The organism is Frigoribacterium sp. PvP054 (genome assembly GCF_040547465.1).
Taxonomy (GTDB): Bacteria; Actinomycetota; Actinomycetes; order Actinomycetales; family Microbacteriaceae; genus Frigoribacterium.
This window is the reverse complement of record NZ_JBEPPU010000004.1, coordinates 172056-229726: the sequence shown is the minus strand read 5'-3', so window position 1 is coordinate 229726 and position 57671 is coordinate 172056. Positions and strand designations below refer to the sequence as shown.

Sequence of the window (57671 nt, the reverse complement as noted above, 5' to 3'; positions counted from 1 at the left end):
TTGTACCGGGCGTCGGCGAGGGGGTTCTTGTCGGCCCACGAGCGGGGAGGCGGCAGCGTGTCGCTGGCCGGGCCGCGGTGCGACGGCAGGTCGGTGGTGGCGCGACCGCGTTCGATGGCCGCGAACCACCGGTCGAGTTCGCTGCGGCTCGCGCGGCCGACGAACTCCTTCAGGCCGGCCAGGGCGCGCTTGTCGGTGGGCATGGCCCGGGTGGCCGCGACGAGCGACGAGTCGGGCACGAGTCGCCCGGGGGCCGTGTCGATCTCGCGGGCGTAGTCGTCGCGGGCCTGCCAGAGCTCGCGGGCGACGGCCAGCGACCGCGATCCGCGCAGGCTGTGCAGCCCCGTCAGGCGACGCCACGGGTCGACGCGGGCGGGCTTGGCCTCGCGGCGCAACGTCGCCTCGAACTCCTGGCGGGCGATCTCGAGCTTGCCCGCGTCCGCGAGCACCGCCTCCATGGCGTCACGCAGGTCGACGAGCAACTCGACGTCGAGCGCGGCGTAGACCAGCCAGCTCTGCGGCAGGGGCCGCGTCGACCAGTCCGCCGCGCTGTGCTCCTTCGCCAGGTGGACGCCGAGCAGCTGCTCGACGACGGCTCCGAGGCCGACCTTCGGCAGGCCGGCGATGCGGGCACCGAGCTCGGTGTCGAAGATGCGGCTGGGGTCGAGGCCCACCTCGCGCAGGCACGCGAGGTCCTGGCTGGCGGCGTGCAGCACCCACTCCTCGTCGCCGATGACGTCCTGCAGCTCGTCGAACGAGCCGATGGCCGGCGGGTCGAGCAGGAACACCCCGGACCCCCGTCGGAACACCTGGATCAGGTACGCCCGTTGCGAGTAGCGGTATCCGGAGGCGCGCTCGGCGTCGATCGAGACGGGCCCGGTGCCGGCCCGGATCGCCTCGACGGCGGCGAGGTAGCCCTCGCGGTCGTCGATGACGACCACCTCGCCGTGGACCGAGTCCGCGGTCTCGACCTGGGGTCGGACGGTCACCCTCGGCCCGACGCCGCCGGGGCCGTCGCCGACGGGTGTTGCCTCGTCTGGTGTCGCTGTGGTCATGTCTCCGCTGTTCCTGTCCGGGGGCGCCGTCGTGGTCCGGTCGCGCCGTTCGGTCCGATGGGTCAGTCCCGCCCGACCCGCCGCGAGGCGAGGAGCGTGACGCCCTCCACCGTCGGGGGCAACCCGGCGAGCGTGCAGATCAGCTCGCTCCAGGCCTCGATGTGCGGGGCCAGGTCGGTGGTGGTGGGACTCCACGAGGCCCTGAGCTCGAGCTGGGCCCCGTCGCCGTGGCTGGCCAACTCACCGTATCCGGTCGAGAGGATCTTCGTGGCGGTCCCCGAGGCCTGGCCGTACGAGGCGCCGCGGGCGTCGAGGCTGTCGACCAACCACGACCAGGCGACGTCCGCCACGAACGGGTCGAGGGCGATCTCGGTCTCGAGGGGGGCCTGCGCGAAGGCGACGACCCGGAACGGCCCGCCCCAGGCCTCGGGCTCGTCCTCGTCGTAGAGGAGCACGAAGCGCCCCGTGCCGAGGTCGGGATCGGGGCGGCCCGCGGCGCCGACCACGTCGCCGGCGAGGGCCAGCGCGTGCGGCGCGAGGCCGCTCGGCGCCGGGATCTCGATCATGGCGAGGGCGTCCCGGGCGGAGGCGCGGTGGACGGACTCGACGGCCGCGGCGAATGCGGGCGGCCGGGTCAACGTCGGGGGGATCTCGGACACCCTCGAAGACTAGGGTCGAACCCGAGGGCGACCCCCGCGGCACGCCGCGCCCGGCTCAGCAGATCCACAGGTCGCCCCGCAGCCACCTGCCGCCGCCCGAGGAGCCGCCCGTGACCCGCCCTGCATCCACCGGTCGAGGGGGCGTCGGCCCGCTCGCGATCGTCTCGATCGCCGTCGGTGGCACCGTCCTCGTGTCGGCGGTGGCCCTCGCGTCGGGTGTCGTGGCCATCGCGCGGAAGATCGTGACGCCCGCGCGTCGGCGACGCGACGACGTCCGGGTCGAGGCACACGACGCCGCGAGCGGGACGGTGACCCTGACCTCGACGCCCGACACGCGCCTCCCCGGCCGGTACAGCTTCTGGTTCGACCGCGGGCGGGGGCACGCCCGCCTCGGCGAGGTCGTCCGGGACGACGGACGACACGTGGTCCGCCGGGTCGAAGGCGTCGAGGGCGGCGACCTCGACCGCGCCCGCCACGGTCGCATCGGCGGGTGGCTGTTCCCGACGCCGCACGACGCGGGCCTGGTCGCCCACGAGGTGTCGGTGCCCACCGAGGTGGGAGCGGCGCCGGCGTGGCTCGTCCCCGCAGCGCACGGCACCCACGGCCCGTGGACGATCGCCGTGCACGGCCGGGGCGTGACCCGCGCCGAGACCATCCGCGGCGTTCCGGTCTTCCACCGGCACGGCGTCACCTCGCTGCTCGTGTCGTACCGCAACGACGGCGAGGCGCCCCGGTCGTCGGACGGCCGGTACGCCCTGGGCGACACCGAGTGGCGCGACGTCGAGTCGGCCCTCCGGTACGCCCTCGACCACGGTGCGACGTCGGTCGTCCTGACGGGCTGGTCGATGGGCGGCGCCCTCGTGCTGCAGGCGGCGACGCGCTCGGCGCTCCGCGGGGCCGTCAGGGGGCTCGTGCTCGAGTCGCCCGTGGTGGACTGGCGGACGACCCTCGCGTACCAGGGAGCGGCCATGCGCGTGCCCCCGGTCGTCCAGGGCCTCGTCCTGCGCCTCCTCGGATCGCCCCTGCTCTGCCGACTGGCCGGCAGCGCCGAGCCGATCGACTTCGACCGGCTCGACCTCGTGGCGCGGTCGGGTGAGCTCGAGGTCCCGGTGCTCGTGCTGCACAGCGACGACGACGGTTTCGTGCCGTCCACGGCGTCGCACGCCCTGGCCGAGGCACGCCCCGACCTCGTGACCCTCGAGGCGTTCGACGTCGCCCGGCACACGAAGCTCTGGAACCTCGACCCCGAGCGGTTCGAGGCGGCGATCTCGGGGTGGCTCGAACGTCAGCGGCTCGCGGGCCCGCCCTCGACCGACCACCGGGCGTAGAGGGTGCTCTGCTCGTCGACGAGCAGCTGACCCAGCACGAGCGACGCCGGGTCGAACCGTTCGCGGCCGAACACCGGCAGGCCGCTGCCGATCACGACCGGTGACGTCGACAGGCACAGCTCGTCGACGAGCCCGTCGCGCAAGAACTGCCCGGCGAGCGACGGCCCGCCCTCGCAGACGAGCGAACGGAGGCGCTGGTCTCGCAGGCACCGCAGGATCGCCGCGGGCTCCAGCCGACCACCGTCGTCAGGCGCGGTCAGCACGGCCGCGGCCGCCCAGATCGCCTCGCCGAGGGTCTCGCGGACCCGGGCCCGGGCGGACGACGGGCAGACGACGACGACGCGCTCGGCCTCGGTCGGATCCATCCGGTGCCCGGACAGGTCGCCGGACGACGTGACGACGACCAGCCGGGACGACTTCGGCACCCGGTAGCCCTCGGCTCGCACGCTGGCCGCGCCGACGAGCACCCCGTCGGCGAGCGCGCGGATCGCCGCCAGGATCGTCCGGTCGGTGGCGTTGCTCAGGGTCTCGGAGGTGCCGTCCGAACCCGCGGCGTCCCCGCTGACCGCGGCGATGAGGTTCAGCCGGAGCCAGGTCTCGCGGGGCGGGTCGTACAGCTCGCGGATCCGCGCGGGCGCCCCCGCGTCGTCGATGTCGAGCTCGAGCCCGACGTCGGTCGGCCGCTCGAGCGCGTGCAGGACGCGCAGCGTCACGCGGCGGCGGTCCGCTCGCGGATCTGACGCTTGGCCCGACCCAGGAGGGCGGTCATGCCCCGGATGCGCAGCGGGCTGACCGCCTCGGTCAGTCCGATGGTCTGCGGGTAGTCGTCGGGGACGTCGTCGAGCACCTGCTCGACCGTGAGCCCGTCGAGCCCCTGGGCGAGGATGGACGCGAACCCCCGCGTCGTCGGCGCCTCGCGGGGAGCCGTGGCGTGCAGGTGGACGCGGCCCTCGGCGACCTCGACGAAGAGGAACACGGGGGACTGGCACTCGACCACCCGCTCGAGCAGGTCGGGGTGGTCGGCGTAGCGCTCGGGCAACTCGGGCAGCTCGTTCGAGAACTCGAGCAGCAGCTGCAGGCGGTTGCGGACGTCGAGGGCGAGGAACTCCTCGCGGATCTCGACGAGTGCCTCGGGCAGTGCGCCGGGGGAGGCGGCCACGTCGGTCACCGGGCCGGCACCTCGCCCGGCTCGGTGCCCTGGACGATCGGGACGCGCACGGCGCTGCCCCACTCGGTCCACGAGCCGTCGTAGTTGCGGACGTCCTCGAAGCCCATGAGGTGCGTCAGGACGAACCAGGTGTGGCTCGACCGCTCACCGATGCGGCAGTAGGCGACGACCTGGTCGCCGTCCGCCAGGCCCGCGCCCTCGCGGTAGATCGCGTCGAGCTCGGCGATCGGACGGAAGGTGCCGTCGTCAGCGGCGGCCTTGCCCCACGGCACGTTCTGCGCGCTCGGGATGTGGCCGGCGCGGAGGGCTCCCTCGTCGGGGTAGGCCGGAGCCGTCGTGCGCTGACCCGAGAACTCCTCGGGCGACCGCACGTCGATCAGGGGCTTGCCGAGGTGGGCCAGCACGTCGTCCTTGTAGGCCCGGATGACGCTGTCGTCGCGCTCGACGACGGGGTAGTCCGTCGGCTCGACCGCCGGGGCGTCGGTCGTGTAGTCGCGCCCCTCGGCCTCCCATTTGGCGCGGCCGCCGTCGAGCAGGCGGACGTCCTCGTGACCGAACAGCGAGAACACCCAAAGGGCGTAGGCGGCCCACCAGTTGTTCTTGTCGCCGTAGATCACGACGGTGCTGTCGCGCGAGATGCCGCTGCGGGCCATGAGGGCGGCGAAGCCCTCGCCGTCGACGTAGTCGCGCTGGACGGGGTCGTTCAGGTCGAGGTGCCAGTCGATCTTGACGGCGCCGGCGATGTGGCCGGTCTCGTAGAGCAGGACGTCCTCGTCGGACTCGACGACGACGAGCCCGGGGGTGCCGAGGTGCTGGTGCAGCCACTCGGTGCTCACGAGTCGCTCGGGGTGGGCGTACTCGCCGAAGCGGGCGGACGTGTCGTGCTCGACGGCCATGGTGTCTCCTCGTTCAGGTGTCGGGATGGGGCCGGCGGCGGGCGACGGGTCGTGCCCGGCGGCGTAGGATCGCCTCTGCTCGGCCCCGTCGAGGTTACGCATGCCGCGTGACCGTCGCCCGGGAACCGTACGACTCTGACACATCCCCGCCCCCACCACCGCGAGGCCGCCGCCATGCCCCCCGAATCCGTCAGCACGCTCGTGTCGTTGACCGACCGCACCCCGACGATCACCGGGGCCGAGATCGTGACGCAGCTCGTGCCTCCTCGTCAGTTCGACGAGGCCTCGCTCGAGAACTACCGGCCCGACCCCGACTTCGCGTCGCAGGCCGAGGCCGTCGCCGCCGTGACGGCGTTCGGCGGCGCGGGTGCCGAGGCACCGAAGAGGGGCCTGTTCCGCAAGAAGCCGGTCGTCCCGGCCGTCCGCCCGGGGCTCTACCTCGACGGCGGCTTCGGCGTGGGCAAGACCCACCTGCTGGCCGCCCTCTGGAACCGCACGACGGGGCGGCGGTACTTCGGCACGTTCATCGAGTACACGGCGCTCGTCGGTGCCGTCGGCTACGCCGGTGCGGCCTCGCAGCTGAAGGGCGCGTCCCTGGTATGCATCGACGAGTTCGAGCTCGACGACCCGGGCGACACGATGATGATGACCCGGTTGCTCGGCGACCTGGCCGACGACGGCACGCGCATCGCGGCCACCTCGAACACCCCGCCCAACGCACTCGGCGAGGGCCGATTCGCCGCGGCGGACTTCCTCCGCGAGATCCAGGGGTTGAGCGACAAGTTCCTCACGCTGCGCATCGACGGCGACGACTACCGACGCCGTGAGGTCGAGGCCAGGGCCCACGTGGTCGACGACGTCGACCACGCCGCGGCCGCCGTCGGGGGCACCGTCTCGCTCGACGACTTCGACGGCGTCGTCCGACACCTCGCGACCGTCCACCCCAGCAAGTACGTCAAGCTCGTCGACGACCTCGACGCGGTCGGCCTGCGTGACGTGCACGTGCTCACCAGCCAGGTCGACGCCCTGCGCCTCGTGGCGTTCGTGGACCGCCTCTACGACGCCCAGATCCGGGTCGTCGCCTCGGGCACACCCCTCGACCAGGTCTTCTCGGACGAGATGCTCGCCGGCGGTTACCGCAAGAAGTACCTTCGTGCCGTGTCGCGCCTGGTGGCTCTCACCTCGCTCTGACGACGTCCCCACCCGGTGCCGGGCGATCGGAAACACGTTGTTTACCTGAGCCCGGATCGTGTTACATCGGGGAAACAATCCCGCACACGGACCGAAACCTCACCCCGAGACACTGGGGGCCGCACCGGACGAGAGCGTTCGTCACCACAGCCCGCCACCTGGCGCGTTCGACCTCGACGTCGGTGCCTCCCCGACTCAGCAACTCGAGAGGTGACCCGTACATGGAACTCGACCAAGGCAACACCGCCTTCCTGCTCATCTGTGCGGCGCTCGTGCTGCTCATGACCCCCGGCCTGGCCTTCTTCTACGGCGGACTCGTCAAGGCCAAGAGCGTGATCAGCATGATGATGCTGAGCTTTGGGGCCATGGGCCTGATCGGCGTGCTGTGGGTGCTCTTCGGGTACTCGATCGCGTTCTCGAACGGGCCTGAGGGCCCCGCGGGCACGGACAGCTTCATCGGCATCGACGGCGTCCTCGGCTTCGACTGGAAGACCCTAGGCCTCCAGCAGCTGTACACGGACGCCGTCGCCGGCGGCAGCGGGGCCTACCCGACGATCGCGTTCGCGGCGTTCCAGGCCACCTTCGCCATCATCACGGTGGCTCTCGTCTCGGGCGCCATCGCCGACCGTGCCAAGTTCGGGGCCTGGATGGTCTTCGCCGGGGTCTGGGCCACCGTGGTCTACTTCCCCGTCGCCAGCTGGGTCTTCAACTTCACGCTCGGAGACGACGGATCCGTCGTCGACGGCGGCTGGATCGCCAGCATGGGCGTCATCGACTTCGCCGGCGGCACCGCGGTGCACATCAACGCCGGTGCGGCCGGTCTCGCCCTCGCCCTCGTCCTGGGCAAGCGCGTCGGGTTCGCCAAGGGCGCCGACAAGCCGCACAACCCTCCCTTCGTGCTGTTGGGTGCGGGCCTGCTCTGGTTCGGGTGGTTCGGGTTCAACGCGGGGTCCGAGCTCGCGGCCGACGGGATCGCCGCCGTCGCCTTCATGAACACCATCGCCGCTCCCGCCGCCGCCATCATCGGCTGGCTGGTCGTCGAGAAGGTCAAGGACGGCAAGGCCACGTCCGTCGGGGCCGCGTCGGGCGCCGTCGCCGGCCTGGTCGCCATCACGCCGGCCTGCGCCACCCTCAGCCCCCTCTGGGCGATGGTCCTGGGCCTGCTGACCGGTGCCGTCTGCGCGATCGCCATCGACCTCAAGTTCAAGCTCGGCTTCGACGACTCGCTCGACGTGGTCGGCATCCACCTCATCGGTGGTCTCATCGGCACGCTCTACATCGGCTTCTTCTCGACCGACTACGGCCTGTTCTTCGGCCACGGACCCGCGCAGCTCGGCATCCAGGCCCTGGCCGCCGTCGTCGTGCTCATCTACTCGTTCGTCCTGGCCTACGTCATCGGCTTCGCGATCGAGAAGACCATCGGCTTCCGGGTCAAGAACGAGGACGAGGTCGCCGGCATCGACCTCGCCATCCACGGCGAAGAGGGCTACGTGCTCGAGAACTCGCGCGCCTGACCCTTCCTGCACGACGAACGGCCCCGGTCCTCGGACCGGGGCCGTTCCGCGTCCGCCGGACGCGTCCCGCGACAGAGCGCAGGAGGCGCGGTGCGGGATACCCTCGCACCGCGCCTCCTGCGCGTGGTCGCGTCGTGGGCCCGGGCCCGACTCGACCCGTCGCCCTCAGGCCTGCGAGAACCAGACGGTGGTCTCGCCCGGCACCTCGGTGACGCCGGCGAGCGTGTCGTGCAGCGGTTCGCTGGAGGCCAGGACGCGGGCGCCGGCGGGCAGGTCGACGGGGCCGCCGCCGAAGTTCGTGAGCGAGTGCCAGCCGTCGTGCCGGGAGAAGTGCACGACCTCGTCGGAGGCGTCGTCCGCCCAGCGGAGGCTCTCACCCTGCTGCAACTCGCGTCGCAGGGCGAGCGCGCGACGGTAGATCGACAGGGTGGACTCGTCCTCGTCGTCCTGCACCGAGACGGCCAGGTCCTCGAACCACTCGGGCTGCGGCAGGTGGGGTGCGTGGTCGCCGAAGCCCAGGGCGGGCTCGCTGGTGTCCCAGGGCAGGGGCACCCGGCTGCCGTCGCGGCCCTTCCGCCGATGGCCGGTGCGGATCCAGACGGGGTCCTGCAGGTCGTCGGGCTGCAGGTCGGCCACCTCGAAGAGGCCGAGCTCCTCGCCCTGGTAGACGTAGGCCGAGCCGGGCAGGGCCAGCATCAACAGCGTCGCGGCCCGCGCCCGACGCAGGCCCGCGTCCGGGTCCAGGGTCGGTCGACGACCGTCGCTCAGGACGAAGGCGTCGAGGTCCTGCCCCTTCGGCAGGCCGTAGCGCGTGGCGTGCCGGACGACGTCGTGGTTCGAGAGCACCCAGGTGCTCGTCGCCCCGCTGACGGCGGCCTGGTCGAGGGTCGACGCGATGATCGTGCGGAACTGCTCGGCGTCGAAGTCGGCCCGGGTCAGGGCGAAGTTGAAGGCCTGGCCGAGCTCGGTGGGGCGAGCGTAGAGCGGTACGCGCTCGGGCTGCACCCAGGCCTCGGCGACCGCGCTGCGGGGCGGGTCGTACTCGTCGAAGACCCGGCGCCATCCCTCGAAGATGGTGTGCACCTCGTCGCGGTCGTAGAGCGGGTCGCTGCCGTCGACCGGCAGCACCGAGCGTTCGGCGGCGTCGCGCAGAGGCTCGGTCAGGTCCTTCGCCAGCCCGTGGGCGACGTCGACCCGGAAGCCGTCGACGCCGCGGTCCGACCAGAAGCGCAGCGTGTCCTCGAAGTCGGCGCGCACCTCGGGGTGGCTCCAGTCGAGGTCGGGCTGCTCGGGGGCGAAGAGGTGCAGGTACCACTGCTCGGGCGTGCCGTCGGGGCGGTGCAGACGGGTCCAGGCGCCCCCGCCGAAGTTCGACGCCCAGGTCGACGGGGGAGTGTCTCCGCCGTCGCCGAGGCCGTCCCGGAAGACGTATCGGGCCCGGGCGGCGCTGCCCGGGTCAGAGGCCAGGGCCTCGCGGAACCACGCGTGCTCGCTCGAGGTGTGGTTGGGGACGATGTCGACCACGACCTTGATGCCGGCGGCGTGCAGCGCGGTGACCATCTCGTCGAAGTCGTCCAGGGTGCCCAGCCGCGGGTCGACGTCGCGGTAGTCGGCGACGTCGTAACCGCCGTCGGCCAGGGGTGACGGGTAGAACGGGCTGAGCCAGACGGCGTCCACGCCGAGCCGCCGCAGGTACGGGACGCGCGAGGTCACGCCGGCCAGGTCGCCGAGGCCGTCACCGTTCGCGTCGGCGAAGCTGCGCGGGTAGACCTGGTAGACGACCGCCTGGCGCCACCAGTCGGCGTCGGTGGCGAGGGAGGGGCGGTCCGGGGAGGCGCGCGCGGCAGGGGAGTCGGGGGAGTCGGTCATGGGGTGAGGATGCCACGACTCGGGCGACCACGGCCCGCACGACGCCCGGGGCCGGGAGGCGACGGGTCACGCCGGTGAGACGACGAGAGGCCCTGCTTCCGCAGGGCCTCTCGCGATGGTGGTGGGCGATACCGGGCTCGAACCGATGACCTCTTCCGTGTGAAGGAAGCGCGCTACCAACTGCGCCAATCGCCCGTGTGGGACTCGACGATGCTAGTGCATCGCGGGCCGGGAACGCCATTCGGCGCACCGCGGCACGGCTCTCGTGGACCGTGCCGACCACGGTCCGAGACACGAACATCCCTCGATTTGGTTTCTGCCCCGGGGTGTGGGTATTGTTCTTTTGCACGCAGAAATGCAAAGCGAAATGCGGATGTGGCGCAGCGGTAGCGCATCACCTTGCCAAGGTGAGGGTCGCGAGTTCGAATCTCGTCATCCGCTCGAGTGTAATGCTCACCAGAGGGTGGTCCACCGACTGGTGGCCTCCCTCTGGGGGCTACTCGTATGGTGGAGTGGCCGAGAGGCGAGGCACCGGCCTGCAAAGCCGTTCACGCGGGTTCAAATCCCGTCTCCACCTCCATACGATCAAGACCCTGGTCTAGACTCGATGTGGTAATTGAATAGGGCGGTTCGAGATCCTGATCTCGCATCGCAGAAGCATGAGCGATTGGCGCAGCGGTAGCGCGCTTCCCTGACACGGAAGAGGTCGCTGGTTCGATCCCAGTATCGCTCACACACAGAAAGCCCCGGCCTCGGCCGGGGCTTTCGTCTTGTCCGGGCGTCGTCGGACCTCGAGCCACCGGCACGGAGGCGGCGGCCTCACGGCTCGATGCTCGACACCTGCCGCTCGACGGGGGGACGCGAGCGGCAGGTCGTCACGATCGACGGCACATCCCTCACGGGGCGCCGACACCGCCCAGGGTGCCCGGGTCGGTGCCGAGGCCGACGCCCTTACCGTTTCCGGTGCCGCCGTTTCCGTTTCCGTTGTTGCCGTCGGTTCCGTTGCCGTTGTTGCCGTCGTTGCCGGGCCCGCTGTTGCCGGGTCCGCTGCCCCCGCCCGGGGCGTCGACCCCGGGGACCTCCACCGTCGGGGGAGTCACGGGGTCGACCGTGGGCTCCGTCGTCGGCTCGACCGGCGCCTCCTGGGTCGGGCTGACCTCGTCCGAGGGCGTCGGATCGGCAGGCGACTCGTCGGACGGTTCCTCGGACGGCGACGAGTCGTCGCCGGTCGATCCGGACGGCGCGGTCGACGGATCGGTGTCGACGCTCGGAGTCGACGTGTCGGCCGGATCGACCGTGCCGCCGTCCCGGGTCGCCGCCCAGCCGATGCCCGCCGCGAGCAGGAGCGCGACGACGAGGGCCGCCACGACGACGGGCCAGCGTCGGCGACGTTCCGGCGCCTGCGTGGCCTCGGGGTCGGCGACGAAGGCGGCGGCAGCCGGGCCGGACGCCGTCCCCGCCCCGAGCACCTGCGTCCTGGTCTCGTCCCGCGGCAGCGCGCGGGTGGGCGCGTCACCCAGGGGCAGGCCGGCGGTGGCGGCGTCGGGCGCGGCCATCACGCGGGTCACGGCGTCGGTCGACCCGGCCCCGTCTGCGGCCAGCGTCCGGGCGGCCCGGGCGACCTCGGCGGCCGCCGGGCGGTCCTCGGGTGAGCGGGCCGTCATCCGGGTCAACAACCCGACCCAGCCCGACCCGATCGAGGACGGGATCTCCGGGTCGCGGGTCAACCGTGCCATGACGGACTCGACGACCGAACCCGTGAACACCCGACGCCCGGTCAGCGCCTCGACCAGCACGAGCCCGAGTGAGTAGACGTCGGACGCCGGGGCCGGCGGACGCCCCTCGGCCTGCTCGGGGCTGACGAAGGCGGCGGTGCCCATCAGGGTGCCCGTGGCCGTCACCCGCGTGGAGTCGATCAGGTACGCGATGCCGAAGTCGGCGAGCTTGGCCCGACGGGGGTCGCCGTCGTGGTGCGGCGAGGCGAGCAGGATGTTCGCGGGCTTGACGTCGCGGTGGACGACGCCGGCACGGTGGACGGCGGCGAGGCCGTCCGCGACGTCACCGAGCAGCGCGGCGGCCTCGGCGTGCGACAGGGGGCCGTCGGCGAGCACCGTCTGAAGGGTCGGACCGTCGACGTACTCCATCACGAGGTAGGCGTCGTCGTCGTGACCGTCGCCCTCGACGCGGGCGTCGTAGAGCGTCACGAGTCCCGGATGGTTCAGCGAGGCGAGGAGGCGCACCTCGCTCACCTGCCGGCCGAGGTCGTGGACGTCGTGCCCGTCCGACGAGAAGAGCTTGACCGCGACGTCGCGCCCGAGGTCGAGGTCGTGGGCCCGGTACACGGCTCCCATGCCGCCGCGACCGACGATCGCGTCGAGACGGTAGCGACCGCCCACGGTCGTGCCGAGGCGGGGGTCGCCCTGGTCGCGGGGGCTCACGCGCCCGCCCCCGTCGCGACGTCGAGCGGCCGGGACGACGAGGTGGACCGTCCGCCTCGTCCCGGACGGTGGGACGCCACGGCGTCCCAGACGACCTCGGCCACGGCCGACTTCGACCCCGCGGACTCGAAGACGACGGCACCCTCGGCGTCGATCACGACGACGGCCGTGTCGTCGGCGCCGAACCCGGTCGTCCAGCCGACGGCGTTGAGGACGAGCAGGTCCGCCCCCTTGCGGCGTTGCTTGGCTCGCCCGAGCGAGAGCAGTTCGTCCCGGTCACCGGCGGTCTCGGCGGCGAAGCCGACGACCACCTGCCCGTCCGGACGCCGCGCGACGAGGCCCGCGAGGACGTCGGGGGTGCGGACGAGGCGGAGGGTCAACTCGTCGCCCGCGTCGTCCTTGCGGATCTTGCCGTCGGCCACCGAGACGGGACGGTAGTCGGCGACGGCCGCGGCCATGACGACGACGTCTGCCTGGGGTGCGTGCTCGGCCAGGGCGGCCTCGAGCTCGAGCGCGGTTCCGACGTCGACCAGGTCGACGTCGTCCCGCCCCACGAGGCGCTGCCGGACGGCACCGTCGAGGGCGGCGCCGACGACGGTGACGTGGGCTCCACGGTCGGCGGCGGCGAGGGCCAGGGCGGCCCCCTGCTTGCCGCTCGACCGGTTGCCGACGAAGCGCACGGGGTCGAGGGGCTCGCGGGTGCCACCGGCGGAGACGACCACCCGCAGGCCGTCGAGGTCGCCGACCCGCGCCTCCTGGGCCGAATCGCCCGCAGCACCGGACGGGTCGCCCGCAGCGCCGGCCGGGCCGCCGGCGTCGGCAGCGTCGGGGACGAGGGCCAGGGCTGCGGCGACGATCTCGTCGGGCTCGCTGAGGCGCCCGGGCCCCACGTCCCCGCCGGTCAGCGGCCCGTCGTCGGGCCCGACGACGGTCACCCCGCGAGACCGCAGCAGTGCGACGTTGGCGACCGTGGCGGGGTTCAGCCACATCTCGGTGTGCATGGCGGGCGCGACGACGAGCGGCGCGGTGCTCGCGAGGATCGTCGTGCCCAGCAGGTCGTCGGAGAGGCCGTGGGCGATCTTGGCCAGCGTGTGCGCGGTCGCCGGTGCCACGACGATCAGGTCGGCCCGCTGGCCGAGGGCCACGTGCCGCACCTCGGCGACGTCGTCGAAGACCGAGGTGTGCACGGGGTTGCGACTGGTGGCCTCCCAGGTGGGCGCGCCGACGAAGCGCAGCGCGGCCTCGGTGGGGACGACGTGCACGTCGTGCCCTCGCAGCACGAGTGCTCGGACGACGCCGACGGCCTTGTACGCCGCGATCCCACCCGAGACGCCGACGACGACGGACAGGCGACGCGGGGCGTCGGCGGGGGAGGAGCGGGGGTGGTCGTGCGTCACGATGGGCCTCGTCGATCGATGCGGCGGTCGGCCGACCCGGTGCCGGGTCGGTAGCGTTGGCCTCCACGATGCCGCATCCCGCGGCCGGACGTCGGTTCCCGACCCGACGCGCCCCCACCCTGAGGACCCCATGTGCACCGTCGTCGTCGCCGTCCAGCCGGGCGCGCCCTGGCCCGTCGTCTTCCTGGGGCTCCGTGACGAGTCGCCCGACCGCCCCTGGGACGAGCCCGGCGCCTGGTGGCCCGAGCTCGGCGACCGGGTCACGGGCGTGCACGACCGCGCGGCCGGCGGCGCGTGGCTGGCGACCGCCCGGGGCCCGAGCCGCGCCAGCGTCGTGCTCAACCGTCACGAGACGCCGGATCCGCCCTCGGGCGGCTGGACGACGCGCGGCACGCTGCCGCTGCGGGCCGCCGCCGACGGCCTGCTGCCCGACGGGCCGCAGACGACGCGCACCTTCAACCTGCTCACGGCGGACCCGGGAGGCGCGGTGCACTCCGTGTGGGACGGCGCCGTCACCAGGACGGCCCGCCTCGCCCCCGGGGTGCACCTCCTGACGCACGCCGCGCCCGACGACCGGAGCGTGCCCCGCGTCGACCGGTGGCTGCCCCGGTTCCGTGACGTCACGCCTCCGTCCGGTCCGTTGCCGACGGCGGCCGGGGGAGAAGGCAGCTGGACGCCGTGGCTCGACCTGCTCCGTGAGAGCAGTGCCCTGCCCACGGACGACGACGACGCGCTCGTCCGGGCCGACCTCGTCGACGGCCACCTGTTCCACTCGCTGTCGCTCAGCACGGTCGCCGTCTCGGTCGACGCGGTCGCCCACCGGCACGTCCGGCTCGACGGGGCGCCCTCGGTCGCCGAGGCGATCGAGAGACGGTGACGCAGACCCGTGGACGCCCGAGCCGGCGTCACGGGGAGTCATCGGGAATCACGCCCGCCCCCGCGGCGTTAGGGTCGTGAGGCTCGTCCGACCCCCGAGCCGCAGCAAAGGAACCCTCGTGAAGATCACCGCCGTCCGCACCGTCCGTCGCCTCGCCTCGGTCGGCGTCATCGCCGCCGCCGCCGTCGCCCTGGCCGCCTGCGCTCCCGCCTCCACCGACGGGGTCGTCCAGTCCACCGGCAGCGCGACCGCCGACACCGGCGCGGCGAAGAGCCTGTCCGACATCCAGGCGGCCGGCGAGATCGTCATCGGCACCGAGGGCACCTACCAGCCCTTCACCTACCACGAGGGCGGGTCCGGTGCGCTGACCGGCTACGACGTCGACGTCGCCACGGCCGTCGCCGAGAAGCTCGGCGTCACCCCGACCTTCGAAGAGACCCAGTTCGACGCCCTGCTCGCCGGGCTCACCGCCGGCCGCTTCGACCTCGTCGCGAACCAGATCTCGATCACCGACGAGCGCGAGGCGACGTACGACTTCTCGACGCCCTACACGGTCAGCCGCGGCGTCGTGATCACGGCCGCCGACAACACCGACATCACCTCGCTCGCCGACCTGAAGGGCAAGACGACGGCCCAGTCGCAGTCGAGCAACTTCTACACGACCGCCAAGGACGCGGGCGCCGACGTCCAGGTCGTCGAGGGCTGGGCCCAGTCGGTCGCACTGCTCGAGCAGGGCCGCATCGACGCGACGGTCAACGACGAGCTGACCTTCCTCGACTACGTCAAGACCAACCCCGACCAGGCCGCCGGCATCAAGATCGCGGCGACGACCGACGACGTCTCGCGCTCGGCCCTGGTCACCACCAAGGGCAGCGACGACCTCGTGACGGCGATCGACGACGCCCTCGCCGAGCTGAAGTCCGACGGCACGCTCTCGACCATCAGCGAGAAGTACTTCGGCCAGGACGTCAGCGAGTAGGCGTGCAGTCCTCCCTCGACCTGTTCTGGCGGTCGCTCTGGCCGATCGTGTCGGGGGCGCTCGTCGCGTCGATCCCGCTCGCCTTCGCGTCGATGGCCATCGGGCTGGTCATCGCCGTCGTCATCGCGCTCATGCGGCTGTCGGGGACGGCGGTGCTCGCGGGCATCGCCCGGGTCTACATCTCGATCATCCGGGGCACGCCCCTGCTCGTGCAGCTCTTCGTCGTGTTCTACGGCCTGCCGTCGATCGGCGTCAGGCTCGACCCGTGGCCGAGCGCGATCATCGCGTTCTCCCTGAACGTCGGCGGGTACGCCGCCGAGGTCATCCGGGCCGCCATCCTCTCGGTGCCCAAGGGCCAGTGGGAGGCCGCCCACACGATCGGCATGTCGCGCGGGCTCGCCCTCCGGCGCATCATCCTGCCGCAGGCCGCCCGGGTCTCGGTGCCACCGCTGTCGAACACGTTCATCAGCCTGGTCAAGGACACTTCGTTGGCGAGCGTCATCCTCGTCGTCGAGCTGTTCCGTCAGGCGGAGCAGATCGCGACCGTCTCGAACCAGTTCTTGCTGATCTACCTCGAGGCCGCCCTGGTCTACTGGGTGATCTGCCTGATCCTGTCGTTCGGGCAGGACGCCCTCGAGAAAAGATTGGACCGCCACGTTGCCCGCTGACGTCACCCCGCCCCGGCCGGCCGACGCGACCGGCGCCCCCGTGCTGACCGTCCGTGGTCTGCACAAGTCGTTCGGCTCGAACGAGGTGCTCCGGGGCATCGACCTCGAGGTGCGGCGCGGACGCGTCGTCGCGATCATCGGCCCGTCGGGCTCGGGCAAGACGACCGTGCTGCGCTCGCTCAACAGCCTCGAGGTGCCCGACGGGGGAGTGGTCACGCTCTCGGACGGTCGGTCGATCGACTTCGGTGGCACGGTCGGCACGCGCGACCTGCTCGCCCTGCGCGACCGGTCGTCGATGGTCTTCCAGCACTTCAACCTGTTCCCGCACCTCACCGTGCTGCAGAACGTCGTCGAGGGACCGGTGCGCGTCCAGGGTCGCGACGCGGGGGAGGCGCGGGCCGAGGCCGAGGCACTGCTCGCCCGGGTGGGCCTCGCCGAGAAGGCCGGCGCCTACCCCTCCGAGCTCTCGGGCGGGCAACAGCAGCGCGTGGGCATCGTCCGGGCGCTCGCCCTGCGACCCGAGTTGCTGCTCTTCGACGAGCCGACCTCCGCCCTCGACCCCGAACTGGTCGGTGACGTCCTGACGGTGGTCAAAGAACTGGCGGACGAGGGCTGGACGATGATCGTCGTCACCCACGAGCTCGAGTTCGCCCGTCGCGTGGCCGACGAGCTGCTCTTCATGGACGCCGGCGTCGTCGTCGAGCGCGGTCGGCCCGCCGACGTGCTCACGCGCCCCCGCGAGGCCCGCACCCGGCAGTTCCTGCAGCGGGTGCTCAAGCCGCTCGACGACTGACGGGGCCGCCGCGCCCGAGACGACCCGCGCCTCCTCGTCCACCGGACCAGGAGGCGCGGGTCGTCTCCGCGAGGACGCTCAGCCGAACAGGCGGTGCGACGCGAGGCGCGCGCCCTCGCCGAGCGAGGCCAGCTTCGCCGTGGCGATCTGCGGGTGGATGCGGCCGCCCAGTCCGCAGTCGGTCGAGGCGACGACGTTCTCGGGGCCGACCAGCGAGGCGAACCGTTCGATGCGGTCGGCCACGAGCTCGGGGTGCTCGACGACGTTCGTGGCGTGGCTGACGACGCCCGGGACGATCTTCTTGCCGGCCGGCAGCTCGACGTCGCGCCAGAGCTTCCACTCGTGGTCGTGGCGGACGTTAGCCGCCTCGAACGAGTACGAACCCGCGTCGATCTCGAGCATCAGGTCGACGATGTGGCGGAACTCGACGTCGGTCGTGTGGGGGCCGTGCCACGAGCCCCAACAGAGGTGGAACCGCACCTGCTCCGGCGGCAGGCCGCGGAGGGCGTGGTTGAGCGCCTCGACCCGGATGCGCGTGAACGCGCGGTAGTCCTCGACGCTCGGCTCGGGATTGATCTGGTCCCAGTTCTCGGCGATCGACGGGTCGTCGATCTGCACGGTGAGGCCGGCCTCGACGATCGCCGCGTACTCTTCGCGCAACACCTCGGCCCAGGCCCAGATGTGCTCCTCGTCGGTGGCGTAGAAGTCGTTCGCGATGCGGGCGCCGCTGCCCGGTGACAACGACGTGATGAACCCGGGCGCGTCGCCCGTCGCCGCGAGCCCGGCCTTCAGGTTGGCGACGTCGGAAGCGATGGCGTCGTGCCCGACGTACGTCAGCGGGCCCGTCGTGCTCGGGAACGGCGTGGCGCCCGACCCCGTGCCGATGCCCGAGGTCGGGTCCGTGTAGGCGTCGTGGAACGTCTGCCAGTCGCGGCGGTCGGGGAACGACGTCAGCCGGACGTCGCCGGGGGAGGACCGGACGGACGGCTGGCTGAAGACGTCCGACCCGGTCAGCGAGAGTCCGCTCACGCGCTGGAACGAGTACGACCACCAGGCGCCGTAGTCGACCGCGCTCGTCATGGCCTTGCCGTACTCGCCGTCACCGACGATCGTGATGCCGAGGTCGCGCTGGCGGCGGACGAGGTCGACGACGGCGTCGGTCAGCAGGGCGTCGAACTCGGGCGTGCGCTCGAGGGTGAAGCCGTCGTCGCCGAGGGCGCGGGCGTCGTTGGCGGCGATCAGCTCGGGAGTGCGCGGCAGGCTTCCCGCGTGGGTGGTCTCGATGCGGCCGGGGGTGGTCGTCATGGGGTGCTCCGTTCGTCGCCACCACTCTGGCCCTCGACCCCCGCCGGGGGCGACGCGCACGACACGGGGCGTCACAGCCGTGCGGTCGGGAACACCGGGCGGACGGGGACCGTTGCGTCCTGTGTCGGCCGACGCCGGGACCCTCGCGGTGCCTCGCTACGATCGACGGGAAGGGACACCGTGACCACCACCTCCGCACCATCCACCGCCCGCCCGGGGTTGTCCGACGACGACGCCCGACGTCTGCGCGCCGACTTCCCGCTGCTGCAGCAGGACGTCGCCGGCGAACCGCTCGCCTACCTCGACTCGGGGGCCACGGCACAGCGCCCGTCCGCGGTGCTCGACGCCGAGCGACGCTTCCTCGAGACCGTCAACTCGGCCGTGCACCGCGGGGCCCACACCCTCGCGGCCCTGTCGACCGAGGCCTACGAAGAGGCGCGCGAGACCGTCGCCCGGTTCGTCGGTGCCGACGTCGACGAGATCGTCTGGACCTCCAACGCGACCGACGCGCTCAACCTCGTCGCCTACGGCGTCGCGAACGCCACCCACGGTCGTGGGGGCGAGGCCGCGCGGCGCTTCGCGCTCGCCCCCGGCGACGAGATCGTCGTCACCGAGGCCGAGCACCACGCCAACCTCGTCCCGTGGCAGGAGCTCGCCGCGACGACCGGGGCCACGCTGCGGTTCGTCCCCGTCGGCGTCGACGGCACGTGGACGACCGCCGACGCGGCGTCCGTGATCGGACCCCGCACGCGCCTCCTCGCCTTCGCCCACGTCTCGAACGTCACCGGCTTCGTCGCGCCGGTCGCCGAGCTGGTCGCCCTGGCCCGTGCCGTCGGCGCCCTCGTGGTGCTCGACGCCTGCCAGTCGGCGCCGCACCGACCGCTCGACCTGCACGCCCTCGACGTCGACTTCGCCGCGTTCTCCGGCCACAAGATGCTGGGACCCACGGGCATCGGCGTGCTGTACGGCAGGGCCGGGCTGCTGGACGCCCTGCCCCCGTTCCGCACCGGGGGCTCGATGATCACGACGGTCACGATGAGCGGCGCGGAGTACCTGCCCGCCCCACAGCGCTTCGAGGCCGGGACGCAACCCGTGTCGCAGGCCGTCGCCCTCGCCGAGGCCGTCCGCTACCTCGAGGCGGTCGGCATGGACCGCGTCCGCGAGCACGAGGAGGCCCTGGCCGACCAGCTCGTCCGCGGGCTCTCGGCGATCGACGGCGTCACGGTCGTCGGCCCGCCCGCCGGGGTGCCGCGCTCCGGGCTCGCCAGCTTCGTCGTCGACGGGGTCCACGCCCACGACGTCGGGCAGTTCCTCGACGCCCGCGGCATCGCCGTTCGCGTCGGCCACCACTGCGCCCAGCCCCTGCACCGACGTCTCGGGGTGACGGCCACGACCCGGGCCAGCACCTACCTCTACTCGTCGGGCGACGAGGTCGAGCGCCTCGTCGACGGGGTCGCCGAGGTGCGTGCCTACTTCGGCGTCGCAGACGACGCCGACGGCGAGAAGGCCGCGGAGGCGCGGTGAGCGCCGCCCTCGACGGCCTGTACCAGCAGGTCATCCTCGACCACGCCAAGGCGAGGCACGGCGAGGGCGAGCTGCCCGGGGCCGACGCCCAACACTTCGAGCGCAACCCCACCTGCGGAGACGAGATCACCGTGCGCGTCGCCCTCGAGCCCGGCGGCGACCGCATCGCCGAGCTGCGCTGGCAGGGAGCCGGCTGCAGCATCTCGATGGCCTCGGCGTCGGTGCTCTCACAGCTGGCCCCGGGTCGCACGTTGGCCGAGCTCGACGCCCTCGTCGGGCAGTTCCGCGAGATGATGCGGTCGCGCGGAGCCGGCGAACCGGACGACGAGGTGCTCGGCGACGCCGTGGTGTTCCACGGGGTCTCGAAGTTCGTCATGCGCGTCAAGTGCGGCATGCTCGCGTGGGTCGCCGCCGAGGCGTGTTCGACCGAGCTGCGTGCGGCCTGAGCGGTCCGGGGGGACCGTCGCCGCCCCTCTCGTGCCCCGACCGGACGAGCGTCGGTCGGCGGCTAAAGTGGTCTCCGCCCCTCGACGATAGGAACCACCGCCGTGTCCGACCAGACCGACCTCGACCCGACCGCCTCCCCAGTCCCGTCCGGCCCCGCGGCCGTCGAGGCCACCGAGACGACGACCGGCTTCGACCTGTTCACCGACAAGGCGGTCGTGGCCGTGCGCGTGGCCGGTGAACTGCGTGACCTCGCGACCGAGCTGCAGGCGGGTGACGTGGCCGAGCCGGTCACGATCGACTCGCCCGACGGGCTCGCGATCCTGCGGCACTCGGCGGCGCACGTCATGGCGCAGGCCGTGCAGCAGATCAACCCCGAGGCCAAGCTCGGCATCGGGCCCCCCGTCACCGACGGCTTCTACTACGACTTCGACGTCGCCGAGCCCTTCACCCCCGACGACCTCAAGGCCATCGAGAAGGGCATGGAGCGCATCATCCGACAGGGCCAGCGCTTCCGTCGACGCGTCGTGAGCGACGACGAGGCGCGCGAACTGCTCGCCCACGAGCCGTTCAAGCTCGAACTGATCGGCCTCAAGGGCGGCTCGGCCGACGAGCTCGGTGCCGACGGCGAGTCCGTCGAGGTGGGCGGGGCCGAGCTCACCGTCTACGACAACGTCGACCCGAAGACCGGCGAGGTCGTCTGGTTCGACCTGTGCCGCGGTCCGCACGTTCCCAGCACGCGCCTCCTCGGCAACGCCACGAAGCTCATGCGCGTGGCCGCCGCCTACTGGCGCGGGTCCGAGAAGAACCCCCAGCTGCAGCGCATCTACGGCACCGCGTGGCCCACCAAGGACGACCTGCGCGCCTACCAGGCCCGACTCGAGGAGGCCGCCAAGCGCGACCACCGCAAGCTCGGTGCCGAGCTCGACCTGTTCTCGTTCCCCGACGAGATCGGATCAGGGCTGGCGATCTTCCACCCCAAGGGCGGCATCATCCGTCGCCAGATGGAGGACTACTCGCGCGAACGCCACGAGAAGGCCGGCTACGAGTTCGTCTACACGCCGCACATCACCAAGGCGGCCCTGTTCGAGACCTCGGGTCACCTGGGCTGGTACAAGGACGGCATGTTCCCGGCGATGCACCTCGACGAGGCCCGCAACGACGAGGGCGAGATCACGCGACAGGGCGCCGACTACTACCTCAAGCCCATGAACTGCCCGATGCACATCCTGGCGTACCGGTCGTCGGCCAAGTCGTACCGCGACCTGCCCCAGCGCCTGTTCGAGTTCGGCACGGTCTACCGCAACGAGAAGTCGGGCGTCATCCACGGCCTCACCCGCGTGCGCGGCATGACCCAGGACGACGCCCACATCTTCACGACGCGCGACGACATGGCGTCCGAGCTCAAGGGCACGCTCGACTTCGTGCTCAGCCTGTTGCGCGACTACGGTCTCGACGACTTCTACCTCGAGCTGTCCACGAAAGACCCCGAGAAGTACGTCGGCGACGACGCCACCTGGGACGAGGCCACGGCGACGCTGCGACAGGTCGCCGAGGAGACCGGGCTCGAGCTCGTGCCCGACCCGGCCGGTGCCGCGTTCTACGGCCCCAAGATCTCGGTGCAGGCGCGTGACGCCATCGGGCGCACGTGGCAGATGTCGACGGTCCAGCTCGACTTCAACCTGCCCGAGCGCTTCGACCTCGAGTACACGGCGGCCGACGGGTCGCGGCAGCGGCCGGTCATGATCCACCGGGCGCTGTTCGGCTCCATCGAGCGGTTCTTCGGCGTGCTCACCGAGCACTACGCCGGGGCGTTCCCCGTGTGGCTCGCCCCGGTGCAGGTCGTCGCGATCCCCGTGGCCGACGAGTACGGCGACTACCTCGACGAGGTCGTCGCGAGGCTGCGACAGGTCGGGGTCCGTGCCCAGGTCGACCACAGCGACGACCGGATGCCCAAGAAGATCCGGACGCACACCAAGGCCAAGGTGCCGTTCCAGCTCATCGCCGGCGAGGACGACCGCGCGGCCGGCGCGGTCAGCTTCCGGTACCGGGACGGTTCGCAGGAGAACGGCGTGCCGGTCGACGAGGCCGTCGCCAAGATCGTCGCCGCCATCGAGACCAAGGCCCAGGTCTGACCGTGACCGTCGAGGGGACCGCGGCCGAGTCGTCCGCCGACTTCGCCGCGGTCCCCGATGCGTTCCAGCGCCTCTGGACCCCCCACCGGGCGGTGTACGTCGAAGCGGGGCAGGGCGCCCACGACGAGTCGTGTCCCTTCTGCCGCGCACCCTCGAAGTCCGACGACGAGGCGCTGATCGTCGCCCGCGGCCGGCACGCCTACGTGCTGCTGAACCTGTACCCGTACAACCCGGGGCACCTGTTGGTCTGCCCGTACCGTCACGTCTCGACGTACGACCTCGCCACCCCGGACGAGGTCGCCGAGATCGCCGCCCTGACACAGACCGCCATGCGGGTGCTGACCCGGGTGTCGCACGCGCAGGGCTTCAACATCGGCATGAACCAGGGGCAGGTCGGCGGAGCAGGCATCGCCGAGCACCTCCACCAGCACGTCGTGCCGCGCTACGCGGGCGACTCCAACTTCTTCCCGATCGTCGCCGGCACCAAGGCCGTCACGCAGTTGCTCGGCGACGTCCGCGTGGCCGTGGCCGAGGCCTGGCCGGGCGTCGACGCGGGTGCCACCCCCGCGGCGTCGTCGACACCCTAGATCGGGCCTAAGATGGGGGCCATCATGAGCGACACGACCTCCGCCTCCACCCAGTCCTCCACCACCGGTTCGAGCCGCGTCAAGCGTGGTCTCGCCGAGATGCTCAAGGGCGGCGTCATCATGGACGTCGTCAACGTCGAGCAGGCGAAGATCGCCGAAGACGCCGGGGCCGTCGCCGTCATGGCGCTCGAGCGGGTCCCGGCCGACATCCGTTCGCAGGGTGGCGTCGCCCGCATGAGCGACCCCGACATGATCGACGAGATCGTCGCCGCCGTCTCCATCCCCGTGATGGCGAAGGCCCGCATCGGCCACTTCGTCGAGGCCCAGATCCTGCAGACCCTGGGCGTCGACTACATCGACGAGTCCGAGGTGCTGAGCCCGGCCGACTACGTGAACCACATCGACAAGTGGAACTTCACCGTCCCGTTCGTCTGCGGTGCCACCAACCTGGGCGAGGCCCTGCGCCGCATCACCGAGGGTGCCGCCATGATCCGCTCCAAGGGCGAGGCCGGCACGGGCGACGTCTCCGAGGCCACCAAGCACATCCGCACCATCTCGAAAGAGATCGCCCAGCTCCGTAACCTCAAGGCCGACGAGCTCTACGTCGCCGCCAAAGAGCTGCAGGCTCCCTTCGAGCTCGTCCGCGAGATCGCCGAGACCGGCAAGCTGCCCGTCGTCCTCTTCACCGCCGGCGGCGTCGCGACGCCCGCCGACGCGGCCCTCATGATGCAGCTCGGTGCCGACGGCGTCTTCGTCGGCTCGGGCATCTTCAAGTCCGGCAACCCGGCCGAGCGCGCCAAGGCGATCGTCAAGGCGACCACGTTCTTCGACGACCCCCAGGTGGTCGCCGACGCCTCCCGCGGTCTGGGTGAGGCCATGGTCGGCATCAACGTGCCCGACCTGCCCGCACCGCACCGCCTCGCCGAGCGCGGCTGGTGACCCCGACCCGCCCGTCCTCGAACCGATGAGCGCAGAGCGCGGCCCGCGGGTAGGCGTCCTCGCCCTGCAGGGAGACTTCCGTGAGCACCTCGCCGTCCTGACGGCCCTCGGTGCCGACGCGGTGCCCGTCCGGCGGGCCGCCGAACTCGACGAGATCGACGGACTGGTGATCCCGGGCGGGGAGTCCAGCGTCATGGACAAGTTGTCGCGCACGTTCGACCTCGACGGGCCGTTGCGCCGCTCCATCGCCTCGGGACTGCCGGTCTACGGCACCTGCGCCGGGCTGATCATGCTGGCCGACCACGTCGTCGACGGCATCCCGGGCCAACGCAGCCTCGGCGGGCTCGACGTCTCGGTCCGGCGCAACGCCTTCGGCTCGCAGACCGAGTCGTTCGAGACCGACGTCGACGTGCCCGTCCTCGACGGGCCCCCGGTCCACGCCGTGTTCATCCGCGCCCCCGTGGTCGACCGGGTCGGCCCCGCCGCCACGGCGATCGGCGTCCTCGACGACGGGCGCGTCGTCGCCGTCGAGCAGGGGCCGCTGATGGGCACCTCGTTCCACCCCGAGGTCACCGACGAGTTGCGATTCCACGCGAGGTTCCTCGACAAGGCCCGTGCGCGAGCGTCACGGTAGACTCGTCGAGATCCACGTCAGCATCTGAAGGAGCACCGTGTCCGGGCATTCCAAGTGGGCAACGACCAAACACAAGAAGGCCGTCATCGACAGCCGTCGCGCCAAGTCGTTCGCCAAGCTCATCAAGAACATCGAGGTCGCGGCCAAGCAGGGCGGTGCCGACATGTCCGGCAACCCCACGCTGGTCGACGCCGTCCAGAAGGCCAAGAAGACCTCGGTCCCCAACGACAACATCGACCGCGCCATCAAGCGGGGCGCGGGCCTCAGCGGCGAGAGCGTCGACTACCAGACGATCATGTACGAGGGCTACGGCCCCAACGGCGTCGCCCTGCTCATCGAGTGCCTGACCGACAACAAGAACCGGGCAGCCGCCAACGTCCGCACGGTCATGTCGCGCAACGGCGGGACGATGGCCGACCCGGGCAGCGTGGCCTACAACTTCAGCCGCAAGGGCGTCATCGCCGTCATGAAGACCGACGACCTCACCGAGGACGACGTCCTGACGGCCGTCCTCGACGCCGGTGCCGAAGAGGTCACCGACCGCGGTGAGGGCTTCGAGATCGTCACCGAGGCCTCGGATCTCGTCCCGGCTCGCTCGGCCCTCCAAGAGGCCGGCATCGACTACGACTCGGCCGACATCGAGTTCGTACCCGGTCTCAAGATCGAGGTCGACCTCGAGACGGCGCGCAAGGTGTTCCGACTGATCGACGCGCTCGACGACGACGACGACGTGCAGAACGTCTACGCGAACCACGACGTCCCCGCCGACGTGCAGGCCGCGCTCGACGACGACGAGTAGGCAGCCGCGGTGACGCTCCGGGTGCTCGGCATCGACCCCGGGCTCACCCGCTGCGGGGTCGGGGTCGTCGAGGTGGACGCCCACCGGCGGGCCACCCTCGTCGACGTGCAGGTGATCCGGACGGCCCCCGACCTGGCCCTCGAACTCCGCTTGCTGGCCCTCGGACGAGGCATCGAGGCCCTGATCGACCAGCACCGCCCCGATGCGATGGCGATCGAGAGGGTCTTCGCCCAGCAGAACCTCCGCAGCGTCATGGGCGTCGCGCAGGTCAGCGGCCTCGCCCTCCGTGCGGCCGCCGAGCGAGGGCTGCCGGTGACCCTCCACACGCCGTCCGAGGTCAAGGCCGCCGTGACCGGCTACGGGTCGGCAGACAAGAAGCAGGTCGGCGCGATGGTGGCCCGGCTCCTCGGACTCGCCGAGGCGCCGAGACCGGCGGACGCGGCCGACGCCCTGGCACTGGCCATCTGCCATGCCTGGCGGGGCGCACCCGTCTCGGCCCGCTCCTCCTCGGGGTCGCTCACCCCGGCCCAGCGAGCGTGGCGCGACGCCGAGAAGTCGGTGCGCACTCCTAGGCTGGGGGCATGATCTCGAGTGTCCGCGGTACCGTCCTGTCCGCGTCCGGCACGTCGGTCGTCGTCGAGGTCGGTGGCGTCGGGATGCGCGTCTCGGTCACCCCGCAGCTCGCCCTCACGGTGCGCGTCGGCGAACAGGCGCTCGTGCACACGGCGTTGATCGTCCGTGAGGACGACCTCTCGTTGTTCGGGTTCGCCGAGCGAGAAGAACTCGAGGTGTTCGACCTGCTCCGCAGCGTGACCGGTGTGGGGCCCAAGTCCGCGCAGGGCGTGTTGTCCACCCTCACCCCGCACCAGGTCGCCACGGCCGTCGCCGACGACGACGACGCCGCCTTCCGCCGGGTGTCGGGCATCGGGCCCAAGACCGCCAAGCTCATCGTCCTGTCGCTCACCGGGAAGCTCGACGTGGCGCCGACCGCCCCGACCGTGACCGCGGCCTCGACCACCGCGGCCGATGTGCTCGTCGCCCTCGTCGGCCTCGGCTGGTCCGAGCGCGAGGCCCAGGCCGCGATCGACGCCGTGGTCGCCGACCGGGGCGATGCCGTCGCGGTGGCCGTCCCGCAGCTGCTGCGCGCCGCGCTCGGCCACCTCGGCCCGCAGAAGTCGGCCGGGGCCCGCGCGTGAGCGACGACGACCTGACCCGTCCGACCCTCGAGTCCGAGGCAGAACTCGCCTTCGAGGGGGCGCTCCGCCCCACCTCGCTCGGCGAGTTCGTCGGGCAGACCAAGGTGCGGGGCCAGCTCGAACTGCTGCTCAAGGCGGCCACGATGCAGGGGCGGTCACCCGACCACATCCTCCTCGCCGGTCCGCCCGGGCTGGGCAAGACCACCCTGGCCATGATCGTCGCCCACGAGGGCGCCCGGCCCCTCCGCATGTCGTCGGGCCCCGCCATCCAGCACGCGGGCGACCTGGCCGCCGTCCTCTCGGCCCTCGTGCCGGGCGAGGTCCTCTTCATCGACGAGATCCACCGCATGGCTCGCCCCGCCGAAGAGATGCTGTACCTCGCGATGGAGGACTACCGCATCGACATCATGGTGGGCAAAGGGGCCGGTGCGACGAGCATCCCCCTCGAACTCTCGCCGTTCACCCTCGTCGGGGCGACGACGCGCAGTGGGCTCCTGCCGAACCCCCTCCGTGACCGGTTCGGCTTCACCGCCCACCTCGAGTTCTACGACGAGGCCGAGCTGACCGAGGTGCTCCGCCGCGCGGCGTCGCTGCTCGGCATCGTCATCGACGGGTCCGCCCTGGCCGAGATCGCCGGTCGGTGCCGGGGCACGCCCCGCATCGCGAACCGCCTGCTCCGTCGGGTCCGCGACTACGCCCTGGTGCACGGGCGCGACGCCGACCTCGCGACCGTCCGTGAGGCCCTCGACCTCTACGACGTCGACTCGTTGGGGCTCGACCGCCTCGACCGCGAGGTCGTCCGGACCGTCCTGACCCGCTTCGGCGGAGGGCCCGTCGGACTGAACACCCTCGCGGTGTCGGTCGGTGAGGAGGCCGACACCATCGAGTCGGTCGTCGAACCGTTCCTCGTCCGCGTGGGGCTGCTGACCCGGACGCCGCGGGGCCGCATCGCGACTCCCGAGGCCTGGCGTCACTTCGGCCTCGCCCACGCCTCAGGGGCGCTGTTCGGCGATGACCTATAATTCCTGCAGGCCCGAGGCCGTCGCTCGCTGAAGCGAGTCCCGCTCGGCCCACACCCCCAACAGCGAAAGGGAGTTCCGCATGGATCCCGCAACCCTGATCATGGTCCTCCTCCTGGTGGTCCTCGTCGTCTTCATGTTCCGCAACAAGAAGAAGCGCGACCGCCAGCAGGCCGAACTGCAGAGCAAGCTCGTCCCGGGCGTCGAGGTGATGCTCTCGTTCGGCGTGTACGGCACCGTCGTCTCCATCGACGACGAGAACAACCTCGCCGAGGTCGAGGTCTCACCCGGCACCGTCCTCAAGGTGCACCGCCAGACCCTCGGCCGCGTGGTCGAGCCGGTGATCGACGAGCCCGTCGCCGACGACGCCGAGTCCCTGACCGACGGCACGCCCGCTCACGACCGCGTCGTCGACGACGCCCCGGAGTTCGGCGAGCGGTCCACCTCGTCGCCGGTCGACACGTCCGTCGCGCGGGACTCCGACACCAAGGCCTGACCCGACGACCGCCCCGACCGCCTGGCGCGGTCGGGCCCGATCCGCGGCGCGCGCTCCCGGTGAGCGCGCGCTCCCATGAGAAAGCAGAGTTCCTCCGTGGCACGCTCGACGCCGGTGAAGAAAGCAATACGATCCCTGACCTGGCTGTTGGTCATCATCGCCGGCCTCACGGCACTCAACGGCACCGCCACGTTGCTGAACGACTCCGGTCGTGACGGCTGGTGGAACGGTGCCAGCTGGGTGCCCGAGCTGGCCCTCGACCTGCAGGGCGGAACGCAGATCACCCTCGCCGCGCAGCTGCAGAACGGAGAGACGGTCTCGTCGCAGCAGCTCGACCAGGCCGTGACGATCATCCGTCAACGCATCGACTCCGCCGGCGTCTCCGAGTCCGAGATCACGAAACAGGGCACGCAGAACATCGTCGTGTCGATCCCTGGTCGTCCCGACAACCAGACCCTCGAGCGCATCGAGGCGTCGGCCAAGCTGACCTTCCGCCCCGTTCTCTACACCGAGGCCGTGTCGAGTGCCGCGGTGGGCGGCGAGGGCGACGGCGCCACCGCCAGCCCGTCCGCCACCGCCTACACGCCGAACCCCGACCTCGAGAGCACGCCGACGGCGTCCCCGACCAACGGGTCCGACCTGGCGTGGATCACCCCGCAGCTCGCCGACCTGTACCAGAACTACGACTGCGCGGCCGACAACGACGTGGCCACGGCCCGCGACGACCAGCCGCTCGTCACCTGCTCGACGGACGGCACGGCGAAGTACATCCTCGGTCCGGTCGAGGTCCAGGGCTCGGACATCAGCGACGCCACGAACGGCCTCGCCACGGACTCGCAGGGCAACTCGACCAACACCTGGGCCGTCAACCTCGAGTTCGACGGACAGGGCACCGACCAGTTCTCCGCGGTCACCTCGCGACTCGTCTCGCTGCAGGCCCCGCAGAACCAGTTCGCCGTGACCCTGGACAACCAGGTCATCACCGCGCCGTCGGCCAACGCGGCGATCACGGACGGGCGCGCGCAGATCACGGGCCAGTTCACCCAGGACTCCTCGAAGACCCTCGCGGACCAGCTCAAGTTCGGCGCCCTGCCGCTCAGCTTCTCGGTGCAGAGCAACGAGACGATCACCGCCACCCTCGGCCAGACCCAGCTGGTGAGCGGCCTGATCGCCGGCCTGATCGGTCTGCTCCTGGTCGTCGCCTACTCGCTCGTCCAGTACCGTGCCCTGGCGTTCGTCACCGTCCTGTCGCTGGTGATCGCGGCCGTGCTCACCTACCTCGTCATCGCGATCCTGTCGTGGCGCGAGGGCTACCGCCTCTCGCTCGCCGGCGTGACCGGGCTCATCGTGGCGATCGGCATCACGGCGGACTCGTTCATCGTGTACTTCGAACGCATCCGAGACGAGCTACGCGACGGTCGCATCCTCGAGAGCGCCGTCGAGTCGGGCTGGAAGCGCGCCATCCGCACCATCGTGGCGTCGGACACCGTCAACTTCCTCGCGGCCATCACGTTGTTCATCCTCGCGGTGGGCAACGTCAAGGGCTTCGCCCTCACCCTGGGCATCACCACGGTGATCGACCTCATCGTCGTGTCGCTCTTCACCCACCCCATGCTGCAGTTGATCGCCCGGACGCGGTTCTTCGGTGAAGGTCACTCGTTCAGCGGGCTCAACCCGCGCGCGCTCGGTGCCGTGTACCGGGGTCGTGCCCAGTTCCGCACCCCAGCGGTCGCGGGCCGCAAGGGAGCCGGCGGTCGCGAGGCCGTCAAGCGCCAGACCATCGCCGAGCGGAAAGCCGCCGAGAAGAACACCGATCGCGCCGACGCGTCGACCGCCGGTGAAGGGAAGAAGGACTCCTGATGGCCAGTTTCTCGAAGTTCGGCAACGACCTTTACACGGGCGCCCGGTCGTACGACATCGTCGGCCACCGGCGTCGCTGGTACTGGATCGCCGCCCTCGTCATCCTGATCTCGGTCACCGTGCCGTTCCTCCGTGGAGGATTCCACTTCGGCATCGAGTTCACCGGCGGGTCGGAGTTCCAGGTGGCCCAACCGGCCGAGCTCGACCAGGACGTCGCGACCCGGACGGTCGACGAGGTCGTGCCCGGTTCCAACCCCCGGGTCACCCAGGTGGGCACCGACACGATCCGCGTGCAGACCTCCCAGCTCGAAGCCACGCAGACCAACGACGTCGCGGCCGCCCTGGCCACGGCGTACGACGTGCCCGACGACCGGGTGACGTCGTCCTTCATCGGGGCTTCCTGGGGCGCGGACATCACCGGTCAGGCCATCAAGGGCCTCGTGATCTTCCTGATCCTCGCCGCGATCGGCATGACGCTGTACTTCCGCACCTGGAAGATGTCCCTGGCCGCGATGGCGGCCCTCCTGCACGACCTCGTGCTGACGGCGGGCATCTACGGCATCGTCGGTTTCGAGGTCACCCCCGCCGCGGTCATCGGGTTCCTCACGATCCTCGGCTACTCGCTCTACGACACCGTGGTGGTCTTCGACAAGATCCGCGAGAACACCGCCGACGACGGCGAGGGGTCTCGACGCACGTTCGGCCAGTCGGTCAACCTGGCGGTCAACCAGACGCTCGTCCGGTCCATCAACACGTCGGTCGTGGCCCTGCTCCCGGTCGCCGCGATCCTCTTCATCGGCGCCTTCGTCCTCGGGGCCGGCACGCTCCGGGACATCTCGCTCGCGCTCTTCATCGGCATCCTGGTGGGCACCTACTCGACGATCTTCATCGCGTCGCCGCTGTACGCGACCCTGCGCATGCGCGAACCCGAGATCGCCAAACGCGACGCCCGCAAGGTCGAGGCCCAGAAGACCGCGCCGCTCACCGTCGACGAGACGGTCGGCGCATGATCGGCGGGTCCCCACGCCCCGAGGTCACCGCACGCGAGGCCGTCGACGGCCTGGCGGCCGGTTCGTTCGTCCTCGACGTCCGCGAGCAGCACGAGTGGGACGACGCCCACGCGCCCGGTGCCGTCCTCATCCCGCTGTCCGAACTCGCCGAGCGCACGGTCGAGGTCCCGACCGACCGGCCCGTGCTCGTGGTCTGTCACTCGGGCATGCGGTCCGCACGCGCCACGGACGCCCTCCGAGGCATCGGCGTCGACGCACGGAACGTCGCGGGGGGAATGCTCGCCTGGCGCGACGCGGGCGGAGTCGTCACCTCCGGTGACGACGACGAGGGCCGTCCGTCGGACTGACTCCCGACGGGTACCCTTGACCCACGGGACGCGACCACGACGAGCGACGGTGGCGCCCCGACCCGAGAGAACGAGGTGCTGTCGTGACCGAGATCACCACACGGAACAACTCGGCCCCGCCCGAGACGCCCGGCGGCCAGAACACCGCCTCGTTGCGCACGTTGCTGCCCCGGTTGTTCTCTCGTAGCCAGCCCGCCGGCGCGGTCGACCGTCTGGTGAAGACCGTGCGCATGCACCACCCCAAGGCCGACCTCGTCATCATCGAGCGCGCCTACTCGGTCGCCGAGAAGGCGCACACGGGCCAGCTGCGCAAGAGCGGCGAACCGTACATCACCCACCCGGTCGCCGTGGCGCAGATCCTCGCCGACCTCGGCATCGGGTCGAAGACCGTCGCCGCCGCCCTCCTGCACGACACGGTCGAAGACACCGACTACACGCTCGCGATGCTGCAGCGAGACTTCGGTGACGAGATCGCCATGCTCGTGGACGGGGTCACCAAACTCGACAAGCTGAAGTACGGCGACAGCGCCCAGGCCGAGACCGTCCGCAAGATGGTGGTCGCGATGTCCAAGGACATCCGGGTGCTCGTGATCAAGCTCGCCGACCGCCTGCACAACGCCCGCACCTGGGGCTTCGTCGAATCGGCGTCGGCCACTCGCAAGGCCACCGAGACCCTCGAGATCTACGCGCCCCTGGCCCACCGGCTCGGAATCCAGACCATCAAGTGGGAACTCGAAGACCTCTCGTTCGCCGTCCTGCACCCGAAGCTCTACGTCGAGATCGACAACCTGGTGAAACAGCGCACGCCTCAGCGTGAGCAGTTCGTGCAGAACGTCATCAACGCCGTCAAGTCCGACCTGAAGTCGACCAAGATCCGCGGCGACGTCATGGGCCGCCCGAAGCAGTACTACTCGATCTACCAGAAGATGATCGTCCGGGGTCGCGAGTTCGACGAGATCTACGACCTGGTCGGCATCCGCATCCTGGTCAACTCGCTCCGGGACTGCTACGCGGTGCTGGGTTCGATCCACGCCCGCTGGAACCCCATCCCGGGACGCTTCAAGGACTACATCGCGACGCCGAAGTTCAACTTGTACCAGTCGTTGCACACGACCGTGATCGGCCCGAAGGGACGCCCGGTCGAGATCCAGATCCGCACGCACGAGATGCACCAGCGGGCCGAGTTCGGCGTGGCCGCTCACTGGAAGTACAAGCAGCGCATGAACGGCGGCCGCGACGACCAGGGTGGCGCCAAGACCGAGACCGACATGGCCTGGCTCGCGCACATCTCCGACTGGCAGGCGGAGACGGCCGACCCGAGCGAGTTCCTCGACAGCCTGCGCTTCGAGATCGGCGCGAAGGAGGTCTACGTCTTCACGCCCCAGGGCAAGGTCATCGGCCTGCCGTCGGGTGCCACACCCGTCGACTTCGCCTACGCGGTCCACACCGAGGTGGGCCACCGCACCATGGGCGCGAAGGTGAACGGCCGACTCGTCCCGCTCGAGAGCGTCCTCTCGAGCGGTGACGTCGTCGAGGTGTTCACCTCGAAGAACCCCGACTCGGGGCCCAGCCAGGACTGGCTCGCGTTCGTCAAGAGCCCTCGTGCCCGCAACAAGATCCGTCAGTGGTTCACGAAAGAGCGCCGTGACGAGGCCATGGAGCAGGGCAAGGACGCCATCGCCCGGGCCATGCGCAAGCAGAACCTGCCCCTGCAGAAGCTCATGACGCAGGACAGCATCGCCGAGGTCGCGGCGACGATGAGGTACGACGACGTCTCGAGCCTCTACGCCGCAGTCGGCGAGGGCCACATCTCGACGCAGTCCGTGATCGAGAAGATCCTCGCGGCGGTCCACACGCAGACCGAGGTCGACGAAGGCGAGTTCGAGTTCCCCAGCCAGGGCCGAGCCCGCCCGCTGCGGAACAGCGACTCGGGCGTGCTCGTCCGGGGCGCACCCGACATCCTCGTCAAGCTCGCGAAGTGCTGCACGCCCGTGCCCGGGGACCAGATCGTCGGTTTCGTGACCCGTGGGCAGGGCGTGAGCGTGCACCAGGCCAACTGCCACAACGTCCAGGGGCTGCTGAAAGAACCCGAGCGCATGATCGACGTCGAATGGGCGCCGTCGTCCAAGAGCGTGTTCATGGTGCAGATCCAGATCGAGGCCCTCGACCGGAGCGGCCTGCTGTCGGACGTCACGCGCGTGCTCTCGGAACACCACGTGAACATCCTGTCGGCGACGGTGTCGACCTCGACCGAGCGCCTCGCGCTCAGCCGGTTCGTGTTCGAGATGGGTGACACGACCCACCTCGATCGGGTCCTGAACGCGGTGCGTCGGATCGACGCCGTCTACGACGTCTACCGCGTCAGCGCCGGCTGACCTCTCGACCGTGCTCGGCCCGGGCCCCGGTGTCGTCGTCCGGGCTCGTCGGCCCCGGGCCGGCCGGCCACGCACGGCTCAACCGGTCGAGGGTGCGTCGTCGGTACGGCAGCCTGCCCCGCCGGTCGAGCACGCCGACCGCCTCGGCGAGCGTGACCTCGTGCCGTCTCGAGACGTCTCGGGCGCGGGTCTCGTCGCCTGGCGTCCAGGACTCGTCTCGCGCCAGGTCGACCACGGTCCGAGCCGGGGTGGTGACCGCCACACCACGGACGTCCACGATCTCGTCGTCGTCGATCACGACCTGTCGCACGATCGAGCCCCGGCTCCGGTGCTTCACCCGGGCCGGCGAGACCACGAACCCGGTGTGGGGGAGCGGTGCGGGCCCACGCGCGCCCCAGACCCAGGCCGCCGTCCGCCCGGCGACGACCACACCGGGGCCGAGGGAAGCGCCGGCCGAGAGCGCCCGCCCCACGGCATCGTCGATCTCGGCGACGCTGCACCACGCGTCGCCGACGGGGTAGACCTGGCCGTCGAGGGCGGCCGCCTGGAGCTCGGGCCCCGGCAGGTCGGCTTCGGTGAGCAGCGCGGGCAGTCGTGCGGGCATGACCTCAGCCTGCCCGACGCCGGCCCGAGTGACGAACCGCCCGACACTCCCTGTGGAGAGTCGGGCGGTCCGTCGTGCCGGTGGGGGACTAGCCCAGGGCGTCCAACCAGACCTTGCGGGCGTCGAGGGCTTCTCGAGCCTCGCGGACCCGTCGGGCGTCACCGCTCGCCTCGGCCGTGGCGAGTTCGTCCTCGAGCTTGACGATGGCGTCGTGGAGCTGGCTCGCGAGACCCTGCGAGCGGGCCTGGCGCTCGGGGTTGTTCTTCTCCCAGAACTGTTCGTCGAGCTGACGGACGTGCGACTCGACCTTGCGGAGCCGGTCCTCGACGACGCGGACCTGCTCGCGGGGCACCCGACCGATCTCGTCCCATCGGAGCTGCACCGACGTCAGGGCCTCACGGGCCGGGACACGGTCGGTCACGGTGAGGATGCGCTCGGCCTCGGTCAGCAGCTCGAGCTTCTGGGCGAGGTTGGCGTCGTACTCGGCGGCGTCTTGAGCGACGACCTCGGACTTCGCCGCGTAGAGGACGTCGCCGGCTCGCTTGAACTTGGCCCAGAGAGCGTCGTCGTACTTCTTCCCGGCCCGGCCGGCGCGCTTCCAGTCGTCGAGCAGCCCGCGATACGCGGGGATGCCGTCGACGCCCTTGGGGGCGAGGGCCTCGGCCGACTCGACGAGGGCCTGCTTGCGCTGGCGGGCGTCGCGATGGGTGGCGTCCAGCTCGGCGTAGAACGCCTTGCGGTGCTGGTCGATCGTGGTGCGCGCGGCACGGAAGCGCTTCCAGAGGTCGTTGCCCTCGCCCTTGGGGATGCGCGGACCGTCCTGCTGGTGCTTCTGCCACCGGGCGAAGATGTCGTCGATGCTCGCCGTGACCTGTTTCCACTGCACGCGGGCGGGGTCCTGGGCGGCGAGGGCCTCGGCCTCGACGACGAGTGCCGTCCGGTAGGCGACCGCCTCGGTCAGGGCCTGCTGGGCCTCGGCGCTCTGCTGCTGCGTGAGCTCGTCCACCGTGGAGTCCAGAGCCGAGACACGGGTGCGGAGGGCCTCGAGGTCACCGACCGCGCTGGGCTCGACCAACTGCTGCCGCAGGTGCGTGACGGTCTTGACGACGTCACCCGCCGAGGCGCCGCGCTTGATGCGCTGCTCGAGCAGCGTCACCTGCCCGGCGAGTTCGGTGAACTTGCGTTCGTAGTAGGCGAGAGCCTCGGCAGGCGTCGCGTCGGGGTACTGCCCCACGGCGCGCTCACCGTCGGCCTCGCGGACGTAGACCGTGCCGTCGTCGTCGACGCGGCCCCAGGGTGCCTGATCGTCAGTAGCCACTTTTATCCCTTGCTGAAAGTGCTCGTCGCGGAACCCGGACGGGCCACCGCGATGGGTGCCCAGCCTATTGCACGGCGGGCCGGGACGGACTACTCGACGGTCGCACCCGTGATCGTGGTCGCCACGACGGGGGAGCCGTCGGTCTCGCTCGTGCCGGGCGTCAGGCCCGCGTCGGTGATGTCCGCCTCGAGCTGGTCGAGCCCGCTCGTGACCCGGCCGACGACCGTGTACCCACCGGTGGAACCGTCGAGGGTCGTGTCGCCGTACGTGATGAAGAACTGGGTCGACTGCGAGTACGGGTCGCTGCTGCGGGCCATGGCGATGGTCCCGGCGGGGTAGACGCCGTCGGCGGGGACGTTCTCGAGCGGCCCGAAGGTGAAGCCGGCGTCGCCCGTGCCGTCGCCGTTGGCCGAGCCGCACTGGATGAACTCCGCCGTCGGGGCGTTGCTCATCCGGTGGCACGTCGTCCCGGTGTAGAAGCCCTTCCGGATGAGGTCGATGACGACGCTCGCCGCCTGGGGCGCCTGGGCACCGTCCAGCTCGATGCCGAGGTCGACGGTGTCGTTCAGCGTCAGCTGTCCGGTCCAGGTCCGTCCCTCGGCGATCGTGTCGCTCGGCACGTCGCCGACGTTCTCGCCTGCGGCGGGCGTCGAGGAGGCGCTGGGCGAGTCCGAGGGAGCGGCCTCGGGGGCGCCGGGCCCGCTCGTCGACCAGAGGACCTGCGACACCGCGGCCAGGCCGACCACGACCACGACGGCGACGACGGCCAGGACGTTGTCGCGGCGCCGGCGGGCGACCTGGGTGGCGTGCACCTGCTGACGAGCGGTGTACCTGCGGAGCCGGTCTCGGTTCTCACGGTCCGGGTTCTTGCTCGGTGCCACGGGTCCTCCAGCTCGGTGATGTCCAGCCTGCACTGTATCGGAGGGCCGGTCTAGCATGGGTCACCATGAGCCCGCTCCCGCAGAGCTCGACCCCCCTCGCGGTCCGCATGCGTCCCACCACCCTCGACGAGGTCGCCGGCCAGCGACACCTGCTGCGGCCCGGATCACCGCTGGTCACGCTGGCGTCCGACACGGGTGCCGACCAGGGGGCGGTCTCGGTGATCCTCTGGGGCCCGCCGGGCACGGGCAAGACCACCCTCGCGCAGGCGATCGCCCGCAGCTCGGGTCGCCAGTTCATCGAGTTGTCCGCCGTGACCGCCGGCGTGAAGGACGTGCGCCAGGTCATGGAGAAGGCCCTGTCGAACCGCGACCTCTACGGGACGACGACGGTGCTCTTCCTCGACGAGATCCACCGCTTCACGAAGGCCCAGCAGGACGCCCTGTTGCCCGGCGTCGAGAACGGTTGGGTCATCCTGATCGCGGCGACGACCGAGAACCCGTCCTTCTCGGTCATCACGCCCCTCCTCTCCCGGTCGCTCCTGCTGACCCTCGAGCAGCTGAGCGACGACGACCTGACGCAGCTCGTGCAGCGGGCCGTGGTCGACCCGCGCGGCCTCGACGGGTCCGTGCGCCTCGACGACGAAGCCCTGGCGACCATCGTCCGGCTGGCCTCGGGTGACGCCCGGAGGGCGCTGACGGCGCTCGAGGCGTCGGCGCAGTCGGCGTGGGCCACGAAGCTCGAGGCCGACGCGGTGCCTGCCGCCTCGGCCGACGACGCGAGCGACGCCGACTTCGACCCCGACGCCGACTTCGACCCCGACGCCGAGTACGACGGCACGGACCCGGACGACGACCGCCCCGCGATCACGTCCGAGATCGTCGCCCAGTCGGTCGACCGCGCGCTGCTCCGCTACGACCGCAACGGCGACGAGCACTACGACGTGATCAGCGCCTTCATCAAGTCGATCCGGGGCTCCGACGTGGACGCCGCACTGCACTACCTCGCCCGCATGATCGAGGCGGGAGAAGACCCCCGCTTCATCTGTCGACGGATCATCGTGTCCGCCGGCGAGGACATCGGCATGGCCGATCCCCAGGCACTGACCGTGGCGGTGTCGGCCGCGACGGCGGTGCAGATGATCGGCATGCCCGAGGGGCGCATCCCGATGGCCGAGGCCGTCGTGTACCTGGCGACCGCACCGAAGTCCAACCGGTCCTACTCGGCCCTCGACGCCGCGATCGCCGACGTCCGGGCGGGCAAGGCCGGCCGGGTGCCCAAGCACCTCCGCGACGCGCACTACCCCGGCGCGAGACGCCTCGGGCACGGCAAGGGCTACCGCTACGCCCACGACTCCGAGTTCGGCGTGGTCGAACAGCAGTACCTGCCCGACGAACTCGTCGGGCACGAGTACTACGAGCCCACCGCCAACGGCAACGAGCGCGACGTCGCGGCCCGCCTCGAGAAGCTCCGTCGCATAACGCGCGGGCACTGACGACCCGCCCGTGTCCGTGCTCGCATCGGCACCCGGCCTCCTGTATGCTCGGGTGGTTGCCTGTTCTCGGGCGTCGACGCGCGGCTGCTGACGACGACCCGATCAAGGTGCGACGACCTGTAGCCGGTCGCCACCGCGGCACTCACCCCTCTTGTTACGCCGCCCGGCGCTCGCGCGCTGGGGCGGTCCACGACGATCCACCGACAAGAAAAAAGGAACAAGTGTCCACCAAGTCACGTACCCGCAGCAAGACCCGTCTCTCGCGTGCCCTCGGCATCGCACTGACCCCGAAGGCCGCTCGTTACCTCGAGAAGCGCCCGTACGCACCCGGCGAGCACGGCCGCACGAAGCGCAAGACCGACAGCGACTACGCCGTCCGACTGCGTGAGAAGCAGCGCCTGCGTGCCCAGTACGGCATCCGCGAGGCCCAGCTCAAGATCGTCTTCAACGAGGCCCGCAAGGCCTCGGGTCTGACGGGTGAGAACCTCGTCGAGCTGCTCGAGACGCGTCTCGACGCCCTCGTGCTCCGCGCCGGTTTCGCCCGCACGACCGCGCAGGCCCGCCAGATGGTCGTGCACCGTCACATCCTCGTCGACGGCAAGCTCGTCGACCGCCCCTCGTTCCGCGTCAAGCCGGGTCAGATGATCCACGTCAAAGAGCGCAGCGAGAAGACCGAGCCCTTCCAGGTCGCCGCGGCCGGTGGTCACGTCGACCTCCTGCCCAAGGTGCCCGGGTACCTCGAGGTCGAGATCGACAAGCTGCAGGCGCGCCTCGTGCGTCGCCCGAAGCGCGTCGAGGTCCCGGTGACCTGCGAGGTCCAGCTCGTCGTCGAGTACTACGCGGCGCGCTAGGACCCACCATCCCGTCAGGAGCGGGCCACGGTCGTGGCCCGCTCCTTTCGCGTTCCCGGGGCCGGTAAGCTGATGTGTCGTCGCGCCCGCACGTCGCGGCCCCAGCCACAGAGGAGTCCCCGTGAAGAGCCTGTTCCTGCTCGTCGTCGGTGTCGTCGGCGGTTTCGCCGTCGCGCACCAGGTCAACAAGACGCCCCGCGGTCAGCAGTTCTTCGGCGACCTCGACGGCAACGTGCAGTCGTTCCGCGCCGCCGTGGTCGACGGCTACAAGGCCCGCGAGGCCGAGCTCCGCTCCGACCGCGACGAGTCCTGAGCGCCGAGCCGCGCCTCCTCGTCCAGACACACGACCCACCCACCCTCGGGAGAACCATGCAGACCGCTGAGATCCGCCGCCGTTGGCTCGACTACTTCGGCGACCGGGGCCACACCGTCGTCCCGTCCGCGTCGCTGGTCAGCGACGACCCGAGCCTGCTCTTCACGGTCGCCGGCATGGTCCCGTTCATCCCGTACCTCACGGGGCTCGTCCCGACGCCCTACCCGCGGGCCACCAGCGTCCAGAAGTGCATCCGCACCAACGACATCGAAGAGGTCGGCAAGACGCCGCGCCACGGCACGTTCTTCCAGATGAACGGCAACTTCTCGTTCGGCGACTACTTCAAGGAAGAAGCGATCGGCTACGCCTGGGAACTCCTGACCTCGAGCGAGGCCGACGGCGGGCTGGCGTTCTCGCCCGACGACCTCTGGGTCACCGTCTACGAAGAGGACGACGAGGCCATCGCCCTCTGGAAGAAGGTCGCCGGCCTGCCCGACGAGCGCATCCAGCGCCTCGGCAAGGAGTCCAACTACTGGCACACGGGCCAGCCGGGACCGGCGGGGCCCTGCTCCGAGATCTTCTTCGACCGTGGCCCGGCCTACGGTGTCGACGGCGGCCCGGCGACCGACGACGACCGCTACGTCGAGATCTGGAACCTCGTGTTCATGCAGTACCAGATCGAGAACGTCCGCTCGAAGGTCGACTTCGACATCGTCCGCGAGCTGCCGAACAAGAACATCGACACGGGCATGGGCCTCGAGCGGGTCGCGTTCCTCAAGCAGGGCGTCGACAACATGTACGAGATCGACCAGGTGCGCCCCGTGCTCGACAAGGCCGCCGACCTGTCCGGCCGCCGTTACGGCGCCGTCCACGACGACGACGTCCGCATGCGGGTGATCGCCGACCACGTCCGCAGCTCGCTCATGCTGCTGTCCGACGGCGTGCGGCCGTCGAACGAGGGCCGCGGGTACATCCTGCGTCGCCTCCTGCGCCGCACCGTGCGGTCCATGCGCCTGCTCGGCGTTGAGGGAGCCACCTTCCCCGAGCTCTTCCCCGCGTCCCGTGACGCCATGAAGGCCGCCTATCCCGAGGTCGAGGGCGACTACGAGCGCATCTCGCGCCTGGCCTACGCCGAGGAGGAGACCTTCCTGCGCACCCTGGCCGCGGGCACGGACATCCTCGACATCGCCGTCGACGACACCAAGCAGCGCGCCGCCACCGGGGCGACCCCCCGACTGCAGGGCGACACCGCGTTCCTGCTGCACGACACGTTCGGGTTCCCGATCGACCTCACGCTCGAGATCGCCGAGGAGAACGGCCTCACGGTCGACCGCGAGGCCTTCGACCGGCTCATGTCCGAGCAGCGCGCCCGCGCCAAGGCCGACGCCAAGTCACGCAAGGTCGCCCTCGCCGACCTCAGCGTCTACAGTGCCTTCCGCGCCCAGGGTGAGACCGTCTTCACCGGCTACGACGAGCTCGACACCGAGACCCGGGTCCTCGGCCTCATCGTCGGCGGCGTCGGGGTCGACCGGGCCGTGGCAGGAGACATCGCCGAGGTCGTCCTCGCCGAGACGTCGCTCTACGCCGAGTCCGGCGGACAAGAGGCCGACTCGGGACGCATCGTCGGCACGGGCTTCGACCTCGAGGTGCTGGACGTCCAGAAGCCCGTGAAGGGCCTCATCAGTCACCGCGTCCAGGTGACCTCCGGCGAGGTGGGCGTGGGTGACGCGGCGACCAGCGTCGTCGACCCGGCCTACCGGCGGGGTGCGACGCAGGCGCACTCGGCGACGCACCTGATCCACGCGGCACTCCGCGAGGTCCTCGGTCCCGAGGCGCACCAGGCCGGCTCGTACAACAAGGCGGGCTACATGCGCCTGGACTTCAACTGGAACCAGGCGCTCAGCGCCGAGACGCGCTCCGAGATCGAGGAGATCGCCAACGGCGCGATCCGAGACGACCTGCAGGTCGTGACGCGCGAGATGCCCCTCGACGAGGCCCGCGCCCTGGGCGCGATGGCGCTGTTCGGCGAGAAGTACGGCGAGACCGTCCGCATGGTCGACATCGGCGGGCCCTGGTCACGCGAGCTGTGTGCCGGCACCCACGTGTCGACGAGCGCCCAGGTCGGCCTGATCAACCTCGTCAGCGAGAGCTCGGTGGGTTCCACCAACCGACGGGTCGAGTCGCTCGTGGGCGCGGACGCGTTCCGCGACTTCGCCGCCGAGCGAGCCATCGTCTCGCAGCTGACGTCCTCGCTCAAGACCCCGCGCGACCAGGTGGCCGACCGCGTCGGTGACCTGGTCGCGAGCCTCCGTGCAGCCGAGAAGAAGATCGCCGAGTTCGAGTCGGCCCGTCTGGCCACGCGCGTCCCGGCGTTGGCCGAGACGGCGACCACGGTGGGCGACCTGACGGTCGTCGCCGAATCGGTCGGAGCCCTCGGGTCGACGGACGACCTGCGATCGCTGGCACTGTCGGTCCGCGAACGACTGGGCTCGTCGACGGCCGCGGTGGTCGCCCTGGCCGCCGACGTGTCCGGCAAGCCCGCCGTGATCGTCGCGACGACCGACGGAGCCCGTCGCGCCGGCGTGAAGGCCGGGCGTCTCGCGAAGGGGGCCGCCTCGGCCCTCGGCGGCGGCGGCGGTGGCAAGGACGACCTCGCGCAGGGCGGCGGATCCGACGTCTCGGCGATCCCCGCGGCCCTGGCCGGCATCGTCGCCGAGTTGCGGGCCTGAGCACCGAGATGCGTCGCGGCGTCCGCATCGGCATCGACGTGGGCAAGGCCCGGGTCGGCGTCGCCCGCACCGACCCCGACGGTCTGATCGCCACCCCGGTCGAGACGCTGGCCCGCACCACGGACGGCGTGGCCGACGTCGGGGCCGTCCGCGACCTCGTCGTCGAGCTGGACGCCCTGGAGGTGATCGTCGGGCTGCCCATCGCCCTCTCGGGCCGCGACACGGCGTCGACCCAGGACGCCAGGGACTTCGCCCGGACGATCGCGCGCGCCGTGTCCGTGCCCGTCCGACTGGTGGACGAGCGGTTGTCGACGGTCAGCGCGCAGGGTGCCCTCCGCGCCTCCGGCCGCAAGGGCAGGTCACAACGGTCCGTGATCGACCAAGTGGCCGCTGTTATCATCGTGCAGCACGCGCTCGACCTCGAGCGCTCGAGCGGTCGACCGCCCGGGCGGACGGTCGACGCGACCCCAGAGACGGGCGGCGACGACGCCGCAGCCGCCACCGACGAAAGACTGTGATTCGTGGCCGACGAACCCGATTGGGACGAGATCTTCTCGTCGCAGCCCCAGAACGACCGCCCCGCCCCGACCTCCGGACGTGACGACGGTGCGCCGTTGCGGCGCAGCACGCATCAGGAGGCGCCGGCCCTGTCCCGGCGTGAGCAGCGTGAACGCGAACGGGAACGCGAGCACCGGGACGAGCCCGTGGTCGTGCCGCCGTCCGACGGCGGTGGGCGACGTGGTCGGGGCCGACCGGAGCGCGAACCGCGCCCCCACCGGTCGAAGAAGGGGCCGATCATCCTCGCTGCCGTCCTGGTGGTCGTCCTCGCCGGCGGCACCGCCGGGGTCGCGGCGGCCTGGGGGCAGGTCCAGCCCCTCATCGCGAAGTTCACGGGTGACGACGAGCCCGCCGACTACGCGGGCAGCGGCAACGGCACGGCCGTCGACTTCGCCATCGTGTCGGGGCAGGTCGGCTCCGACATCGCGCAGAACCTGGCCGACGCCGGCGTCACGCAGAGCTACGAGGCCGCCTACTCGATCCTGCTGTCCGACCCGACGATGACCTTCCAACCGGGCACCTACACGCTGCAACAGCAGATGAGCGCACAGTCGGCGCTCGACGCCCTGCAGGACAGCGCCAACCGCATCACGAACAAGGTCGTCATCCCCGAGGGGACCGTCGCCGCGGACGTCTACGAACTGCTGGCGTCGGCGACCTCGATCCCCGTCGCCGACGTGCAGGCGGCCGCGGCCGACTACACGTCGTTCGGACTGCCGGCCGAGGCCACGAGCCTCGAGGGGTGGTTGTTCCCGGCCACCTACGAGCTCGACCCGGGCAAGTCTGCGCACGACTACCTGCAGGACATGGTCACGACGATGACCCAGCACCTCCAGACCGCCGGGGCACAGCCGGCCGACTACCAGAAGACCATCGTGTTCGCCTCGTTGATCCAGAAGGAGGCCGGTCTCGCGGACGACTACCCGAAGGTGGCCCGGGTCTTCCAGAACCGACTCGACCAGGGCATGTTGCTGCAGTCCGACGCGACCGTCGCCTACGGCACGGGCAACACGCACCGGGTCACGACGACCGACGAAGAACGCGGTGACGCGAACAACGCCTACAACACGTACGTCCACGAGGGACTGCCGGTCGGCCCGATCTCGAACCCCGGCGACCTCGCCCTGAACGCCGCCCTCCACCCGGCCGACGGCGCGTGGCTCTACTTCGTCACCGTGAACCTCGACACGGGCGAGACGGCGTTCTCGACCACCTTCGCCGAGCACGAGGCCGCGGTGAAGCAGTGGCAGGCGTGGATGCGCGACCACCCCGAGTACCAGTAGCCCCGGGGAAGGGGCGTCCGGGCGACCGGGCACGGTCACCCACCCGGGGGCCCGGCCGACTGTCACCCGGTCGGTCGGGCCCCCGCTCTGTGGGAAGATCGTCACCATGCTTCGTTGGTTGACCGCTGGAGAATCTCACGGGCCCGAGCTCGTCGCCGTCCTCGAGGGACTGCCGGCCGGGGTGCCGGTCTCCCTCGACGCGATCCGTGCCGACCTCGCCCGCCGCAAGCTCGGCTACGGCCGCGGGTCCCGCATGAAGTTCGAGCAGGACGAGCTGAACATCTCGGGCGGCGTCCGCCACGGCCTGACGATGGGCAGCCCGGTCGCGCTGCGCATCGGCAACACCGAGTGGCCGAAATGGGTCGAGGTGATGAACCCCGAGCCCGTCGAGGTCAGCGAGGCGTCGCGCGGTCGCAGCGCGCCGCTCACGCGGCCCCGCCCGGGTCACGCCGACCTCGTCGGCATGCAGAAGTACGACTTCGACGAGGCCCGGCCGATCCTCGAACGGGCCAGTGCGCGCGAGACGGCGGCCCGGGTCGCGCTCGGCGCCGTGGCGCGGTCCTTCCTCGCCGAGCTCGGCATCGAGCTCGTCAGCCACACCCTGTCCATCGGTCCCGTCCGCGTGCCCGACGGCAGTCCCGTGCCCGTGCCGTCCGACGTCGACCGTCTCGACGACGACGCGTTGCGCTGCTTCGACCCGGCGACGAGCGCCCTCATGGTCGACGAGGTCGAGTCGGCCAAGAAGGACGGCGACACCCTCGGCGGCGTCGTCGAGGTCCTCGCCTACGGCGTCCCGCCCGGGCTCGGCTCGCACGTCCAGTGGGACCGTCGCCTCGACTCGCAGCTGGCCGCCGCGCTGATGGGCATCCAGGCGATCAAGGGCGTCGAGGTCGGTGACGGCTTCGAGACCACCAGGAGGCGCGGGTCGGTGGCCCACGACGAACTGCACCGTCAGGGCGGGGTCATCTCACGCGACACCGACCGGGCCGGCGGCACCGAGGGCGGCATGAGCACGGGCACCGTGCTGCGCGTCCGCGCCGGCATGAAGCCCATCGCGACCGTCCCGCGGGCGTTGGCCACGGTCGACGTGACGAGCGGTGAGGAGAGCAAGGCCCACCACCAGCGATCCGACGTCTGCGCGGTCCCCGCGGCGGGCGTCGTCGCCGAGTCGATGGTCGCGCTCGTGCTGGCGAACTCCGTCCTCGAGAAGTTCGGCGGCGACTCGCTCGGCGAGACCGCGCGCAACATCCGGGGCTACCTCGAGGCCATCCCCGAGAACCTGCGGACTCAGCCGGCGTCCGCCGCCGAGTGACGAACGCGGGCCCGGTCGTCCTGATCGGGCCGATGGGAGCCGGCAAGACGAGCATCGGCAAGAAGCTCTCCCGTCGCCTCGACGTGCCCTTCGTCGACAGCGACCGCCTCGTCGTCCGGCGCCACGGGGCCATCGCCGAGCTGTTCGAGCGTCACGGCGAGGCGCACTTCAGGGAGCTCGAACACGCGGCCGTCGTCGATGCGTTGGCCGGCGTCGGGGTGGTCTCGCTGGGCGGGGGAGCCGTGCTCGACCACCGCACCCGCACCTCCTTGTCCGGTCTGCCCGTCGTGCTCCTGACGGTGACGGCCGAGGCCGTGGAGTCGAGGCTCGCCGGAGGTTCGCGACCCCTGCTGCAGCGGGGCGGCGTCGACGCCTGGCGCGCCATCGCCGACGAACGCGACCCCGTCTACCGGTCGCTCGCCTCCGTCGTGTTCGACACGTCCCACCGCCCCGTCTCGACCGTCGTGGACGACATCGAGACCTGGCTCGACTCCGAGAGAAGCACCGCATGACCGACGACACCGACACCACGACCATCCACGTCGCAGGAGACGCCCCCTACGACGTCCTGATCGGGCGGGGCCTGACGGACCGTCTGCCGGGAGTGCTGCACCCCCAGACCAAGAAGGTCCTGATCGTCCACGCACCCACGCTCGGTCGGAAGGCCGGCGAGGTGCGCGACTCGTTGGTGGCAGCGGGCTACGAGGCCCTCATCGCCGAGGTGCCCGACGCCGAGGACGCCAAGCGCATCGAGGTCGCCGCCTTCTGCTGGCAGGTGCTCGGCCAGGCCGACTTCACGCGGACCGACGCGGTGATCGGCCTCGGCGGCGGTGCGATCACCGACCTGGCCGGCTTCGTCGCCGGCACGTGGTTGCGCGGCGTGCCGCTCGTCCAGATGCCGACGAGCGTGCTCGGACTGGTCGACGCGAGCGTCGGCGGCAAGACCGGCGTGAACACGGCCGAGGGCAAGAACCTCGTCGGCGTCTTCCACCCGCCCGTGGCGGTGCTCGCCGACCTCGACCACCTCGACACCCTGTCGAAGAACGAGATCCTGGCCGGTTTCGCCGAGGTCGTCAAGGTCGGCTTCATCGCCGAGCCCGAGATCCTCGACATCGTCGAGGCCGACGTCGACCGCGCGACCGACCCGACCACCGCCGAGTTCCGCCGGGTCGTCGAGCTCGCGGTCGGCGTCAAGGCGCGCGTCGTGGGCGAGGACCTCACCGAGCAGGGCCTGCGCGAGATCCTCAACTACGGTCACACCCTCGGCCACGCCGTCGAGCACGCCGAGCGCTACCAGTGGCGTCACGGCGCCGCGGTGTCGGTCGGGATGGTCTACGCCGCCGAGCTCGCCCGCCTGACGGGCCGGTTGTCCGACGAGGCGGTCGACCGTCACCGTCGCATCCTCGAGTCGTTGACCCTTCCCGTGTCGTACCCCCTCGGTCGCTGGAACACTCTGCTGGCCACGATGCAGCGCGACAAGAAGGCGCGTGCCGGCCTGCTGCGCTTCATCGTCCTCGACGACATCGGCAGGCCGACGGTGCTGCAGGGGCCCGACCAGAGCCTGCTGTTCGCGGCCTACCAGGAGATCGGTTCATGACGAAGCGTCGGGTTCGCTAGCATCCAGGGGTGCACGAAGCCCTCATCCGCTCGCTGCGCCTCGCCGTCGAGGCCGCACCGGGAGACGTCCCCCTCCGCGTCCACCTCGGCCGCCTCCTCCTCGAGTCCGGTGTGGCCTCCGAGGCCCTGGGTGAGGCCGCCAGGGCCCTGTCCCTCGAACCGACCGACCAGGACGCCCGGGCGCTGATGGTCGAGGCGCTGGCGTCCGGACCCGCTCCCGTCCCCGCGCCCGCCGCGGCACCGGCCGACGAGGACGGTGTCGAGGAGACGTCGCGACCGGACGACGTTCCCGTCGAGGAGGCGGACGCCGACCGACCCCAGGCCGGTGCGACGGCCTTCGACTGGGACGCCGCCGAGCGGCAGGTCACGAATGACGGGGCGTTCCGCCTGGAGCGACCGGACCTGCGCCTCTCGCACGTCGGCGGCATGCAGGGCGTGAAGCACCGACTCGAGTCGGCCTTCCTCGCCCCGTTGCGTCACCCGGAGTTGCGCGAGGCGTACGGCAAGAGCCTCCGCGGAGGCCTGCTCATGTACGGTCCGCCGGGTTGCGGCAAGACCCACATCGCCCGCGCCCTGGCCGGAGAGCTCGACGCGTCGTTCCTCTCGGTCGGGTTGACCGACCTGCTCGACCCGTACTTCGGCGGTTCGGAGCGCAACGTCCACGAGGCGTTCGAAGCCGCCAGACGCCACGCCCCCTGCGTCCTCTTCATGGACGAGATGGACGCGGTCGGCCCGCGGCGCAGCCAGACCCAGGGCACCCTCATGCGCAGCGTCGTGAACCAGTTGCTGGTCGAGTTGGACGGTGTCGCCGGGCGGAACGAGGGAGTCTTCGTCCTCGCCGCCACCAACCGCCCCTGGGACGTCGAACCCGCCCTGCGCAGGCCCGGACGGTTCGACCGCACGGTGTTGGTGCTCCCACCCGACGCCGACGCACGACGGACGATCCTGCAGGGCTGCCTCGTCGGACGGCCGGCCGGTGGGGTCGACGTCGAGTCCCTGCTCGGCAGGACCGAGGGGTTCTCGGGGGCCGACCTGGCGTACGTCTGCGAGCTCGCCGCCGAACGCGCCCTCATGGACAGCGTCTCGACGGGACGTGCCCGCGAGATCACGACCGCGGACCTCGACGCAGCCGTCCGGCAGGTCGTCCCGTCCGCCGAGGACTGGTTGCGGAAGGCCAAGAACGTCGTGCGGTACGGCGTGGACGACGGCACGTACGACGAGCTGAGGGCCCACCTCGACCGCAAGCGCACGACGTGAGCGCGGGCGAACTCGCCAGGGCCCACGCCCTGGCCCAGGCCGGACGTCCGGCCGAGGGCCTCGAGATCGCCCGCCTGGTGCTGCAGGCGGATCCGGAGGATGCGGAGGCCCTGACGGTCGTGAGCGGTTGCCTGACGGGACTCGGTCGGCACGACGAGGCCCTCACGGCCGCCCGCGAGGCCGTGGGGCTCGACTCCGAGAACGAACGGAGCTGGCGCCAACTGGCCCACGTCGCCTCGACCGGCGGACTCCACCTCGAGGCGTACAACGCGGCCCGCGTGGCGCGCCGACTCGCACCCGAGACCCTCGGGGTCCACCTCTGCGTCATCTGGACCGACCTCGCGGCGGACCTCGTCACGGACGAGACCCGGACCACCGTCGTGCACGCGATGACGAACTTCCCGGATGCCGGCGCGGTCTACGTGGCGGCGGGCCACGTCGCCCTGAGGGACGAGCGCTACCGCTCGGCGTCGTCGTCCTTCCGTGCGGCCCTGCACCTCGACCCGGGCGACGAGGCGGCCCGTCAGGGTCTCGCCCGGGTCAAGCTCGATCTCGGCAAGGCCCCGGCGGCGTTCGGGCTCTACCTCGACGTGCTGCAGGACGATCCGTCGTCCCGGCCCGCCCTGCTCGACGTCCGCCGCGCGCTGCACGGGGTGCTGCGCCGGGTCAACCGCCTGTGGGGTGCCATGACGGCCGTCTCGATGACGCTCGCGCTGGCGGCGGCGGTCGTCGACCCCGACTTCGACGGGCCGGTCGTCGTCGGCCTCCTCGCCGTCCAGACGCCCCTCTTCGCCGCCTGGACCCTCTGGTACGCCCGTCGGACGGCCCGGACGTTCGAGGGGCGGGGTCGCGACCTGGTGCGGCTCGCTCCGTCGATCAGCCTGCCGCACACGCTGTACGCCGGCGTCGCGGCGGCGGGCTGCGTCGCGACGATCCTGTTCGGTGGCGTCGCGGCGGTCATGGCACCGGGCGACGCCCTCTCCGTCGTCATGGTCTGCGTGTGGGGGTTGCCGGTGGTCGGCGTCTTCGTCACCTTCCCGCTGCTGAACCTGCACCTCCACGACTCGCCGAGGCGTGCCGCGCGCGGTTGACGCTAAACTCTCCCGAGGTCGGATGCGACCCGGGCCACGGCCGGTCGTCCGGTCGGCCCCCGAGCGGCCACACCCACCCCCACCGGCACGAACACACGAAGGATCACGCGCGCATGGCGACTACCAACGACATCAAGAACGGTGCCGTCCTCAACCTCGACGGCCAACTCTGGAACGTCATCGAGTTCCAGCACGTCAAGCCGGGCAAGGGTGGCGCGTTCGTCCGCACCAAGATGAAGAACGTCATGTCGGGCAAGGTCGTCGACAAGACGTTCAACGCCGGGACCAAGATCGACTTCGCCAACGTCGACCGTCGCGAGTACACCTACCTCTACGCCGAGGCCGACGGGTACGTCTTCATGGACACCGCCGACTACGACCAGATCAACGTGCCGGCGACGATCGTCGGCGACGCCAAGAACTTCATGCTCGAGAACCAGAACGTGCAGATGGCCCTGCACGACGGCGACCCGCTCTACATCGAGCTGCCCGCCTCGGTCATCCTCGAGGTCACCTACACCGAACCGGGCCTCCAGGGCGACCGCTCGACCGGTGGCACGAAGCCCGCCACCGTCGAGACCGGCTACGAGATCCAGGTCCCGCTGTTCCTCGAGGCCGGCACGAAGGTCAAGGTCGACACGCGCGACGGTGGCTACCTCGGCCGCGTCAACGACTAGTCGGTGAGCGCACGCACCAAGGCGCGCAAACGCGCCCTCGACGTCCTGTACGTCGCCGACATCCGCCAGATCAGCATGACCGACGCGCTCGTCGCCGAGACCCAGCGGGCCCTCGACCAGCCCGAGCGCGGGTCGAGCTGGGGGTACGCCCGAGACATCGTGCAGGGCGTCATCGACCACCGCGACGAGATCGACGAACTGATCGAGACGTATTCGCAGGGCTGGACCCTCGCCCGCATGCCCACCCTCGACCGCGGCATCATCCGCATCGGCATCTGGGAGCTCCGCCACAACGACGAGATCCCCGACGCCGTCGCGATCAGCGAGGCGGTCGAGCTGGCCCAGACCCTGAGCACCGACGACTCGGCCTCGTTCGTGAACGGACTGCTCGGCCGCATCGCGACCGGCGGCTGATCCGCCGTGCCGGTCCTCCGCCGGTCGGCGAACCGGTAGGGTCGAAGCATCCACACCGACATCCTTTAAGTTCCGTCCCGAGAGGCGGGGAAGGAGGTCCGATTGAGCACCCGCACCGTGCTGAGTCAGGCTGACATCGCGCGTGCCCTCACGCGCATCTCGCACGAGATCCTCGAGTCCAACAGGGGTGCCGACGACCTCGTCGTCCTGGGCATCCCGACCCGGGGCGTGGTCCTGGCGGACCGTCTCGCCCGGACCCTGTCGAGCATCTCGGGCGGTCCCGTGCCCGTCGGTTCGGTCGACGTCACGATGTACCGCGACGACCTGCGGCGCCAGCCCACCCGCTCGCCCCGGCCGACCTCGGTGCCCTCCGGCGGCATCGACGGCAAGACCGTCGTCCTCGTCGACGACGTCCTGTACTCGGGACGCACGATCCGGGCCGCCCTCGACGCCCTCAGCTCGATCGGTCGCCCCCGCGCCGTCCGTCTGGCCGTCCTGGTCGACCGCGGTCACCGCGAGCTGCCCATCCGCGCCGACTTCGTGGGCAAGAACCTGCCGACCTCGACGGTCGAGCGCATCTTCGTCCGCCTGCACGGCGTCGACGACGACGAACTCGTCGCCATCGACGACGGAGCGGGCACAGGAGGCGCGGGTGCCGACCCGGCGCCCGTCACCACCCCGGGGGCTCACCGATGAGGCACCTGCTCAGCACCGCCGACCTCTCGCGCGACGAAGCCATCCGCGTGCTCGACGTGGCCGAGGACATGGCGGACGTCGCCACGCGCGAGGTCCGGAAGCTCCCCACCCTCCGGGGCATCACGGTGGTGAACCTCTTCTACGAGGACAGCACGCGGACCCGCATCTCGTTCGAGGCCGCCGCGAAGAGGCTCAGCGCGGACGTCATCAACTTCGCCGCCAAGGGCTCGAGCGTCTCGAAGGGCGAGTCGCTCAAGGACACGGCACAGACCCTGGCCGCCATGGGTGCGGACGGCATCGTGATCAGGCACCCCTCCAGCGGAGCCCCCCGGGTGCTGGCCGACAGCGGTTGGGTCGACGCCGGCATCGTCAACGCCGGCGACGGGACGCACGAGCACCCCACCCAGGCCCTGCTCGACGCGTTCACCATCCGCCGCCGCGTGCACGGGGCCGGCAGCCGGGGACGCGACCTCGACGGCGTCGAGGTCATGATCGTCGGGGACATCCTGCACTCACGTGTCGCCCGGTCGAACGCGTGGTTGCTCAGGACGCTCGGCGCGCACGTGACGGTGGTCGCGCCTCCCACGCTCGTCCCGGTCGACGTCAGCCGGTTCGGCGTCGCCGTCCGGTACGACCTCGACGAGGCCCTCACCGAGGTCCGACCCGACGTCGTCATGATGCTGCGCATCCAGCAGGAGCGCATGAACGACGCGTTCTTCCCCAACCCGCGCGAGTACGCCCGGTCGTGGGGGCTCGGTGCGGCTCGGTTCCGGTCGCTGCCCGAGACCACCCTCGTCATGCATCCGGGCCCGATGAACCGTGGCCTCGAGATCAGCGACGAGGCCGCCGACTCGCCGCGCTCGACCGTCCGCGAGCAGGTCACGAACGGCGTCGCCGTCCGCATGGCCGTGCTCTACCTCACCCTCGCCGGCGACCGGGAGGACGCATCGTGACCACCACCCATCTCATCCGGGGCGCCGAGACCGTCGACGGGGCCCGCACCGACGTCGTCCTCCGCGACGGGGTCGTCGTCGAGCTCGGCCGCGGCCTCAGCGCGGCCGGCGCGACGGTGACCGACGCCGACGGCCTGCTCCTGCTGCCCGGCCTCGTCGACCTCCACACCCACCTGCGCGAACCCGGGGGCGAGGGCAGCGAGACCGTGCTGACCGGGTCCCGGGCAGCCGCGGCCGGTGGCTACACCGCCGTCAACGCGATGGCCAACTCGTCGCCGGTCGCCGACACGGCCGGCGTGGTCGAACAGGTGCAGGCCCTCGGAGAGCGCGCGGGCTTCGTGACCGTCCGCCCCGTCGGTGCGGTCAGCCAGGGGCTCGCCGGCACCCACCTCTCCGAGATCGGGGCGATGGCCCGCTCGCGCGCCGCCGTCCGGGTCTTCTCCGACGACGGGTCCTGCGTCGCGGACCCGCTGCTGATGCGTCGGGCGCTGGAGTACATCAAGGGGTTCGGGGGAGTCCTCGCCCAGCACGCCCAGGAGCCCAGGCTCACCGAGGGCGCCCAGATGAACGAGGGAGCCCTGTCGGCCGAGCTCGGCCTGGGCGGTTGGCCCGCGGTCGCCGAAGAGGCCATCATCGCCCGCGACGTGCTCCTCGCGGACCACGTCGGCGCCCGCCTGCACGTCTGCCACGTGTCGACCGCCGGCAGCGTCGAGGTGATCCGGTGGGCGAAGTCGCGCGGCATCGAGGTGACCGCCGAGGTCACGCCGCACCACCTCCTGCTCACCGAAGACCTCGTGTCGGGCTACGACTCGCGGTACAAGGTCAACCCGCCCCTCCGCCGCGCCGAGGACGTCGAGGCCCTGCGTGCCGCCCTGGCGGACGGCACGATCGACATCGTCGCCACGGACCACGCCCCGCACACGTCCGAGGCCAAGTGCTGCGAGTGGGACGCCGCCGCCAACGGCATGGTGGGGCTCGAGTCGGCCCTGTCGGTCGTGCACCACACCATGGTCGAGACGGGGGCGATCGGCTGGGCCGACGTGGCCCGGGTGATGTCCGTCGCGCCGGCCGCCATCGGGCAGGTCGCCGGCCACGGGCGCCCCCTGGCCGTGGGGGAACCCGCCGAGCTCACGCTCTACGATCGTGAGGTGACCCGCACGTTCTCCACCGAGCACCTCGCGGGCAAGAGCCGCAACTCGCCCTACCTCGGGCGGGTCCTGCCCGGCCAGGTCCGCGCCACCTTCCACCAGGGCTACGCGACCGTGGTCGACGGCGACGTCGTCGACAGCGACGTGGTCGCGCACGCGGCCCGACTGGTCGACACCGCCGCGGCCCTCGCCGGCGCCGAGGGGGCGACCGCCCGGTGAGCCAGTGGATCATCGCCGCGCTCATCCTCGTCGGCGTCGGGCTGCTGATCGGGCTGATGGCCCGGTCCTGGCGGGCTCGCGGGCGTCGACAGTCCGACATCCCCGCACCCGACGGGGCGCCCGACGACCTGTCCGACCCGGTCGTCGCGGTCGACGCGTTCTACGTGGCGACCTCGCGGGGCGGCGACCCGCTCGACCGCGTGGTCGTGCACGGCCTCGGCTTCCGCGGTCGGGCCATCGTGTCCGTCCACGCCGAGGGCGTGCGCCTCGAGATCGCGGGCGAACCGCCCGTGCTGATCCGCGCCTCCTCGTTGCGGGGGGTCGACCGCGCCACCTGGACCATCGACCGCGTCGTCGAGCGCGACGGCCTCGTGCTCGTCGGCTGGCGCCTCGGCGACGCCGACCTCGACACCTACCTGCGCATCCCCGACGACCCCGCGCCCGTCGTCGACGCGATCCGCCCCCTCGTCCCCACGGCCCCCGGGGCCGGCACCACCAAGGAGAAGACCATTGACTGACGCCTCCACCACCGACAGGGCCGTGCTGGTCCTCGCCGACGGCACCCGGTACGTCGGCCGCGCCTACGGCGCCGTCGGCCGCACCCTCGGCGAGGTCGTCTTCGCGACCGGCATGACCGGCTACCAGGAGACCCTCACCGACCCCTCGTACGCCGGCCAGATCGTCGTCATGACGGCACCGCACATCGGCAACACGGGTGTGAACGACGCCGACCCCGAGTCACGCCGCATCTGGGTCGCCGGCTACGTCGTGCGGGACGCCAGCCGCGTGGTCTCGAACCACCGGGCGCAGGGCAGCCTCGACGACCAGCTCGTCGCCGACGGGATCGTCGGCATCCGCGGCATCGACACGCGTGCCGTGACGCGCCGCCTGCGCGACGTCGGCTCGATGAAGGGCGGCGTCTTCAGCGGCCCCGACGCCGAACTCGACCCGGCCGAGCAGCTCGCGCTCGTCACCGCGGGTGCCGACATGCGCGGCCTCAACCTCTCGAGCCAGGTGTCGACGGTCGAGCCGTACGTGGTGCCCGCCGAGGGCGACCGCGTCGGTTCGGTCGCCGTCCTCGACCTGGGCGTCAAGACCTCGACCCTGCGGTACCTCGCGCAGCGCGGCTTCGAGGTGCACGTGTTGCCGCAGTCGACCACGCTCGACGACCTGCGAGCCCTCTCGCCGGACGCGCTCTTCTACTCGAACGGCCCCGGCGACCCGGCCGCGAGCGACTCGCAGGTCGAGCTGCTGCAGGGCGCCCTGCGCGACGGCCTGCCGTACTTCGGCATCTGCTTCGGCAACCAGCTGTTCGGCCGCGCGCTCGGCTTCGGCACCTACAAGCTGCCTTTCGGCCACCGCGGCATCAACCAGCCGGTGCTCGACAAGACGACGAACAAGGTCGAGATCACGAGCCAGAACCACGGCTTCGCGGTCGACGCGCCGATCGAGGGCGTCCTCGAGTCACCGGCCGGCTTCGGCCGCGTCGAGGTCAGCCACTACAGCCTCAACGACCAGGTCGTCGAGGGCCTGCGGGCGCTCGACATACCGGCGTTCTCGGTCCAGTACCACCCCGAGGCCGCCGCCGGACCCCACGACAGCAACCACCTCTTCGACCGCTTCCGCGAGGCGGTCGTCGCCCGGAAGGACGGCCAGGCCGTCGACTTCGGCTCCGACATCGAAAGCAGCAACTGATGCCCAAGCGCGCTGACATCAACTCCGTCCTCGTGATCGGCTCCGGTCCGATCGTCATCGGCCAGGCGGCCGAGTTCGACTACTCGGGCACCCAGGCCTGCCGCGTGCTGCGCGACGAGGGGGTGCGCGTGATCCTCGTGAACCCCAACCCGGCGACGATCATGACCGACCCCGACTTCGCCGACGCCACCTACATCGAGCCCATCACGTCCGAGGTGCTCGAGGCGATCATCGTCAAGGAGCGTCCCGACGCCATCCTGCCGACCCTGGGCGGGCAGACGGCCCTGAACGCCGCCATCGCCCTCGACGAGGAAGGCATCCTCGCCAAGCACGGCGTCGAGCTGATCGGAGCCAAGGTCGAGGCCATCCAGAAGGGCGAGGACCGCCAGCTCTTCAAGAAGCTCGTCCTCGAGTCCGGTGCCGACGTCGCGAAGTCGTACATCGCGACGACCGTCGACCAGGCCGTCGAGTACGCGGAGGACCTGGGCTACCCCCTCGTCATCCGCCCCTCCTTCACGATGGGCGGGCTGGGCTCCGGCTTCGCGTACACCCGCGACGAACTCGTGCGCATGGTCACCGACGGGCTGCACCAGAGCCCGACGACCGAGGTGCTGCTGGAAGAGAGCATCCTCGGCTGGAAGGAGTACGAGCTCGAGATGATGCGCGACACGGCCGACAACACGGTCGTCGTCTGCTCGATCGAGAACGTCGACCCGGTCGGCGTGCACACCGGCGACTCGATCACCGTCGCCCCCGCCCTGACGCTGACCGACCGCGAGTACCAGAACCTGCGCGACATCAGCATCGACATCATCCGTCGCGTGGGCGTCGACACCGGCGGCTGCAACATCCAGTTCGCGGTCGACCCGGCGGACGGCCGCGTGATCGTCATCGAGATGAACCCCCGCGTCTCGCGCTCCAGCGCCCTGGCGTCGAAGGCGACCGGCTTCCCGATCGCGAAGATCGCCGCGAAGCTGGCCCTCGGCTACCGTCTCGACGAGATCCCGAACGACATCACCGGGGTGACCCCCGCCTCCTTCGAGCCCACGCTCGACTACGTCGTGGTCAAGGTGCCCCGCTTCGCCTTCGAGAAGTTCCCGGCAGCCGACACGACGCTCACCACGACCATGAAGAGCGTCGGCGAGGCCATGGCCCTCGGACGCAACTTCACCCAGGCGCTGCAGAAGGCGCTGCGCTCCCTCGAGAAGCGCGGTTCGAGCTTCCACTGGCAGGGCGAGCCCGGCGACCGGGAGGCGCTGCTCGCCTCGTCGGCGACGCCCACCGACGGTCGCATCGTCACCGTCCAGCAGGCCCTGCGGGCCGGCGCGACCGCCGAGCAGGTCTTCGACGCCACGAAGATCGACCCGTGGTTCATCGACCAGGTCGTGCTGGTCAACGAGGTCGCCGAGCAGGTCGCGGCGGCCGCCGAGCTCGACGTGGACACCCTCGTGCTGGCGAAGGACCACGGCTTCAGCGACGACCAGATCGGGCAGTTGCGGGGTCTCTCCGAACAGCAGGTGCGCGACCACCGCCACGCCCTCGACGTGCGTCCCGTCTTCAAGACCGTCGACACCTGCGCGGGGGAGTTCCCCGCCCTGACCCCGTACCACTACTCGAGCTACGACACCGAGACCGAGGTCGTCGCGAGCGACCGGCGCAAGGTGATCATCCTCGGCTCGGGGCCCAACCGCATCGGCCAGGGCGTGGAGTTCGACTACTCGTGCGTGCACGCCAGCTTCGCGCTGAGCGACGCGGGCTTCGAGACGATCATGATCAACTGCAACCCCGAGACCGTCTCGACCGACTACGACACGAGCGACCGGCTGTACTTCGAGCCGCTGACGCTCGAGGACGTCCTGGAGGTCGTCCACGCCGAGAGCGCAGGGGGCGAGCTCGTCGGAGTCGTGGTGCAGCTCGGCGGCCAGACGGCCCTCGGCCTGTCGAAGGGCCTCGAGGCCGCGGGCGTGCCGATCCTCGGCACGACGCCCGACGCGATCGACTCGGCCGAGGAGCGCGGGCTCTTCCAGGGCATCCTCGACGCGGCCGGCCTGCTCGCGCCGCGCAACGGCACGGCGACCGACTACGACAGCGCCGTCGCCGTGGCGGAGGAGATCGGCTACCCCGTGCTCGTGCGTCCGTCGTACGTCCTCGGCGGCCGCGGCATGGAGATCGTCTACGACAGCCCGTCGTTGGCGGACTACTTCGAGCGGGTCGCGGACCAGGCCATCATCGGTCCGGAAGCCCCCCTGCTCGTGGACCGCTTCCTGGACGACGCCGTCGAGATCGACGTCGACGCGCTCTACGACGGCACCGAGCTCTACGTGGGCGGCATCATGGAGCACATCGAGGAGGCCGGCATCCACTCGGGCGACTCGAGCTGCACCCTGCCTCCGGTCACCCTCGGCAAGGGCGAGATCGACCGCGTCCGCGACGCCACGCTCGCCATCGCGCAGGGCATCGGAGTGTCCGGCCTGCTCAACGTCCAGTTCGCCATCGCGGCAGGCGTGCTCTACGTCATCGAGGCCAACCCCCGGGCGAGCCGCACGGTCCCCTTCGTCTCGAAGGCCCTCGGCATCCCCCTGGCCAAGGCCGCCTCGCTCGTCATGGTCGGCCGCAGCGTGCGCGAGCTCGTCGACGGTGGTCTGTTGCCCGCCCAGGACGGCTCGGACGTGCCGCTCGACTCGCCGATCTCGGTGAAGGAGGCCGTGCTGCCCTTCAAGCGCTTCCGCACGAAAGAAGGGCAGGTCGTCGACAGCGTCCTCAGCCCCGAGATGCGCTCGACGGGCGAGGTCATGGGCATCGACCGCGACTTCCCCCGGGCCTTCGCCAAGAGCCAGACCGCCGCGTACGGCGGACTGCCGACCTCGGGCACGGTCTTCGTGAGCGTCGCCGATCGTGACAAGCGTGCGATCGTCCTGCCGGTGTTGCGCCTGCAACAGCTCGGATTCCGCATCCTGGCGACCGAGGGGACCGCCACGGTCCTCGTCCGCAACGGCATCCACGCCGACACCGTCGACAAGTTCAGCGCCGGGGGCCACTCGGTCGTCGACCTGATCAACG

53 protein-coding genes and 4 tRNA genes (2 of these 57 cut by a window edge) are annotated in these 57671 nt (G+C 71.2%); 44 read left to right on the top strand and 13 right to left on the bottom strand.

Going from position 1 to position 57671, the window contains the following annotated elements; all coding sequences use genetic code 11:
• Both ABID81_RS08135 and ABID81_RS08130 read right to left on the bottom strand, forming a co-directional pair.
• A protein-coding gene (locus ABID81_RS08135; protein WP_354594283.1) for an HRDC domain-containing protein crosses the window boundary here: on the bottom strand, positions 1-1055 show its 5' portion. 250 nt of this gene lie to the left of the window's left edge; the window shows 1055 of its 1305 coding nt (coding positions 1-1055); the start codon lies at positions 1053-1055; its stop codon lies beyond the left edge, outside the window.
• 62 nt (positions 1056-1117) lie between these two features.
• Positions 1118-1714 carry a DUF3000 domain-containing protein gene (locus ABID81_RS08130; protein ID WP_354594282.1) on the bottom strand — a complete coding sequence of 199 codons (597 nt, stop codon included), beginning with the start codon at positions 1712-1714 and terminating at the stop codon, positions 1118-1120.
• Between the two features lie 110 nt (positions 1715-1824).
• On the opposite strand from ABID81_RS08130, the gene ABID81_RS08125 reads away from it, so the two are divergent.
• Positions 1825-3042 (top strand): alpha/beta hydrolase family protein, encoded by a 1218-nt coding sequence (locus ABID81_RS08125; RefSeq protein WP_354594281.1) that lies wholly within the window; start codon positions 1825-1827, stop codon positions 3040-3042.
• Here ABID81_RS08125 and ABID81_RS08120 read toward each other — a convergent pair.
• The 3 genes from ABID81_RS08120 to ABID81_RS08110 are packed head-to-tail and all read right to left on the bottom strand — an operon-like array spanning position 3000 to position 5106.
• Positions 3000-3755: a dihydrofolate reductase family protein gene (locus ABID81_RS08120; RefSeq protein WP_354594280.1), complete on the bottom strand. Its 756-nt coding sequence runs from the start codon at positions 3753-3755 to the stop codon at positions 3000-3002. The genes ABID81_RS08125 and ABID81_RS08120 overlap by 43 nt on opposite strands.
• The gene (locus ABID81_RS08115) at positions 3752-4210 is read right to left on the bottom strand and encodes a SufE family protein (protein ID WP_502915192.1); all 459 of its coding nucleotides are present in this window, start codon (positions 4208-4210) and stop codon (positions 3752-3754) included. Before ABID81_RS08115 ends, ABID81_RS08120 begins: the two co-directional genes overlap by 4 nt.
• The gene (locus ABID81_RS08110; protein WP_354594279.1) at positions 4207-5106 is read right to left on the bottom strand and encodes a sulfurtransferase; all 900 of its coding nucleotides are present in this window, start codon (positions 5104-5106) and stop codon (positions 4207-4209) included. The genes ABID81_RS08115 and ABID81_RS08110 overlap by 4 nt, the downstream gene beginning before the upstream one ends.
• Before the next feature lie 174 nt (positions 5107-5280).
• Between ABID81_RS08110 and zapE the strand changes: the two genes are divergently transcribed.
• Both zapE and ABID81_RS08100 read left to right on the top strand, forming a co-directional pair.
• A complete protein-coding gene (gene zapE / locus ABID81_RS08105) occupies positions 5281-6297 on the top strand; it encodes a cell division protein ZapE (RefSeq protein WP_354594278.1) in 1017 nt (338 codons plus the stop codon).
• Between the two features lie 221 nt (positions 6298-6518).
• Positions 6519-7811, top strand: a complete 1293-nt coding sequence (locus ABID81_RS08100; RefSeq protein WP_354594277.1) for an ammonium transporter — start codon at positions 6519-6521, stop codon at positions 7809-7811.
• A gap of 165 nt (positions 7812-7976) precedes the next feature.
• Here ABID81_RS08100 and ABID81_RS08095 read toward each other — a convergent pair whose 3' ends face one another.
• Together ABID81_RS08095 and ABID81_RS08090 are read right to left on the bottom strand one after the other, a co-directional pair.
• Positions 7977-9680, bottom strand: a complete 1704-nt coding sequence (locus ABID81_RS08095) for a glycoside hydrolase family 13 protein (RefSeq protein ID WP_354594276.1) — start codon at positions 9678-9680, stop codon at positions 7977-7979.
• A gap of 119 nt (positions 9681-9799) precedes the next feature.
• Positions 9800-9875 (bottom strand) — tRNA-Val (locus tag ABID81_RS08090).
• A 174-nt stretch (positions 9876-10049) separates the two neighbouring features.
• Between ABID81_RS08090 and ABID81_RS08085 the strand changes: the two genes are divergently transcribed.
• From ABID81_RS08085 to ABID81_RS08075, 3 genes are all read left to right on the top strand, one after another.
• Positions 10050-10121, top strand: a tRNA-Gly gene (locus tag ABID81_RS08085).
• A gap of 65 nt (positions 10122-10186) precedes the next feature.
• Positions 10187-10260: transfer RNA gene (locus ABID81_RS08080), tRNA-Cys, on the top strand.
• A gap of 81 nt (positions 10261-10341) precedes the next feature.
• Positions 10342-10413 (top strand) — tRNA-Val (locus ABID81_RS08075).
• Between the two features lie 163 nt (positions 10414-10576).
• On the opposite strand, the gene ABID81_RS08070 is transcribed toward ABID81_RS08075, so the two are convergent.
• Positions 10577-12118 carry a serine/threonine-protein kinase gene (locus tag ABID81_RS08070; RefSeq protein ID WP_354594275.1) on the bottom strand — a complete coding sequence of 514 codons (1542 nt, stop codon included), beginning with the start codon at positions 12116-12118 and terminating at the stop codon, positions 10577-10579.
• The gene (locus tag ABID81_RS08065; protein WP_354594339.1) at positions 12115-13467 is read right to left on the bottom strand and encodes a bifunctional phosphopantothenoylcysteine decarboxylase/phosphopantothenate synthase; all 1353 of its coding nucleotides are present in this window, start codon (positions 13465-13467) and stop codon (positions 12115-12117) included. The genes ABID81_RS08070 and ABID81_RS08065 overlap by 4 nt, the downstream gene beginning before the upstream one ends.
• A 178-nt stretch (positions 13468-13645) precedes the next feature.
• Between ABID81_RS08065 and ABID81_RS08060 the strand changes: the two genes are divergently transcribed.
• The 4 genes from ABID81_RS08060 (at position 13646) to ABID81_RS08045 (ending at position 16832) form a co-directional block, all read left to right on the top strand.
• Entirely contained in the window at positions 13646-14392 is a 747-nt protein-coding gene (locus tag ABID81_RS08060) for an NRDE family protein (RefSeq protein ID WP_354594274.1), read from the top strand.
• Positions 14393-14516: 124 nt separating this feature from the next.
• Positions 14517-15371: an amino acid ABC transporter substrate-binding protein gene (locus ABID81_RS08055; RefSeq protein ID WP_502915194.1), complete on the top strand. Its 855-nt coding sequence runs from the start codon at positions 14517-14519 to the stop codon at positions 15369-15371.
• Positions 15372-15373: 2 nt separating this feature from the next.
• Entirely contained in the window at positions 15374-16039 is a 666-nt protein-coding gene (locus ABID81_RS08050; RefSeq protein WP_354594272.1) for an amino acid ABC transporter permease, read from the top strand.
• The gene (locus ABID81_RS08045) at positions 16029-16832 is read left to right on the top strand and encodes an amino acid ABC transporter ATP-binding protein (protein WP_354594271.1); all 804 of its coding nucleotides are present in this window, start codon (positions 16029-16031) and stop codon (positions 16830-16832) included. The genes ABID81_RS08050 and ABID81_RS08045 overlap by 11 nt, the downstream gene beginning before the upstream one ends.
• A gap of 78 nt (positions 16833-16910) precedes the next feature.
• Here ABID81_RS08045 and ABID81_RS08040 read toward each other — a convergent pair whose 3' ends face one another.
• Entirely contained in the window at positions 16911-18137 is a 1227-nt protein-coding gene (locus ABID81_RS08040) for a cobalamin-independent methionine synthase II family protein (protein WP_354594270.1), read from the bottom strand.
• A 180-nt stretch (positions 18138-18317) separates the two neighbouring features.
• On the opposite strand from ABID81_RS08040, the gene ABID81_RS08035 reads away from it, so the two are divergent.
• The 15 genes from ABID81_RS08035 to ABID81_RS07965 all read left to right on the top strand — a co-directional run bounded on the left by ABID81_RS08035 (position 18318) and on the right by ABID81_RS07965 (position 33502).
• The gene (locus tag ABID81_RS08035) at positions 18318-19661 is read left to right on the top strand and encodes an aminotransferase class V-fold PLP-dependent enzyme (RefSeq protein WP_354594269.1); all 1344 of its coding nucleotides are present in this window, start codon (positions 18318-18320) and stop codon (positions 19659-19661) included.
• Entirely contained in the window at positions 19658-20107 is a 450-nt protein-coding gene (gene sufU, locus ABID81_RS08030) for a Fe-S cluster assembly sulfur transfer protein SufU (protein ID WP_354594268.1), read from the top strand. Before ABID81_RS08035 ends, sufU begins: the two co-directional genes overlap by 4 nt.
• A gap of 195 nt (positions 20108-20302) precedes the next feature.
• The gene (thrS, locus tag ABID81_RS08025; protein ID WP_354594338.1) at positions 20303-22240 is read left to right on the top strand and encodes a threonine--tRNA ligase; all 1938 of its coding nucleotides are present in this window, start codon (positions 20303-20305) and stop codon (positions 22238-22240) included.
• Positions 22241-22242: 2 nt separating this feature from the next.
• Positions 22243-22827 (top strand): HIT family protein, encoded by a 585-nt coding sequence (locus ABID81_RS08020; RefSeq protein ID WP_502915191.1) that lies wholly within the window; start codon positions 22243-22245, stop codon positions 22825-22827.
• 24 nt (positions 22828-22851) lie between these two features.
• Positions 22852-23766, top strand: a complete 915-nt coding sequence (gene pdxS, locus ABID81_RS08015; RefSeq protein ID WP_354594267.1) for a pyridoxal 5'-phosphate synthase lyase subunit PdxS — start codon at positions 22852-22854, stop codon at positions 23764-23766.
• 25 nt (positions 23767-23791) lie between these two features.
• Positions 23792-24400: a pyridoxal 5'-phosphate synthase glutaminase subunit PdxT gene (pdxT, locus tag ABID81_RS08010; protein WP_354594266.1), complete on the top strand. Its 609-nt coding sequence runs from the start codon at positions 23792-23794 to the stop codon at positions 24398-24400.
• Between the two features lie 37 nt (positions 24401-24437).
• Entirely contained in the window at positions 24438-25199 is a 762-nt protein-coding gene (locus ABID81_RS08005) for a YebC/PmpR family DNA-binding transcriptional regulator (RefSeq protein WP_354594265.1), read from the top strand.
• Positions 25200-25208: 9 nt separating this feature from the next.
• Positions 25209-25784, top strand: coding sequence for a crossover junction endodeoxyribonuclease RuvC (ruvC, locus tag ABID81_RS08000; RefSeq protein ID WP_354594264.1), 576 nt, complete (start codon positions 25209-25211; stop codon positions 25782-25784).
• Positions 25781-26395: a Holliday junction branch migration protein RuvA gene (gene ruvA / locus ABID81_RS07995; protein ID WP_354594263.1), complete on the top strand. Its 615-nt coding sequence runs from the start codon at positions 25781-25783 to the stop codon at positions 26393-26395. The genes ruvC and ruvA overlap by 4 nt, the downstream gene beginning before the upstream one ends.
• Complete coding sequence (gene ruvB / locus ABID81_RS07990) at positions 26392-27417, top strand: Holliday junction branch migration DNA helicase RuvB (RefSeq protein WP_354594262.1); 1026 nt, start codon at positions 26392-26394, stop codon at positions 27415-27417. Before ruvA ends, ruvB begins: the two co-directional genes overlap by 4 nt.
• Before the next feature lie 79 nt (positions 27418-27496).
• Entirely contained in the window at positions 27497-27910 is a 414-nt protein-coding gene (locus tag ABID81_RS07985; RefSeq protein WP_354594261.1) for a preprotein translocase subunit YajC, read from the top strand.
• A 96-nt stretch (positions 27911-28006) separates the two neighbouring features.
• Entirely contained in the window at positions 28007-29770 is a 1764-nt protein-coding gene (gene secD / locus ABID81_RS07980) for a protein translocase subunit SecD (protein ID WP_354594260.1), read from the top strand.
• Positions 29770-30780: a protein translocase subunit SecF gene (gene secF, locus ABID81_RS07975; RefSeq protein ID WP_354594259.1), complete on the top strand. Its 1011-nt coding sequence runs from the start codon at positions 29770-29772 to the stop codon at positions 30778-30780. Before secD ends, secF begins: the two co-directional genes overlap by 1 nt.
• A complete protein-coding gene (locus tag ABID81_RS07970; protein WP_354594258.1) occupies positions 30777-31127 on the top strand; it encodes a rhodanese-like domain-containing protein in 351 nt (116 codons plus the stop codon). The genes secF and ABID81_RS07970 overlap by 4 nt, the downstream gene beginning before the upstream one ends.
• A 230-nt stretch (positions 31128-31357) precedes the next feature.
• Entirely contained in the window at positions 31358-33502 is a 2145-nt protein-coding gene (locus ABID81_RS07965) for a RelA/SpoT family protein (RefSeq protein WP_354594336.1), read from the top strand.
• On the opposite strand, the gene ABID81_RS07960 is transcribed toward ABID81_RS07965, so the two are convergent.
• The 3 genes from ABID81_RS07960 to ABID81_RS07950 form a co-directional block, all read right to left on the bottom strand.
• Positions 33489-34106, bottom strand: coding sequence for a type IV toxin-antitoxin system AbiEi family antitoxin (locus tag ABID81_RS07960; protein ID WP_354594257.1), 618 nt, complete (start codon positions 34104-34106; stop codon positions 33489-33491). The two genes, ABID81_RS07965 and ABID81_RS07960, sit on opposite strands and share 14 nt — an antisense overlap.
• A gap of 88 nt (positions 34107-34194) precedes the next feature.
• A complete protein-coding gene (locus ABID81_RS07955; protein WP_354594256.1) occupies positions 34195-35424 on the bottom strand; it encodes a DUF349 domain-containing protein in 1230 nt (409 codons plus the stop codon).
• A gap of 89 nt (positions 35425-35513) precedes the next feature.
• A complete protein-coding gene (locus tag ABID81_RS07950) occupies positions 35514-36305 on the bottom strand; it encodes a peptidylprolyl isomerase (RefSeq protein WP_354594255.1) in 792 nt (263 codons plus the stop codon).
• 65 nt (positions 36306-36370) lie between these two features.
• On the opposite strand from ABID81_RS07950, the gene ABID81_RS07945 reads away from it, so the two are divergent.
• From ABID81_RS07945 to carB, 19 genes are all read left to right on the top strand, one after another.
• Positions 36371-37798, top strand: coding sequence for a replication-associated recombination protein A (locus ABID81_RS07945; protein ID WP_354594254.1), 1428 nt, complete (start codon positions 36371-36373; stop codon positions 37796-37798).
• 221 nt (positions 37799-38019) lie between these two features.
• Positions 38020-38649 (top strand): 30S ribosomal protein S4, encoded by a 630-nt coding sequence (gene rpsD / locus ABID81_RS07940; RefSeq protein ID WP_043592736.1) that lies wholly within the window; start codon positions 38020-38022, stop codon positions 38647-38649.
• 121 nt (positions 38650-38770) lie between these two features.
• Positions 38771-38962 (top strand): hypothetical protein, encoded by a 192-nt coding sequence (locus ABID81_RS07935; protein ID WP_354594253.1) that lies wholly within the window; start codon positions 38771-38773, stop codon positions 38960-38962.
• A gap of 56 nt (positions 38963-39018) precedes the next feature.
• A complete protein-coding gene (gene alaS / locus ABID81_RS07930; protein WP_354594252.1) occupies positions 39019-41691 on the top strand; it encodes an alanine--tRNA ligase in 2673 nt (890 codons plus the stop codon).
• An 8-nt stretch (positions 41692-41699) separates the two neighbouring features.
• A complete protein-coding gene (gene ruvX, locus ABID81_RS07925) occupies positions 41700-42209 on the top strand; it encodes a Holliday junction resolvase RuvX (RefSeq protein ID WP_354594251.1) in 510 nt (169 codons plus the stop codon).
• A 3-nt stretch (positions 42210-42212) separates the two neighbouring features.
• A complete protein-coding gene (mltG, locus tag ABID81_RS07920; protein WP_354594250.1) occupies positions 42213-43532 on the top strand; it encodes an endolytic transglycosylase MltG in 1320 nt (439 codons plus the stop codon).
• Positions 43533-43638: 106 nt separating this feature from the next.
• The gene (gene aroC / locus ABID81_RS07915; RefSeq protein ID WP_354594249.1) at positions 43639-44844 is read left to right on the top strand and encodes a chorismate synthase; all 1206 of its coding nucleotides are present in this window, start codon (positions 43639-43641) and stop codon (positions 44842-44844) included.
• Positions 44841-45356 carry a shikimate kinase gene (locus tag ABID81_RS07910; protein WP_354594248.1) on the top strand — a complete coding sequence of 172 codons (516 nt, stop codon included), beginning with the start codon at positions 44841-44843 and terminating at the stop codon, positions 45354-45356. Before aroC ends, ABID81_RS07910 begins: the two co-directional genes overlap by 4 nt.
• Positions 45353-46441, top strand: a complete 1089-nt coding sequence (gene aroB / locus ABID81_RS07905; RefSeq protein WP_354594247.1) for a 3-dehydroquinate synthase — start codon at positions 45353-45355, stop codon at positions 46439-46441. Before ABID81_RS07910 ends, aroB begins: the two co-directional genes overlap by 4 nt.
• 29 nt (positions 46442-46470) lie before the next feature.
• Positions 46471-47718: an ATP-binding protein gene (locus ABID81_RS07900; protein ID WP_354594246.1), complete on the top strand. Its 1248-nt coding sequence runs from the start codon at positions 46471-46473 to the stop codon at positions 47716-47718.
• Complete coding sequence (locus tag ABID81_RS07895; RefSeq protein ID WP_354594245.1) at positions 47715-48809, top strand: tetratricopeptide repeat protein; 1095 nt, start codon at positions 47715-47717, stop codon at positions 48807-48809. The genes ABID81_RS07900 and ABID81_RS07895 overlap by 4 nt, the downstream gene beginning before the upstream one ends.
• Positions 48810-48922: 113 nt before the next feature.
• Positions 48923-49486: an elongation factor P gene (gene efp / locus ABID81_RS07890; RefSeq protein ID WP_354594244.1), complete on the top strand. Its 564-nt coding sequence runs from the start codon at positions 48923-48925 to the stop codon at positions 49484-49486.
• A 3-nt stretch (positions 49487-49489) separates the two neighbouring features.
• Positions 49490-49900, top strand: coding sequence for a transcription antitermination factor NusB (gene nusB, locus ABID81_RS07885; protein WP_354594243.1), 411 nt, complete (start codon positions 49490-49492; stop codon positions 49898-49900).
• 102 nt (positions 49901-50002) lie between these two features.
• Complete coding sequence (gene pyrR, locus ABID81_RS07880; protein ID WP_354594242.1) at positions 50003-50596, top strand: bifunctional pyr operon transcriptional regulator/uracil phosphoribosyltransferase PyrR; 594 nt, start codon at positions 50003-50005, stop codon at positions 50594-50596.
• Complete coding sequence (locus ABID81_RS07875) at positions 50593-51549, top strand: aspartate carbamoyltransferase catalytic subunit (RefSeq protein ID WP_354594241.1); 957 nt, start codon at positions 50593-50595, stop codon at positions 51547-51549. Before pyrR ends, ABID81_RS07875 begins: the two co-directional genes overlap by 4 nt.
• Complete coding sequence (locus tag ABID81_RS07870; RefSeq protein ID WP_502915190.1) at positions 51546-52916, top strand: dihydroorotase; 1371 nt, start codon at positions 51546-51548, stop codon at positions 52914-52916. Before ABID81_RS07875 ends, ABID81_RS07870 begins: the two co-directional genes overlap by 4 nt.
• Positions 52913-53434, top strand: coding sequence for a PH-like domain-containing protein (locus tag ABID81_RS07865; protein ID WP_354594240.1), 522 nt, complete (start codon positions 52913-52915; stop codon positions 53432-53434). Before ABID81_RS07870 ends, ABID81_RS07865 begins: the two co-directional genes overlap by 4 nt.
• Positions 53427-54611 (top strand): glutamine-hydrolyzing carbamoyl-phosphate synthase small subunit, encoded by a 1185-nt coding sequence (carA, locus tag ABID81_RS07860; protein ID WP_354594239.1) that lies wholly within the window; start codon positions 53427-53429, stop codon positions 54609-54611. Before ABID81_RS07865 ends, carA begins: the two co-directional genes overlap by 8 nt.
• On the top strand, positions 54611-57671 hold the 5' portion of the coding sequence (gene carB / locus ABID81_RS07855) for a carbamoyl-phosphate synthase large subunit (protein ID WP_354594238.1). It continues 215 nt past the right edge of the window; only the first 3061 of its 3276 coding nucleotides appear in the window; the start codon lies at positions 54611-54613; its stop codon lies off the right edge, out of view. The genes carA and carB overlap by 1 nt, the downstream gene beginning before the upstream one ends.

Bases quoted from the DNA above. Each gene is read 5' to 3' on its own strand.
- ABID81_RS08110 (WP_354594279.1), bottom strand. From the start codon at position 5,106: ATGGCCGTCGAGCACGACACGTCCGCCCGCTTCGGCGAGTACGCCCAC.
- zapE (WP_354594278.1), top strand. From the start codon at position 5,281: ATGCCCCCCGAATCCGTCAGCACGCTCGTGTCGTTGACCGACCGCACC.
- ABID81_RS08100 (WP_354594277.1), top strand. From the start codon at position 6,519: ATGGAACTCGACCAAGGCAACACCGCCTTCCTGCTCATCTGTGCGGCG.
- ABID81_RS08095 (WP_354594276.1), bottom strand. From the start codon at position 9,680: ATGACCGACTCCCCCGACTCCCCTGCCGCGCGCGCCTCCCCGGACCGC.
- ABID81_RS08060 (WP_354594274.1), top strand. From the start codon at position 13,646: ATGTGCACCGTCGTCGTCGCCGTCCAGCCGGGCGCGCCCTGGCCCGTC.
- ABID81_RS08040 (WP_354594270.1), bottom strand. From the start codon at position 18,137: ATGACGACCACCCCCGGCCGCATCGAGACCACCCACGCGGGAAGCCTG.
- pdxS (WP_354594267.1), top strand. From the start codon at position 22,852: ATGAGCGACACGACCTCCGCCTCCACCCAGTCCTCCACCACCGGTTCG.
- pdxT (WP_354594266.1), top strand. From the start codon at position 23,792: ATGAGCGCAGAGCGCGGCCCGCGGGTAGGCGTCCTCGCCCTGCAGGGA.
- ruvA (WP_354594263.1), top strand. From the start codon at position 25,781: ATGATCTCGAGTGTCCGCGGTACCGTCCTGTCCGCGTCCGGCACGTCG.
- ABID81_RS07985 (WP_354594261.1), top strand. From the start codon at position 27,497: ATGGATCCCGCAACCCTGATCATGGTCCTCCTCCTGGTGGTCCTCGTC.
- secF (WP_354594259.1), top strand. From the start codon at position 29,770: ATGGCCAGTTTCTCGAAGTTCGGCAACGACCTTTACACGGGCGCCCGG.
- ABID81_RS07970 (WP_354594258.1), top strand. From the start codon at position 30,777: ATGATCGGCGGGTCCCCACGCCCCGAGGTCACCGCACGCGAGGCCGTC.
- ABID81_RS07965 (WP_354594336.1), top strand. From the start codon at position 31,358: ATGCACCACCCCAAGGCCGACCTCGTCATCATCGAGCGCGCCTACTCG.
- ABID81_RS07960 (WP_354594257.1), bottom strand. From the start codon at position 34,106: ATGCCCGCACGACTGCCCGCGCTGCTCACCGAAGCCGACCTGCCGGGG.
- ABID81_RS07945 (WP_354594254.1), top strand. From the start codon at position 36,371: ATGAGCCCGCTCCCGCAGAGCTCGACCCCCCTCGCGGTCCGCATGCGT.
- alaS (WP_354594252.1), top strand. From the start codon at position 39,019: ATGCAGACCGCTGAGATCCGCCGCCGTTGGCTCGACTACTTCGGCGAC.
- ruvX (WP_354594251.1), top strand. From the start codon at position 41,700: ATGCGTCGCGGCGTCCGCATCGGCATCGACGTGGGCAAGGCCCGGGTC.
- aroC (WP_354594249.1), top strand. From the start codon at position 43,639: ATGCTTCGTTGGTTGACCGCTGGAGAATCTCACGGGCCCGAGCTCGTC.
- aroB (WP_354594247.1), top strand. From the start codon at position 45,353: ATGACCGACGACACCGACACCACGACCATCCACGTCGCAGGAGACGCC.
- efp (WP_354594244.1), top strand. From the start codon at position 48,923: ATGGCGACTACCAACGACATCAAGAACGGTGCCGTCCTCAACCTCGAC.
- ABID81_RS07875 (WP_354594241.1), top strand. From the start codon at position 50,593: ATGAGGCACCTGCTCAGCACCGCCGACCTCTCGCGCGACGAAGCCATC.